At 64.0% G+C, this 57,671-nt stretch carries 48 protein-coding genes and 1 pseudogene (2 of these 49 cut by a window edge); 18 read left to right on the top strand and 31 right to left on the bottom strand.

The window, feature by feature from the left end:
* The 3 genes in view from paaC to paaA are tightly spaced (each overlapping or abutting the next) and all read right to left on the bottom strand, a layout consistent with a single transcriptional unit that may run on beyond the window.
* Positions 1 to 364 carry the 5' portion of a 1,2-phenylacetyl-CoA epoxidase subunit PaaC gene (paaC, locus tag QRM57_RS09015; RefSeq protein ID WP_284986339.1) on the bottom strand. It extends 557 nt beyond the left edge of the window, so 364 of the gene's 921 nt are visible here — the first part of the coding sequence; it begins with the start codon at positions 362 to 364; the stop codon falls past the left edge of the window.
* Positions 361 to 738, bottom strand: coding sequence for a 1,2-phenylacetyl-CoA epoxidase subunit PaaB (gene paaB / locus QRM57_RS09010; protein WP_235517303.1), 378 nt, complete (start codon positions 736 to 738; stop codon positions 361 to 363). Before paaB ends, paaC begins: the two co-directional genes overlap by 4 nt.
* The gene (gene paaA, locus QRM57_RS09005) at positions 738 to 1,733 is read right to left on the bottom strand and encodes a 1,2-phenylacetyl-CoA epoxidase subunit PaaA (RefSeq protein ID WP_284986338.1); all 996 of its coding nucleotides are present in this window, start codon (positions 1,731 to 1,733) and stop codon (positions 738 to 740) included. Before paaA ends, paaB begins: the two co-directional genes overlap by 1 nt.
* Before the next feature lie 114 nt (positions 1,734 to 1,847).
* On the opposite strand from paaA, the gene QRM57_RS09000 reads away from it, so the two are divergent.
* The 3 genes from QRM57_RS09000 to QRM57_RS08990 all read left to right on the top strand — a co-directional run bounded on the left by QRM57_RS09000 (position 1,848) and on the right by QRM57_RS08990 (position 7,969).
* Positions 1,848 to 3,503: an alkaline phosphatase D family protein gene (locus QRM57_RS09000; protein ID WP_284986337.1), complete on the top strand. Its 1,656-nt coding sequence runs from the start codon at positions 1,848 to 1,850 to the stop codon at positions 3,501 to 3,503.
* 231 nt (positions 3,504 to 3,734) lie between these two features.
* Positions 3,735 to 7,046 carry a hybrid sensor histidine kinase/response regulator gene (locus QRM57_RS08995; RefSeq protein ID WP_284986336.1) on the top strand — a complete coding sequence of 1,104 codons (3,312 nt, stop codon included), beginning with the start codon at positions 3,735 to 3,737 and terminating at the stop codon, positions 7,044 to 7,046.
* A complete protein-coding gene (locus QRM57_RS08990) occupies positions 7,043 to 7,969 on the top strand; it encodes a GGDEF domain-containing protein (RefSeq protein ID WP_257371357.1) in 927 nt (308 codons plus the stop codon). The genes QRM57_RS08995 and QRM57_RS08990 overlap by 4 nt, the downstream gene beginning before the upstream one ends.
* On the opposite strand, the gene QRM57_RS08985 is transcribed toward QRM57_RS08990, so the two are convergent.
* Genes QRM57_RS08985 through QRM57_RS08965 form a run of 5 tightly spaced genes read right to left on the bottom strand, consistent with a single transcriptional unit; the run spans position 7,953 to position 14,465 of the window.
* Complete coding sequence (locus QRM57_RS08985; protein ID WP_284986334.1) at positions 7,953 to 8,762, bottom strand: PIG-L deacetylase family protein; 810 nt, start codon at positions 8,760 to 8,762, stop codon at positions 7,953 to 7,955. The genes QRM57_RS08990 and QRM57_RS08985 overlap by 17 nt on opposite strands.
* Complete coding sequence (locus QRM57_RS08980; RefSeq protein ID WP_284986333.1) at positions 8,763 to 9,908, bottom strand: glycosyltransferase family 4 protein; 1,146 nt, start codon at positions 9,906 to 9,908, stop codon at positions 8,763 to 8,765.
* A complete protein-coding gene (locus tag QRM57_RS08975) occupies positions 9,905 to 12,271 on the bottom strand; it encodes a lipopolysaccharide biosynthesis protein (RefSeq protein WP_284986332.1) in 2,367 nt (788 codons plus the stop codon). The genes QRM57_RS08980 and QRM57_RS08975 overlap by 4 nt, the downstream gene beginning before the upstream one ends.
* 47 nt (positions 12,272 to 12,318) lie before the next feature.
* Positions 12,319 to 13,761 (bottom strand): glycosyltransferase family 4 protein, encoded by a 1,443-nt coding sequence (locus QRM57_RS08970; RefSeq protein WP_284986331.1) that lies wholly within the window; start codon positions 13,759 to 13,761, stop codon positions 12,319 to 12,321.
* Positions 13,758 to 14,465: a glycosyltransferase gene (locus QRM57_RS08965; protein ID WP_257371352.1), complete on the bottom strand. Its 708-nt coding sequence runs from the start codon at positions 14,463 to 14,465 to the stop codon at positions 13,758 to 13,760. Before QRM57_RS08965 ends, QRM57_RS08970 begins: the two co-directional genes overlap by 4 nt.
* A 284-nt stretch (positions 14,466 to 14,749) precedes the next feature.
* Here QRM57_RS08965 and QRM57_RS08960 point away from each other — a divergent pair, with 284 nt between their 5' ends.
* On the top strand, positions 14,750 to 16,999 hold the full coding sequence (locus QRM57_RS08960; protein ID WP_284986330.1) for a S9 family peptidase: 2,250 nt from the start codon (positions 14,750 to 14,752) through the stop codon (positions 16,997 to 16,999).
* A gap of 7 nt (positions 17,000 to 17,006) precedes the next feature.
* Here the strand turns inward: QRM57_RS08960 and QRM57_RS08955 are convergent, their stop codons facing one another.
* Together QRM57_RS08955 and QRM57_RS08950 are read right to left on the bottom strand one after the other, a co-directional pair.
* Positions 17,007 to 17,816 carry a class I SAM-dependent methyltransferase gene (locus QRM57_RS08955; protein WP_284986329.1) on the bottom strand — a complete coding sequence of 270 codons (810 nt, stop codon included), beginning with the start codon at positions 17,814 to 17,816 and terminating at the stop codon, positions 17,007 to 17,009.
* Positions 17,817 to 17,835: 19 nt separating this feature from the next.
* A complete protein-coding gene (locus QRM57_RS08950; RefSeq protein WP_257371349.1) occupies positions 17,836 to 18,219 on the bottom strand; it encodes a DUF7793 family protein in 384 nt (127 codons plus the stop codon).
* 218 nt (positions 18,220 to 18,437) lie between these two features.
* Between QRM57_RS08950 and QRM57_RS08945 the strand changes: the two genes are divergently transcribed.
* On the top strand, positions 18,438 to 20,078 hold the full coding sequence (locus QRM57_RS08945) for a sensor histidine kinase (RefSeq protein ID WP_284986327.1): 1,641 nt from the start codon (positions 18,438 to 18,440) through the stop codon (positions 20,076 to 20,078).
* 149 nt (positions 20,079 to 20,227) lie between these two features.
* On the opposite strand, the gene QRM57_RS08940 is transcribed toward QRM57_RS08945, so the two are convergent.
* The gene (locus QRM57_RS08940) at positions 20,228 to 20,398 is read right to left on the bottom strand and encodes a hypothetical protein (RefSeq protein ID WP_235517317.1); all 171 of its coding nucleotides are present in this window, start codon (positions 20,396 to 20,398) and stop codon (positions 20,228 to 20,230) included.
* 107 nt (positions 20,399 to 20,505) lie between these two features.
* Between QRM57_RS08940 and QRM57_RS08935 the strand changes: the two genes are divergently transcribed.
* A complete protein-coding gene (locus tag QRM57_RS08935) occupies positions 20,506 to 21,558 on the top strand; it encodes a hypothetical protein (protein ID WP_284986325.1) in 1,053 nt (350 codons plus the stop codon).
* Positions 21,559 to 21,560: 2 nt separating this feature from the next.
* Positions 21,561 to 23,117 (top strand): putative bifunctional diguanylate cyclase/phosphodiesterase, encoded by a 1,557-nt coding sequence (locus QRM57_RS08930; RefSeq protein ID WP_284986324.1) that lies wholly within the window; start codon positions 21,561 to 21,563, stop codon positions 23,115 to 23,117.
* Here the strand turns inward: QRM57_RS08930 and QRM57_RS08925 are convergent.
* On the bottom strand, positions 23,114 to 23,725 hold the full coding sequence (locus tag QRM57_RS08925; protein WP_284986323.1) for a GNAT family N-acetyltransferase: 612 nt from the start codon (positions 23,723 to 23,725) through the stop codon (positions 23,114 to 23,116). The two genes, QRM57_RS08930 and QRM57_RS08925, sit on opposite strands and share 4 nt — an antisense overlap.
* A 108-nt stretch (positions 23,726 to 23,833) precedes the next feature.
* Between QRM57_RS08925 and QRM57_RS08920 the strand changes: the two genes are divergently transcribed.
* Genes QRM57_RS08920 through QRM57_RS08910 form a run of 3 tightly spaced genes read left to right on the top strand, consistent with a single transcriptional unit; the run spans position 23,834 to position 26,295 of the window.
* Positions 23,834 to 24,298: a hotdog fold thioesterase gene (locus tag QRM57_RS08920; RefSeq protein WP_211711915.1), complete on the top strand. Its 465-nt coding sequence runs from the start codon at positions 23,834 to 23,836 to the stop codon at positions 24,296 to 24,298.
* Positions 24,299 to 24,305: 7 nt separating this feature from the next.
* Positions 24,306 to 25,655 (top strand): phenylacetate--CoA ligase PaaK, encoded by a 1,350-nt coding sequence (gene paaK / locus QRM57_RS08915; protein ID WP_284986322.1) that lies wholly within the window; start codon positions 24,306 to 24,308, stop codon positions 25,653 to 25,655.
* 37 nt (positions 25,656 to 25,692) lie between these two features.
* Positions 25,693 to 26,295 carry a TetR/AcrR family transcriptional regulator gene (locus tag QRM57_RS08910; RefSeq protein WP_235517323.1) on the top strand — a complete coding sequence of 201 codons (603 nt, stop codon included), beginning with the start codon at positions 25,693 to 25,695 and terminating at the stop codon, positions 26,293 to 26,295.
* Positions 26,296 to 26,493: 198 nt separating this feature from the next.
* On the opposite strand, the gene paaZ is transcribed toward QRM57_RS08910, so the two are convergent.
* From paaZ to QRM57_RS08860, 10 genes and pseudogenes are all read right to left on the bottom strand, one after another.
* Positions 26,494 to 28,593 (bottom strand): phenylacetic acid degradation bifunctional protein PaaZ, encoded by a 2,100-nt coding sequence (gene paaZ / locus QRM57_RS08905; protein ID WP_284986321.1) that lies wholly within the window; start codon positions 28,591 to 28,593, stop codon positions 26,494 to 26,496.
* A 207-nt stretch (positions 28,594 to 28,800) separates the two neighbouring features.
* Positions 28,801 to 28,962 (bottom strand): annotated as a pseudogene (locus QRM57_RS08900) (hypothetical protein); the annotation flags it as partial.
* A 105-nt stretch (positions 28,963 to 29,067) separates the two neighbouring features.
* Complete coding sequence (locus QRM57_RS08895; protein WP_284986320.1) at positions 29,068 to 30,072, bottom strand: glycosyltransferase family 2 protein; 1,005 nt, start codon at positions 30,070 to 30,072, stop codon at positions 29,068 to 29,070.
* A gap of 43 nt (positions 30,073 to 30,115) precedes the next feature.
* Complete coding sequence (locus tag QRM57_RS08890) at positions 30,116 to 30,841, bottom strand: tyrosine-protein phosphatase (RefSeq protein ID WP_284986319.1); 726 nt, start codon at positions 30,839 to 30,841, stop codon at positions 30,116 to 30,118.
* A gap of 55 nt (positions 30,842 to 30,896) precedes the next feature.
* On the bottom strand, positions 30,897 to 31,814 hold the full coding sequence (locus tag QRM57_RS08885; protein WP_284986318.1) for an SGNH/GDSL hydrolase family protein: 918 nt from the start codon (positions 31,812 to 31,814) through the stop codon (positions 30,897 to 30,899).
* Between the two features lie 194 nt (positions 31,815 to 32,008).
* Positions 32,009 to 32,611 (bottom strand): GNAT family N-acetyltransferase, encoded by a 603-nt coding sequence (locus QRM57_RS08880; RefSeq protein ID WP_284986317.1) that lies wholly within the window; start codon positions 32,609 to 32,611, stop codon positions 32,009 to 32,011.
* A 26-nt stretch (positions 32,612 to 32,637) separates the two neighbouring features.
* Complete coding sequence (locus QRM57_RS08875) at positions 32,638 to 33,501, bottom strand: 3-hydroxyacyl-CoA dehydrogenase family protein (RefSeq protein ID WP_284986316.1); 864 nt, start codon at positions 33,499 to 33,501, stop codon at positions 32,638 to 32,640.
* A complete protein-coding gene (locus tag QRM57_RS08870; RefSeq protein ID WP_284986315.1) occupies positions 33,498 to 34,301 on the bottom strand; it encodes an enoyl-CoA hydratase/isomerase family protein in 804 nt (267 codons plus the stop codon). The genes QRM57_RS08875 and QRM57_RS08870 overlap by 4 nt, the downstream gene beginning before the upstream one ends.
* Positions 34,301 to 35,527: a thiolase family protein gene (locus tag QRM57_RS08865; protein ID WP_284986314.1), complete on the bottom strand. Its 1,227-nt coding sequence runs from the start codon at positions 35,525 to 35,527 to the stop codon at positions 34,301 to 34,303. The genes QRM57_RS08870 and QRM57_RS08865 overlap by 1 nt, the downstream gene beginning before the upstream one ends.
* 119 nt (positions 35,528 to 35,646) lie before the next feature.
* Entirely contained in the window at positions 35,647 to 36,303 is a 657-nt protein-coding gene (locus QRM57_RS08860; RefSeq protein WP_284986313.1) for a pentapeptide repeat-containing protein, read from the bottom strand.
* 238 nt (positions 36,304 to 36,541) lie between these two features.
* Between QRM57_RS08860 and QRM57_RS08855 the strand changes: the two genes are divergently transcribed.
* The gene (locus tag QRM57_RS08855; RefSeq protein WP_284986312.1) at positions 36,542 to 37,267 is read left to right on the top strand and encodes a dienelactone hydrolase family protein; all 726 of its coding nucleotides are present in this window, start codon (positions 36,542 to 36,544) and stop codon (positions 37,265 to 37,267) included.
* A gap of 93 nt (positions 37,268 to 37,360) precedes the next feature.
* Here the strand turns inward: QRM57_RS08855 and QRM57_RS08850 are convergent, their stop codons facing one another.
* Positions 37,361 to 38,824 (bottom strand): amino acid permease, encoded by a 1,464-nt coding sequence (locus tag QRM57_RS08850; RefSeq protein ID WP_284986311.1) that lies wholly within the window; start codon positions 38,822 to 38,824, stop codon positions 37,361 to 37,363.
* Positions 38,825 to 39,052: 228 nt separating this feature from the next.
* Positions 39,053 to 40,738, bottom strand: coding sequence for an ABC-F family ATP-binding cassette domain-containing protein (locus QRM57_RS08845; protein WP_284986310.1), 1,686 nt, complete (start codon positions 40,736 to 40,738; stop codon positions 39,053 to 39,055).
* A gap of 234 nt (positions 40,739 to 40,972) precedes the next feature.
* Between QRM57_RS08845 and QRM57_RS08840 the strand changes: the two genes are divergently transcribed.
* The 5 genes from QRM57_RS08840 to QRM57_RS08820 all read left to right on the top strand — a co-directional run bounded on the left by QRM57_RS08840 (position 40,973) and on the right by QRM57_RS08820 (position 46,106).
* Positions 40,973 to 42,223, top strand: coding sequence for an Nramp family divalent metal transporter (locus QRM57_RS08840; RefSeq protein ID WP_284986309.1), 1,251 nt, complete (start codon positions 40,973 to 40,975; stop codon positions 42,221 to 42,223).
* Positions 42,224 to 42,280: 57 nt separating this feature from the next.
* Complete coding sequence (locus QRM57_RS08835) at positions 42,281 to 43,009, top strand: CPBP family intramembrane glutamic endopeptidase (RefSeq protein ID WP_284986308.1); 729 nt, start codon at positions 42,281 to 42,283, stop codon at positions 43,007 to 43,009.
* Positions 43,010 to 43,054: 45 nt separating this feature from the next.
* Positions 43,055 to 44,017 (top strand): 1,4-dihydroxy-2-naphthoyl-CoA synthase, encoded by a 963-nt coding sequence (locus QRM57_RS08830; RefSeq protein WP_284986307.1) that lies wholly within the window; start codon positions 43,055 to 43,057, stop codon positions 44,015 to 44,017.
* Positions 44,018 to 44,026: 9 nt separating this feature from the next.
* Positions 44,027 to 45,166: an AMP-binding protein gene (locus tag QRM57_RS08825; RefSeq protein ID WP_284986306.1), complete on the top strand. Its 1,140-nt coding sequence runs from the start codon at positions 44,027 to 44,029 to the stop codon at positions 45,164 to 45,166.
* Between the two features lie 61 nt (positions 45,167 to 45,227).
* Positions 45,228 to 46,106 (top strand): 1,4-dihydroxy-2-naphthoate polyprenyltransferase, encoded by an 879-nt coding sequence (locus QRM57_RS08820; RefSeq protein WP_235517341.1) that lies wholly within the window; start codon positions 45,228 to 45,230, stop codon positions 46,104 to 46,106.
* Between the two features lie 62 nt (positions 46,107 to 46,168).
* On the opposite strand, the gene QRM57_RS08815 is transcribed toward QRM57_RS08820, so the two are convergent.
* Complete coding sequence (locus QRM57_RS08815; RefSeq protein WP_235517342.1) at positions 46,169 to 46,480, bottom strand: DUF4229 domain-containing protein; 312 nt, start codon at positions 46,478 to 46,480, stop codon at positions 46,169 to 46,171.
* 87 nt (positions 46,481 to 46,567) lie between these two features.
* On the opposite strand from QRM57_RS08815, the gene QRM57_RS08810 reads away from it, so the two are divergent.
* Entirely contained in the window at positions 46,568 to 47,008 is a 441-nt protein-coding gene (locus QRM57_RS08810) for a PLD nuclease N-terminal domain-containing protein (protein WP_257370861.1), read from the top strand.
* Positions 47,009 to 47,014: 6 nt separating this feature from the next.
* Positions 47,015 to 47,617 (top strand): hypothetical protein, encoded by a 603-nt coding sequence (locus tag QRM57_RS08805; RefSeq protein WP_284986305.1) that lies wholly within the window; start codon positions 47,015 to 47,017, stop codon positions 47,615 to 47,617.
* Here the strand turns inward: QRM57_RS08805 and QRM57_RS08800 are convergent.
* The 6 genes from QRM57_RS08800 to ccsB all read right to left on the bottom strand — a co-directional run.
* The gene (locus tag QRM57_RS08800; RefSeq protein ID WP_284986304.1) at positions 47,598 to 49,073 is read right to left on the bottom strand and encodes a dynamin family protein; all 1,476 of its coding nucleotides are present in this window, start codon (positions 49,071 to 49,073) and stop codon (positions 47,598 to 47,600) included. The genes QRM57_RS08805 and QRM57_RS08800 overlap by 20 nt on opposite strands.
* Positions 49,070 to 50,935 (bottom strand): dynamin family protein, encoded by a 1,866-nt coding sequence (locus QRM57_RS08795; RefSeq protein ID WP_284986303.1) that lies wholly within the window; start codon positions 50,933 to 50,935, stop codon positions 49,070 to 49,072. The genes QRM57_RS08800 and QRM57_RS08795 overlap by 4 nt, the downstream gene beginning before the upstream one ends.
* A 128-nt stretch (positions 50,936 to 51,063) precedes the next feature.
* On the bottom strand, positions 51,064 to 52,410 hold the full coding sequence (locus tag QRM57_RS08790) for an IniB N-terminal domain-containing protein (RefSeq protein WP_284986302.1): 1,347 nt from the start codon (positions 52,408 to 52,410) through the stop codon (positions 51,064 to 51,066).
* A 175-nt stretch (positions 52,411 to 52,585) separates the two neighbouring features.
* The gene (locus tag QRM57_RS08785; RefSeq protein WP_284986301.1) at positions 52,586 to 54,637 is read right to left on the bottom strand and encodes a LuxR C-terminal-related transcriptional regulator; all 2,052 of its coding nucleotides are present in this window, start codon (positions 54,635 to 54,637) and stop codon (positions 52,586 to 52,588) included.
* Between the two features lie 2 nt (positions 54,638 to 54,639).
* On the bottom strand, positions 54,640 to 56,712 hold the full coding sequence (locus tag QRM57_RS08780; protein WP_284986300.1) for an Hsp70 family protein: 2,073 nt from the start codon (positions 56,710 to 56,712) through the stop codon (positions 54,640 to 54,642).
* A 174-nt stretch (positions 56,713 to 56,886) separates the two neighbouring features.
* A protein-coding gene (gene ccsB, locus QRM57_RS08775; protein WP_235517350.1) for a c-type cytochrome biogenesis protein CcsB crosses the window boundary here: on the bottom strand, positions 56,887 to 57,671 show its 3' portion. It continues 283 nt past the right edge of the window; only the last 785 of its 1,068 coding nucleotides appear in the window; its start codon lies beyond the right edge, outside the window — the gene reads right to left on this strand; its stop codon occupies positions 56,887 to 56,889.

Raw genomic sequence — 57,671 nt, 5'->3', positions numbered from 1 at the left:
ACTTCCCCCAGGCAGCACCAGCGTAGGTCAGGAACGAGCGAGCGTGCCCCAACTGGTCCAGGGCGATGTTGCCCAGTGCGATGTCTTCCTCGAGCTCGGGGGCGCGGGAAATCCAGTGCCCCAAACGCTGGGCGAGGATCAGGCCGTCGTCGCCGATCCGGAGGGCGTACTCGGCGACATCCTCGCTGGGCTTGACCTTCCCGCGGCTGATCTCCAGGGCGATGTCCTCGGGGCGCAGTGCGTTGCCCGGGGTAATGCGGGTGGCACTGGCCGAACCGTCGCCTGATGCGCCGGCTCCGTGGACACCGACGGAAATGTCGCCGTGTCCCTCGATGACGAAGTCAGTGGTCTCTGGAGTGCTCACAGGTGCTTCACGCCTTCGCTCTTGGTGTAGTACGTTGCGTGGCGGTAGTCCTTGCCCTGCGGGGACTCGAAGAAGGAACCCTTGGAGTCGGGATCGCTGGAGGAAATCGCCTCGGCCGGGACAACCCAGATGGAAACGCCCTCGTTGCGGCGGGTGTAGAGATCACGCGCGTTCCGGAGGGCCATGGCCGCGTCCGGGGCGTGCAAGGAGCCGGCGTGGACGTGGGACAGGCCACGGCTGGAACGCACAAAGACCTCCCAGAGAGACCACGGCGATTCCTGGTGCTGCTCGGTGGTGGCCGCGACCTTGGGAGCCTCGCGGTTGATGTCGCTGGCGGCGCTGCCAGGTGCTTCGGGGTTTCCGTGGGGAGCCATTATGCTGCGTTCTCTTTCTGTGCTTGCTTGCGGGCGTACGCCACAGCGGCTTCGCGAACCCAGGCACCGTTTTCGTGTGCCTCGCGGCGGCGCTCGATGCGCTGCGAGTTGCAGGGACCGCGGCCGGCCAGGACTTCCTTGAACTCGTTCCAGTCCAGGGGTCCGTGTTCCCACTTCTTGGTTTCTTCGTTGAAACGGATGTCCTTGTCAGGCAGCGTCAGGCCGAGGACCCGGACCTGTTCCACCATCATGCCTACGAACCGGCTGCGCAGCTCGTCATTACTGAAGCGCTTGATGTTCCAGGCCATTGACTGCTTGGAGTTGGGGGAATCCTCATCCGGCGGGCCGAACATCATCAGCGACGGTGCGTACCAGCGGTTCACTGCGTCCTGGGCCATCTGCTTCTGCGCAGGCGTGCCGTTGGAGAGTTCAAGCAGGATCTCGAACCCTTGGCGCTGGTGGAATGATTCTTCCTTGCAGATGCGCACCATTGCGCGGCCGTAAGGACCGTACGAGGCGCGGCAGAGGGGCACCTGGTTGCAGATGGCGGCACCATCGACAAGCCAGCCGATGGCTCCCATGTCGGCCCATGAAATCGTGGGGTAGTTGAAGATGGAGGAGTAGCGGGCCTTGCCGGCAATCAGGTCTTCCATCATCTGGTCCCGGGACTGGCCCAGGGTCTCAGCGGCGGAGTAAAGGTACAGGCCGTGGCCCGCCTCGTCCTGGACTTTGGCCATGAGGATGGACTTGCGCTTCAGGCTCGGCGCGCGCGTGATCCAGTTGGCTTCGGGCTGCATGCCGATGATTTCCGAGTGTGCGTGCTGCGAGATCTGGCGCAGCAGGGTCTTGCGGTAAGCCGCAGGCATCCAGTCGCGCGGCTCGATGCGCGAGTCCTCCGAAATGATGCGATCAAAATACGCCTGTCCGGCTGCCTCCCGCTCCTGCTCTTCCGGGGACAGCTCAGCGGGCACTGACTGCAGATTCTGCGATGCCATGGTTGCTCCTAATAAATTACCGACCGTTCGTTCAGAATATGCGGAGCGGGTGTTTTCAGTCAAGGTCCACTTCCAACTCACCTGCCGTTCACTGGGACTGGCCACAGTGGGACCATGACTGACTTCACACGCCGCACCCTGGTCAAGACCTCCCTTGCAGGCCTCACGCTCGCGGGCATCGCCAGCGGAACCACTCCGGCCTACGCCGCCATCCCCCTGGTCCGCAAAAGGCTCACGCTCCCCACCGGCATTGCCACCGGCGACGTCACCACCGACTCCGCCGTCCTCTGGTCCCGTGCCTCCGGCCCCGGCCGAATGACAGCCACCCTCAAGGCAGTGGACAGCGCAGGAGAAATACTTCGCGGACGCTACGGTTTCACCCGCACCCTGAGGGGCCCGCTGGCCACTGACGCCAGCGACTTCACCGCCAAAATCCAAGTCACCGGCCTTCCCGCGGGTACGCGGTTCGCGGTGGAACTCACTTTCGAAGACGAGAACGGGCCCGGCGAAGCGGTACGCGGTACGTTCAGCACGGCACCCGGAGCAACGAACGGAAAGAACGACGGCGGTGCTGAAGCAGCCCGCGGAGGCGGCGGCCCGTCGTCGTACCCCCAAACGTTCGTATGGACCGGCGATACCGCCGGCCAAGGCTGGGGCATCAACGAAGACCTCGGCGGCATGCGCGGCTACAAAGCCATGCACGCCACCAAACCGGACTTCTTCATCCACTCCGGCGACACCATCTACGCCGACGGTCCCATCACAGCCACCGTCACCGAAAAGGACGGCCAGGTGTGGCGGAACATCGTCACTGAAGAAGTGTCCAAAGTAGCCGAAACCCTCAAGGAATTCCGGGGCCGGCACCGCTACAACTCAATGGACGCCAACATGCGCGCCATGTTCGCCGACGTCCCGGTCATCGCGCAATGGGACGACCACGAAACCCACAACAACTGGTACCCCGGACAAATCCTGGACGATGCCCGCTACACAGAACGGAACGTCAACACCCTCGCCGCCAGGGGCCGCCAGGCATGGCAGGAGAACATGCCGATCGCCGACGCCGCTGCACTCTGGCGTCCCGGGAAGGTCGACGCCGGCCAATACCAGCCCGCGCGCATCTACCGCAGGATTTCGCGCGGCCCCCAGCTGGACATCTTCTGCCTGGACATGCGTACCTTCAAGTCCCCCAACACCGACGGCAAGGAACCGTACACCACCAACATCCTGGGCCAGGAGCAGGTGGACTGGCTGATCAAGGAAGTCCGCAAATCCAAGGCAACATGGAAAGTCATCGCGGCCGACCTGCCGCTGGGCATCATCGTCCCTGACGGCGCCGTAAACCAGGAAAGCCTGTCCAACCGCGACAACGGGGCGCCCCTGGGCCGCGAGCTGGAGATCGCCGGCGTGCTCAGCGCCTTCAAGAAGCATGGCGTGAAGAACACAGTGTGGCTCACCGCTGACGTCCACTACTGCGCCGCGCACCACTACTCACCCGAACGCGCATCCTTCACCGACTTCGATCCCTTCTGGGAGTTCGTTGCCGGCCCCATCAACGCGGGTTCGTTCGGTCCCAACGACATGGACGGAACGTTCGGGCCCGAAGTGGTGTTCTCCAAAGCCGGGCGATTCCCCGGCGAGTCACCGCGCGATGGCGAGAACCAGTACTTCGGGCACGTCGAGATCGCCAACGATGGCGTCTTCACCGTTAGCCTCCGCAACGCCCTGGGCGCAGTGCTGTATTCGAAAGCCCTCACGCCACAGCGCTGACTCCCTGCGAGGAGCCGGCCAGCCGAACCAGGGAGCAGCCCGCGCGTCCAAAATGCGCTCGCCTGCTGCCTGGTTGGGCATGTACGGCGTATGCTCTCCTCAGCGCAAAGGCAAGACGCGTTGTTCGCTTTTGGTGGGGCCACTTTCGAAGGCAGGGGTTCAGTGGCAGGAGTGAAGCACGGGGTTCTTCAGGAGCGCTCGTTCGGGCGTCAGGGATGGCCACTCTTTCTGGTGCCCGTCGCCTTCTGTCTCATACTGCTGATTGTCGGCCTTGCCAGCGGCGCAGGAACGACGACGGCGCAACTCGCCGGCGATCTGGCCATCCTTCTCGCTGCACTCACCGCACTGACCACCCACACCCGCGCCGTACTCAAAAAGCGCGTCAACACCCTGGGCCAATGGTTCGTGGTGGCCGGCCTGGCGCTCTGGTCAGCCGGCCAGGCGGTGTGGACCGTCAACGGCATCACGCTCAACCACGAATATCCTTTCCCGTCCCTCGCCGACATCGGCTTTGTTTGGTACGCGCTCCCCGTTTCCGTTGGCTTGGTGCTGCTGCTCCGCGGCCAAGGGCTGCGGCTCCCCCTGCGCCGGACCATCCTGGACGCCGGCGTCGTAGCGAGTTCCACCTTCTTCATCGCATGGAGTTCTGTTCTGGGGCCTTTGGCGGCCGACAAAGACCCGGATGCCTTCGCCCGCGCGACTCAGATGGCTTACCCCATTGCCGACGTCCTGATGGTGTCAGTGGTAATCGTCCTGACCATGAGGGCCGCCCGCGGTCGGAGGCTGCCTTGGCTGAGCATGGGACTCGGGTTCTGGATCCTGGCCATTACCGATCTGGCGTACATGCGCTTCACCCTGGAAGGCGTCACGGGTGTCACCGGATCCCCCCTGGCCCTGGGGTGGGTGCTCGCCTTCCTTCTGGTAGGACTCAGCCCGCTGCTCCCCGAAAACACCAGCATGCGGAAGGACGGCCGCATCTACGCTGCGGCGTTGGAACTCCTCCCCTACCTGCCCGTCTTCAGCGCAGTGTTCTTCTCCCGCAGCCGCCCCATTGGCGAGGACCCCATCCTGTTGGTCACCGGCCTCGTAGTAGTGGGCTTCGTGATCGTGCGGCAGGTGCTGATCGTCGTCGAAAATGTGACCCTGACCCGGGACCTTGAAACGAAGGTAGCCCAGCGCACGGCGGAACTTGAAGGCCTCGGCGCGATCGTCAACTCCTCAGGCGATGCCATCATTGGCGAGACCCCCGATGGAGTAATCACCAGCTGGAACCCCGGCGCCGAACGTATCTTCGGCTACCCGGCCTCGGAGGCATTGGGCCGGAAAGGCGACTTCTTTGTTCCAGGGCACCTGGTGGACACAGAGCGCATGACCTTCGAAAACACCGCGCAAAGCGGCGAAGTGCACAACTACGAATCCCTCCGCCTCCGCGGCGACGGCACCACCATCCCCGTCTCGGTGACACTGTCCCCCATCCGCAGCGAGTCCGGTATCCGGGGCGTCGCAACCATTTCACGGGACATCACCGAACGCCGTACCGCCGAAGCCGAACTGCTCGCGGCGCGCGAAGCCGCCCTGGAAGCCAGCCGCCTCAAATCGGAGTTCCTGGCCACCATGAGCCACGAAATCAGGACACCCCTTAACGCCGTGATCGGGCTGACGTCCCTCATGATGGACACTCCCCTCAGCGAGGGACAACGGCAGTACGCCCAAGGCGTGAAGAGCGCCGGCGAGGTCCTCCTGACCCTCATCAACGACATCCTGGACTTCTCCAAACTGGAGGCAGGGAAGGTGGACCTGGACGTCAATGCGTTCGACCCCCGGGCCTTGGTGGACGAAGTGGCGGGACTCGTCGCAGAGGCCGCCCAGGCCAAGAACCTGGAACTCATCTCCTACTGCCACCCTGCCGTTCCGGAACGGCTCATGGGCGACGCCGGACGCATCCGGCAAATCCTGGTAAACCTCGCCTCCAACGCGGTGAAGTTCACCCCGGCCGGTGAAGTGGAAATCCAGGTCTCGGTCCTCAGCGAAGACAAGGACAAAGCCTCACTCCGCTTCGAAGTCCGGGATACAGGAATAGGCATCAGCGCCGAAGACCACCACAAACTGTTCCAATCCTTCGCCCAAGCGGACGCCTCAACCACGCGCCGCTACGGTGGTACCGGCCTGGGCCTGGCCATCTCACGCCGGCTCACGGAGGTCATGGGCGGGGAAATCGGCCTCGACAGCGAGCCCGGAAACGGCAGCAAATTCTGGTTCGTGCTGGACCTGCCCATCGGGCCCCCGGCGTCTGACACCGCTGCCCTGCCCGCCTCCCTCTCAGGCCGCAAGGTACTGGTGGTCGACGACAATGCCACCAACCGCCTGGTGCTCGAAACCCAGCTGGCCAGTTGGGGAATGATGCCCGTCGCCGTGCCCGATGCCGCCAGCGCCATCCGCGAATACCGCTCGGCCATCTCAGCCTCCGAACCCTACGACATTGCCGTGGTGGACATGTGCATGCCGGACACCGATGGACTGGAACTCGCGCGGCAAATCAACCATGAAAGCAACGGTTCCGGCGGCCCCGGCATCATCCTGCTGACCTCCACCATGATGGTGGACAGGCAAGACCTCGTCGCGGCCGGGATCCGGGAATACCTCACCAAGCCCGTGCGCAGCTCCGAGTTCTACAACCGGATCCTGCGGGTCATGTCCACCAGGACAATGGGCACAGCTTCCCCGGCCGCCCCCTCCAATGCAGCTGCGGCATCGCCGTCCCAGGAACACCGGGCCGGCAGGCTCCTGGTGGCAGAAGATAACCAGGTCAACCAACTCGTGGCACGCGGCATGGCCAACAGGCTCGGCTACGACGTGGACATCGTCGAAGACGGCGCCCAAGCCGTTGAAGCTGCGCTCACCGGCGCCTACGCCGCCGTCCTCATGGACTGCCACATGCCCGTCATGGACGGCTTCGATGCAACCAAGGCCATCCGTTCTCGCATGGGAAACGATTCCCGGATCCCCATCATCGCCATGACCGCCGGGGCACTGAATGAGGACCGCGAACGCTGCTTCGCCGCCGGCATGGACGACTACGTCAGCAAACCCGTAGACCTGGACACCTTGCGGGAAGTCCTCGGCCGCTGGGTGCCGGACGCCGAACCGCTGCAGGCGGCGGCAGCACCGCCGTCGAACGCTGTTGTTTTGGATGAGCAACGGCTGCAGATCCTCCGCGAACTCGGACCCGAAGATGGTCTGGGCCTGCTGCCCGACGCGATCAAGGCATTCAGGGAGGACGCGCAAGGCGCCCTGGAAAAGCTCCAATCCGGCTTGGACGCCGGACAAGCCGCTGCCGTGGAGGCAGCCGCCCACAAACTCGCCGGTGCAGCAGCAAACATTGGTGCGGTTGGCGCAGCGGATCTTTGCAGGAACCTGGAGCGGCTCGGGCGGGCAGGCGGCCCTGACATCGCTGCTACCGGACCAGGGCTTCTGGTCGAACTCAGGGCGGAACTCGCCCAGGTCAATGATGCCCTTGGGCGCACACTCTTGGGAGCTCCATGAAAGTACTGATCGCCGACGACGACCAGATCTCCCGGATGATCACCAAGGCCGCCGTCGAACAGTCGGGCCACGAATGCCTCGTGGCCGTGGACGGTGACTCAGCCTGGGAGCTGTACCTGGCGCACGCACCGGAGGCGGTAGTCACCGACCTGATGATGCCCGGCATGAACGGGCTCGATCTGTGCAGGGCGATCCGTTCCTCCGAGGATGACAACTACACCTACGTGATCCTGGTGACCTCGCATGGATCACGGAAGGACGTGCTCGCGGGAATGGAAGCCGGGGCGGACGATTACGTCACCAAGCCCCTGGACCCCTTCAACCTGCACATCCGGCTCCTTGCTGCGCAGCGGATCACGTCCTTGCACTCCGACCTGGCCAAGTATCGGACCGCCCTGAGCAACCAGGCCCGGACTGATCCCCTGACCAAGCTGCACAACAGGCTCAAGCTGACCGAAGACCTCGGCGAACTGCACAATCCGGCTGGCAACACGCCCAAGGACTACTGCCTCGCCATGGTGGACGTGGACAACTTCAAGAGCTACAACGACATATACGGGCACCAGGCAGGCGATGCCGCCCTGGTCGCCATCGCCGCCACCTTGGCCCGTGAAGTCCGGGAATCCGACGGCGTCTACCGCTTTGGCGGCGAAGAATTCCTGCTGGTGCTGGGGGAACAGTCAGAGGAAACCGCCGCCGTGATCCTGGAACGGGTCCGATCCGCCGTGCACAGTTTACAGATCGAGCACTCGGGCGACCCCGACGGTGTCCTGACCATCAGCGCCGGAGTGGCTGCCTTCGACGAAGGGCATCGTGCCGGCGCTGAGCAGCTCCTGCGCGAGGCTGACCTCGCCCTGTATGCGGCCAAGGCGTCCGGCCGGAACCGTGTGACGCTCGCGAGCGCCCTCACCGCTGAGCGTTGATCACACCGGGAACAAAGTACGTTTCCGGTTTCACGGGGATTTCGCCGTCGGGGAAGAGTGCGTCAGCTTGCGTGGCGTACTCCCTGATTCGAGGCGGCTTCGCGGACAGCCCCTGCTCCCACGACCACGGCACGAAGCCCAATCCCTGCATATGGGGTTCGTCCGGTTGCTGGGTCAGGTCGTAAGGAAAATCCGAATACAGGACCAGGTTGCCCGGGTGGCCTTCGCCGAGCTCACGGGTAATGAGGTGGTCCACGTGCTTGCCCACTCCCGCAGGGCAAAAGAGCAGCTCGGCTTTGGTGTGGGTCATAAGCGCTGCGACGTCGGAGCGAAGGTTCCGGATAAGCGACCTGTCACCCCTTGCTATCCGGCCCATGGCGATATCGAACCGGTACGTGGGGTAGCGGTGGGTGAACTCGGGGAGGAGCCTTTCCCAGGCGCTGCTTCCCAGCCGTACGGGCTTGCGGCGGCGCCGGAAAAGGGCGTCGACCTCCCCCAGGTGGATGGACTGGATGCCCATTCCTTCCAGGACGTCCCTGTCCTCCGCTTGCCGGGCCGCGTACAGTTGGGCGGCGTCGCCGATGGTGCACTGGCGCAAGAAGGAACGGGCTGCCCTGGTATGGGGCTGATGCGCGGCCTCAGTGAAAATCGTTGCCACGATGATCTGACGGCCGTGGGCTTGCGCCTCCATGAGCGCACCGCAGGACAACACCGCGTCATCCAGATGGGGTGAAAGGAACAACCATGGCGCGTCGCCTTCCAGCGAACGTTCGATCCTGGTTCGGTACGGCATTCAAGCCCTTTCATGGGTGGTGGGTCTGCGCTGATCCGTGTGGGCGTCACTGAGCGCGGCCAAGGAGTCGTTGTAGGACTGGGCCTGCTTCGCGGCAAGGGCGTCCCAGTTGTAGCCGGTCGCGAACTCCCGCCCGAGCGCGGCCGCCTGTTCCAATCCCGGCTGGGCGTATCTGATGGCGATTTCCTCCGCGAAGGCATCCACATCGAAGGCTTCCACGAGCCACCCCGCGCCGGGCGGCACGATTTCACGGAGGCACGGGATGTTGAAAGTGATCACAGGGGTGCCGGTGGCCAACGCATCGATAGCCACCAGGCCGAACGTCTCATGGCGTGAAGGCACCACCACCAGCCGGGCATTGCTGAGCGCCTGGAACTTCTCCTCGCCGCTAAGCCAGCCGAGCATCCTTACCCTGTGGGTGAGCCCCGCATCACGGATGGCCTCCCGAAGCCGCTCTTCGTCCGGGCCTGAACCCGCAATCAGCAAATCGCCATCGACACGGTCGCAGCACCGGCTCCAGGCTGCCAAGAGAAGGTCCAGGCCCTTATGCCCATACTCCAAGCGGCCGATGAAGAGGACATCCTTGCCCAAGCGCGGCTCCGGTATCCATGCGGCCGGGTCAACCCCGTTACCAATCACGTCCACATGGACGTCCGGGTTTATGCCTGTCAGGCGGTCCGCTATTCCTTGCGAAACGGAGATCAGGCGTCGGTGCTTCCGGACACCCAGACGTTCCATCCAATGCAGAGGCAGTTTGTACTGCCGCGCCTTATCCTCGGCATGCAACCACTGCACCACACCCACGGTAGGGCGGCCCGTCCACAACGGCGCGGCCATGGTGGAGAACGGGGCGAAGAAATCTTCCACCACCAAATCCGCCATGTCACGACGCCGACGAACCTCGAAAGGCAAGCGTGCCACGTACGCCACCAGGCGGCTCAGCCTGTTCCTTCCCGAACCGAACCCGATGGGTACATAGTGCACACCGTCCTGGACCCGTTCCTGCCAGCCCGGGTAACGGGTGGTCAACACCGTGACGTGGAAACCTCGCGCTGCAATGCGGCGGTTGATCTCGTGGGTACGGACCGAACCCCCACCCGCGCCGGGCATTTGCGGGTCCTCAAAACCCAAATGCAGAACCCTCATCGTTGCCTTTCCGTTCTGTAGACCTTGCTGGCCGTGGAGAACCGCGCAGCAAGCTCCACCACCATCACGGCCCCGCAGATTGCACCAGCCACCGCAACTGCGTACACGAACTCTTCAGTGAGCGTTCCCAGCAGTGCGGTCCAAGCGCCCGATGCCCCCAACGCCAGGCCACCCAATCCGAGGAGACGCCGCCCAGCGTGGCCGCTGAAACACAAAACAACGCCTGCCAAAGCGCACCACACCAGCAGGGCGTGCCCCGTGCCGCTGAGTTCGATCACCTCTTTGGCAATCCGCGGCACTCCTTGGAACCCGTGGCCTGTGGCGTAGCCGTGGGTGGCCGCCACCATGACGTAATCCGCGTACAGCACCACCGCGAAACCTGTGACCATCACGGCCTGGCGCCACGAAAGGGTCCTCTTCCACACCGTTGCTACGATCACGGGGGCCACGACCCAGATGAAGGACACGTCCAAGCTGATGGCGCAATAGCCCAATAAGACCCCGGCCCCCGCCGGCTTCAGGAAAGACTGCCACCCGGCCCGGACACCAGCCCCGGGACCTGTGAGGAGCAAAGGCGCCGCGAGTGCCGCCACCATCCCTGACGCCTCAAGGAATGTCGGGTTTCCGATGCGCAAGAGCAACGGTTCGACGATCACCACCACGGCGGCCAGCCACGCGGCAGCAGTTGACGACAGCCTGCGGGCCACGAGGAAACACAGCCCCACCCCCACAGCGCCCATCACAGCGTCCAGCCAGCGAAATTGGAACGCCGCTTCCATGCCCTCGCCAAACCTGAGCGTGAGCCCGAACGCTGCGGCAACCACCACGATAAATGCGGTCAGGTTGCCTGCGAGCGCCCGGGCAGCCCACGTGGGCCGTGTCTTCACCGTGGAGCGGCGACCGGAGGTGCCGGTATGGTCACCGGCCGGACGACGCCGGGCCATCCTGAAGTCGTTCTTGTGGGGCAAAAGGTTTCGTTGGTGTGCCAGGACCGCGACCCCGCTGATTCCGGCCAGGACGAGCCACAGCAGGGGCTGCAGCCAGGAAGCAACTGCCAGGACGACGATCAGGCCGGCCGCCAGCAGTATGAACTGTCCGGCACCCTTCCCGGGGCGGGCTTCCGTCAGCACGGGCCACGCCAAAACCACCAGGACCACCCCTGACAGGACCGCCCCCGCCGCTGAGCCCACGGCCAGGCCGGTGACTGCATCCAACTGCCATCCGGCCCATAGTCCGCCCACCACCAGGAGGCACGAACATGCCAATCCCAACTGGCAACGGCGATAGGCACGCATGGCCAGGAGGATGGTGGACAGGACCATCAGGACTGCATAGCCAAGGCCCGAGGCGGCAAGCCACGGCAGCAGCTGGAGGGAACCGTGGTATTTCGGTGGAACTATGATGCCCGCCATGACGGGCGGTGCCGTGGCGATGATGGCGAAAGCGACAACCACGAGCTGCCCGAAGGAGGCAAAAGATGCACGCAGCACCTCCTCTGTCCTGGCGCCGGGGGTGCGCAACAGGGGAAATGCCACCAAAGCCGTTCCAGCCGCCACGTAGACAGGACCCTTGGCGATGGTGGCCAGCGCCTGGAACCCCGCAGCCGCGGCAGAGCCGTTGTCCAGGAACCCCACCACCACGACATCGACTCCCACCAGCACCGACACGACGCACAGTACGGAAGCGATATCGCTGGTTTCGGCCCATCGCCATCTGTCGAGGAGCACTCGTGGCCTCCAACGGAGGTCCCGGTAGAACGACCGTGGCACCACCAAGGGCGCGAAACACGCCACGACGAAGCCCAGGACTGCTCCCCCGGCACCCCACGCCATCACGATCACCAGAAGGCTGAAGAGCAGCCTGAGGACTACCTCACCTATGGTGGACGCTGCGTACCACCTGAAGCGGAGCTCGCCCTGCAACCATCCGGCGGGCGCATTGACAATGAAGATTGCCAAGGCAGCCAAAGCCACTGCGGCCGCCAGCGCAGGCGTTGCCAGCGCCAGGGTCACTGTCCCGGTGACGGTTGCCGCCAGCAGGCCTGCCAGGAAGGAGACGAAGACCGAGAAAGCTACTCCGTCCTGCCGTTCCCGGGAACCTTCGGGATGGACCGCGACCACATGCGACAAGGGCAGCGGGACCAGCGCGTTGGCGACGATTCCCACCACACCCAGAATCATCGCGGCCGCGGCGAACAGTGTGTAATCCGCCGTCCCCAGCATGTTCGCCATGAGAAGGGTGCAGGCATAACTCACCACGCCCACAATCCCCGCCGAGACCGCCAGGAAGCCGCTGTTCTCCGCGATCTTTACGTCGTCAGCGGGCGCTTTGTCCCGGCGTTCGGCCCTTGGCCTGATGGGCACGCCAGTGAGTGGTCTTTCCAGGTACACCTCCACGTAGGGACCGCCCGCTACTGGCCATCTACGGCATCGACGGGAGCAAAGGAACTCCCGGGACCCGCAAGCAAGGTGTTGGGTCCTGCCGGACGGAGTTCAACGGTCTCCACGCCAATCTGTTTCAGGGCAGCGAAGGCCTCGAACTCGTCACGGCCTTTCATCATGACCGAAATATGGCCGTCGTCCGTCAGCGCTACTTCGTCTGTTGCCCGCAGGACAGCCCTGAGGTCCGCCCCCGCAGGGAGTTCGAAACGAACCAGCGTGGAAAGATCCGAGTGCAAGGAGCGCAGGTCCCCGCCCGCGCGTCGTGCCTTTTCCTCCTCCAGCAGGACACCGGTGAGGAGCCTGGTGCTGCGGTCCCAGGTGAAGCAGCTCGCCCATTCCTTGCATTCCACGGAAACGTCCCTGGCCGCGTCAGGCTCGGCCAGGGCCGACAACGCCTCGACCAGGGCCGCCCCAAACTCTTTGGGGGTATCGGCCAACCAACCGGTCCTGCCGTCCAGCACGGAGTCCCTGATACCGGGTACGCGCAAGCCCAGGCAGGGCACGCCCCACGCTGCGGCCTCGATGACTGAGCACCCCCAGCCTTCCGAGGCCGAGGTGGAGGCAGTAAGCCAGGCCCTGCCCAGCAGTTCGTCACGGACGTCGTTGGGCTGGTAGCCGTGGAACGTCACCGCATGGTCCAGCCCCAAGTCCATGGCCAACTGCTGCAGGCGTGCCCGCTCCGGCCCGTCGCCGACGATGTCCATCCGCAGGTTGGGGATGCTCCTTGCGGCCACTGCGAATTGTCCCAGCAGCAGGTCCAGCCGTTTGTGCGGAACCAAGCGGCTGACGACGGCGATGGTGGGCCTGAGCGCGCGGCCGGAAACCTCGTGCGGGCTATCAATGGTGCCGTTGGGCACCACGTGGATCGGTCCGGTGAACCCTAGCTTGCGAAGTTCCAGCCGCGTGGAGGCAGAGACCGCCACGATGGAGCGCTGCCCGTACACGGACTTGGCCCCTGAGCTTTCCAGGAACCGGCCCACCGCGGCCATGGGTGGAGAGAACTTGGTACGGAACTGTTCCTGATGGACATGGTGGATCAGCTGGATGATCGGAATATCCCGCCGGAGGAACAAAGGAGAGAAGAACGGAATCCCGTTCTGGCAATCCACTACGGCATCAAACTGCCCACTGGTCCGCAGAAGCCGCATCGCCGAATGCGCATAAATGGAGAGGGTTCCGCCTCCGCGCAGAATCCGGATGCCGTCAATGAGGTCCTCCGCCGACTGACCGGCGTCGCGTCCCGTGAACCAGGTGACCTGTACTCCGTGCTGCACCCATCTCCTGGAGATTTCATGCATGTATTGCTCCGCGCCACCAGCCTGTGAGTGCTTGATGTCACGCCAGTTGAGGACCAGCAGATGCTTCCCCGCGAGCCGGGAGGGAGAGTTCAGATCGGGTAGAGCAAAGGTCATGGTGTTGCTTTCTGGAGTTGAAGCACCGAGGCAAAGCTGGCAACTCCGTCCTGGAACGGGCGGAACGTAGACTCCGCACCATCGGTCCACGCCACCGGCAGTTCGATAATGCTGGCGTCGTTGTCCTGGAGCCGAAGAAGGAGCTCGACATCAAAGGCGAACCCGGTGCTGCGGCACTGCACCATGGCAGCTGTCAGGGCATCGCGTTCAAAGAATTTGAAGCCGCACTGGGTGTCCTGGATGCCCTTGACCTTGGACCGGGTCAGGACCCGGAATGCTGTGCCGCCCACCCGGCGACCGATGTGCTGGGGACGCACAAAGGTGGAGCCAGGAGCATGGCGGGATGCGATGACGGCCGCTGCCCCGTTGGACAGATAGGACATGGTTTCAGTGAGCGTTTCCAGGGGAGTGGCCAGATCGGCGTCAAAGAAGCCTGTGAACCTGGACGTTCCGCTGAGGAGTCCGCGGCGGACTGCCGCTCCCTTGCCGCGGCGCGAACAACCCACCACAGAGATGGGTACGACGCCCCCTTTCTCACGGGAGATCCTGCGAACAACCGCAGCCGTTTCATCAACGCTGCCGTTGTCCACCACAACGATGCGCGATGACCAAGGCTGGGTAGCCAGGAAATCGGCCGTCTGCCGGAGGGTGCCTGGAATCCTGGCGGCCTCGTTGTAAGCCGGGATGACAACCTCGAGATCCACACGGGAGCGCCGCAAAGTCTCTGAATGTCGACGCGCTTGGAGACCTCCTCTCCTTCCGATGTGCACACTGTGGGATTGCAGCGGAACCATCTGAGCCTCCAATATCCGGGTAGCTGGCACGAAAACATGCCCGCAATATATGGAGTGGCGGAACCCTGCAAGTCATGACGCCAATCCCGGTTTGCCGTCCACGTGGTGGACCTCCTGGCGTTGCTGCGAACGCATCCGGGCGCTCTGAGCGAAATTGCTGGTTGGTTGTCGGAGGCCGTCTATAGAGTTGCCACATGAGCCACGCATCTCCCGTTCCTTCGGCCGCCCCGGAAAACTCCGTCCCGGAAACCCTTGCCCCGGAAACAACTGCCGGGCCGCCTGTTGCCAAGCGGGTACCCACTCGCCGCGAGCATCACGGCGATGTCTTCGTGGACAACTACGAGTGGCTCAGGGACAAGGAATCGGCAGAGGTGGTGGAACACCTCAAGGCTGAAAATGCTTATCAGGAAGCCGTCACTGCGCACCAGGAACCGTTGCGCGCAGCCATATTTGGTGAGATCAAGGGCCGTACACAGGAGACGGACCTGTCCGTGCCCAGCAGGAAGGACGGCTGGTGGTATTACAGCCGGTCGGTGGAGGGCAAGGAGTACAGCATTCAGTGCCGTGTCCGGGCCAGCAACTCGGGCGACCCCATCGCGGACTGGACTCCGCCGGCAGTGGAGGCCGGAGTGGAGCTCCCGGGCGAGGAAATCCTCCTTGACGGCAACATTGAAGCCGAGGGCAAGCCGTTCTTCAGCGTCGGTGGCGCCGCTGTCACCGTGGACGGAAATCTCTACGCGTATGCCGTGGACAACGCCGGCGATGAACGCTTCACCCTCCGGATCAAGGATCTCCGCACCGGTGAGCTCCTTCCGGACGTCATCGAGAACATCTTCTACGGGGTGGCTTTCTCCCCCGATGGCACCCGCCTCTTCTACACAGTGGTGGACGACGCCTGGCGTCCGTACCAGGTGAAAGCGCACGTCCTGGGCACTCCGGTAGCCGAGGATGAGGTGCTGTACCAGGAGGACGACGTCGCCATGTGGCTCGGTTTCGACCTCGCCTCCGACCGTCGCCACCTGGTGCTCAGCATCGGCTGCTCCGAGTTCAGCGAAACAAGGCTGCTCCGCTTCGACGACTACGAGGCCGGCCTCAGCACCGTCATTTCCCGTGACGAACATATTCTTTACGAAGCAGAGCCCTTCCTGCTCGATGGCCGCGAGACCCTCCTGGTAACCCACGACAAGGACGCCATCAACTCCATGGTGAGCCTGGTGGACCCTGCTGAGCTCGACAAGCCGCTTGAGCAGCAGGACTGGCGGACCGTCGTCGAACATTCCGAGCAGGTGCGCGTGAACGGCGCCGGCGTAACGTCCACGCACCTGGTGCTGTCCATTCGCAAGGACACCATCGAAAGGGTACAGGTGCTGCCACTTGCAGGGCTCGGTACGGCGGCGCAGGGCGACCCCGTGGAGCCTGCTTTCGATGAGGAGCTGTACACCGCGGGCGTTTCCGGCTCGGACTACGAAGCCCCCGTGATTCGCATGGGCTACACCTCCTACTTCACGCCCTCGCGTGTGTACGACTTCGTCCTGCCCACGCCCGGGTTGCCCGCCGGTCAATTGCTGCTCCGCAAGGAGAGCCCGGTCCTCGGTGGCTACGCGTCCGCCGATTACGTCGCCACCCGCGAATGGGCAACGGCCGACGACGGCACCCGGGTCCCGCTGTCGGTGCTGCGTCACTCTTCGGTTCAGCAGGACAGCACCGCGGCCGGCCTGGTGTACGGCTACGGATCCTATGAGATGAGCATGGATCCTGGCTTCGGCGTGGCCCGCTTGTCACTCCTGGATCGCGGCATCGTCATGGTCATCGCCCACATCCGCGGCGGCGGCGAGCTGGGACGCCTCTGGTATGAGGACGGCAAGAAGCTCAGCAAGAAGAACACGTTCACCGACTTCATCGCCGCGACTGACTGGCTTGCCGGCTCAGGCTGGGTTGACCCCGCACGCATAGCAGCCATGGGCGGCTCGGCCGGCGGTCTCCTCATGGGCGCCATCGCCAATATGGCCCCCGAAAAGTACGCAGCGGTAGTGGCCCAGGTGCCCTTCGTGGACGCCCTGACCACCATCCTCGACCCTGATCTTCCGCTGTCCGCCTTGGAATGGGAGGAATGGGGTAACCCGATCACGGACCCCGAGGCCTACGCCTACATGAAGTCCTACACTCCCTACGAGAATGTGGCGGCCGTGGCCTACCCCAAGATCGCTGCCGTGACGTCCTTCAACGACACCCGGGTGCTCTACGTCGAACCAGCGAAGTGGGTGCAGGCACTGCGTCATGTTTCCACCGGGTCCGAGCCCATCGTCATGAAGATCGAGATGGACGGCGGCCACGGCGGAGCATCCGGCAGGTACGTCCAGTGGCGCGAACGGGCATGGGACTACGCGTTCGTCGCAGATTCCGTAGGTGCCACGGAACTTCTCCCCGGGGCCGGACTCAAGTAGGGGGCCTTCATCGTTGGCGGGCCCGCAGCAGTGCGAAGTACCCCGGGATCACATCAGGGGCGGAAGGGTTGCTGAGCGGGCGCGTCTCGATGCTTGCTGAGCCTTCCTCCACCAGGTTCCAGTCCGCCGCCGGGAAGGCTTTTGCGCGTTGCTTGGCACCGAAGCGGCCGGGCATCGGCAGCCCACGAATCGCCCACTCGAGCGGTCCGGGGATGGATTTCCTCGTAGCTCCGAGGTGGCTCACGTAGTCCACCGGAGTGCCCGGAAAATTTGTCTCTGCCAGGAAAACCCCGCCCCGGGCCCCGACGACGGGCAGCAGGTTCGCTGCCAGTGCCGCACGGCCGTCGCTGTCCAGTACGTGCAGGACACCGCGGATGAACACGTTGGCGTCGCCCGTCCAGCCTGCCTCGGCCAGGGCCGCCGCCACAGTAGCCGCAGCGTCCGGTGCGGTCATGTCGCAGACTGCGAATGAGGCCGTCGTGATGTCCGTTGATTCCTGCCGGGCCCGGTCAACTGCATTCGCCGAGTAATCAAGTCCCACAGCGAGAGGGAAGTGCCGTGCAAGAAGGCGGGTGAAGCTGCCGTTGCCACACCCGACGTCCACTACGGGAAGATTCGGGTCCAGCTGCGTCACCTTGGGCAGGTAGCCGTTGAGTTCGTGGTCGCTGCCCGAGTCCCACAGGACGTCTCCAGCGGCACCTGTCGAGCGGACGTCGCCCCAGTACCGGTCCCACGCCGTTAGCGGGTCCTTGGGTGCGCCGGAGGAGAGCCTGATGAGGCGTGGAATCAGCAGGTACTTCCTGAGGGCGGAGAACATTCTCCAAATATAGGTGGCGTTATGCCTCCACCAGCCACTCCAGGGCTTCTGTTTCGGAAGTGAAGAACTTGGTGGGGCACGGAGGCTTCATGATTCCAAGAAAGAAATTTGCAATCACCCTGTCAACCGGCGACGCACCCCACAGGGCGATTCGATTGGCTTGGCAGGGCTTGGCGAACACTGATCTGGCGCCACGGGTGACGTCGTCCGTCGTCGCCATGTCAACAATCATGGGGTGCCGGTCTTCGCCGCACAGTTCATTGACCCTGTCCATGGCCCGTTGGGCATCCGATTCCTGGATCCTGGCACCGCGCGGCCACGTCAGGCGGAGGATTCCCTGCTCTTCGAGTTCAAGTTTGAACGACACCTGCTGGTGGTCTTTCGATGTTGCGTGTTGATCCACTGTGCTCCTCTTGCGGTCCGGCGCCCGTGCCGGAACTGACATGGTCACCCCGGTTTGGCTTCCTCAAGGCTGACGAATCCCGCGGTCAATGTAAAGAGTGTCTTCCACGACTCATCCGGAGCATTTCACGCCGGGAAGCCGCGAGCCCCAATGCCGCTGGTAGGGTGTTGCCAAATCGGGAAATACCGTGAGTAGAACGTTGGAACGGAAGGGGCTCCGTGGGCGAGACCGTTGCCGATGCAGGGCATTCTCCGTCTGCCCTTGTGGCGGATTCGGATGAGGAGCGCCTGGCTGCTTCCCAGTCGGCGCTCACCACGGCCGGCTTCGAAGTCACTACTGCTTCGGACAGCGCCTCAGTGGCCCTCGAACTCCAACGCCATAGCCCCTCCGTGATCGTCGTCGGGAGCTTTCTGGCCCGTGGCCTGCGGAGTCCGGGGATACCGGTGCTGCTGCTCCTGGACGCCGAAGAATCAGTGGACGTCGCCGACATCGAGTCCCTGCGGATGGCGGACTACGTTCTGGCTCCCGTGCGGGGCGCGGAACTGGTGCACCGCGTCAGGACCCTGATCGGCCGGTCAAGGGAACGCGAACGCTCCCGGGGGGAGATCGAGGCGCTCCGCGAGAGCCTGCGCAACGTGTCATCGGCGATCCGGGAAACCAATGATCCGCAACTGATCGCCGACCACGTGGTCCGAGGCTTTGGCGAAGCCCTGGGCGTGGACCACGTCTGGTTCGCAACGTTCCGGGATGAACGCGTCCCCAACATCCGCGCACAATGGAACGGTCCGGGAGTGGCCCCCCTTCCCGCGAGGCTGGGAGACAGCGAAGAAACCATCGCCGAAGCAGCCAACAAGCTGTGGGCCGAAGCGGACGTCCTTGCGGTCTCGGACCACAGGAAAGATCCCGAATCAGCAATCGCGCAGGCCTTGCGGGAATGGTCCGGCGAGCTCCACCCGATCTCCACCGTGCTTCTGCCTGTTGGCGAAGGCGCAACGGCCCTGGGAATCATCCTGCTGTGCACCGTGCAGGAGGAGCACCGCTGGACCCGTGCCGAGATCGCGCTGATGCAGCACGTGGCCGGGAACGTGGCACATGGCCTCATCCAAGGCCACCTCATCAGTGCCCAGCAGCGCGTGCTGCACCAGCTCCGGCAACTGGACAAAGCCAAAACAGATTTCCTGGCCACGGTGAACCATGAGCTGCGGACACCGTTGACCTCCATCACCGCGTATCTGGACATGATCCAGGACGGTTCCGGCGGCCCGGTTCCGGAAGGCATTTCCAAGATGCTGGACGTCATTGGCCGGAACTCTGACCGCCTCCGCCGGCTCATCGAGGACATGCTGACCGTGTCCATGCAGGACGGCAGCAACCTGGACCTCAAGCCTGTGGACATCGCCAAGCTGCTCCAAGTTGTGGTGGCAACGCTGCGGCCACTTGCCGAGTCCCGGCATGTTTCCCTCTCATTCACTGAGGCAGGGGAAGACATTGAAGTGACGGCCGACGAAGCAAAGCTGGAGCAGGTCTTCACGAACATCGTTGCCAACGCCATCAAGTTCACCCCCGAGGGCGGCCGGGTGGGCATCACCAGCTCGGTATCGGCCTCCGATAACGGCGCGAGGGCGGCCACTGTGCGGATCGCCGACACCGGCCTGGGCATCCCCGAGCACGACCTCCCACACATCTTCACGCGCTTCTACCGGGCGTCCAATGCAACGTCCGCCGCAGTCCCTGGCAGCGGCCTGGGACTGGCCATTGCCCACGACATCATCAGCCGCCACATGGGCCGGCTCCTGTTGGATTCGACGCTGGGCTCCGGAACGACGGTGTCCGTGGAGCTGCCCGTTGGAGGGCCTTAATCCGTATGACATCGCTGTCATGCGGGCCTGCGGAGATTTGTCCCGCCGTCACTAATGCTCGACATCCGGCGAAACAAAACTGATGCCCCGGGCAGCGGCCCAGGGCATCAATTTATGTCATATGGCCTTGAGAGGCGCTCCCCCAATGTTTAGTTTGGCCACCAACCGATGCTGGTGGTGTTCGTCTTGGTGCTGGTGACGCTGTTGGGCCACCATCCGATCGCCGAACTGTCCTGCGAAGAGTCGGCATTGGCTGGAGCAGCGAATCCCGTTACTGCCAGAACCGCCGCCATGAGCAGGGTTGCCGCAAATTTTTTCATCCGCTATGCCCTTTCGTACTGATGCGAATTTGTTGTGTGTGACTTGAATAAAGTCACGGGGCAAACTATACGAGCTTTTCCTCTGTAATGACATGGATAATGGGCATATGCAAAGTCCGCAGCTCGCCGCCCACGTAGTCGCCGGGCTTTCGGCACGCGCCAGATGGAAGGAGCGGGACTTCGACGAAGCCGCTCGATTGGCAAGTGACGCCGCCGCGTTGGCTACGCTGGCCGGCGACGAAGAAGCATGGTGGAACATGCGCTACCTGCAGGCTGAGTGCCTCCGCGACCAGGGTCGGATCGAGGAATTCCTTGCCTTGGCTTCCGAACTCAACGACCACACCCTCACCTCCACCTCCACAGAGCTTGGCTCGAAGGCCGGGACCATGGTTGCCGTTGCCCTCCAAGGGCTGGGCCGGTTGGCGGAGGCGGCGACCATGGCGGCAGACGCCGCGAAACTTGCTGCCCAGGACACCGATCTGCTCTACGTCCAGATCCTTGCCCAGCGCGCCCTGATAGCCGCCTTGGCGGAAAGCCGCCTGCTCCATGACGCCTGGCGGGAGTGCCTGGCTTTGGAGACCCTGCTGACGGACGATGTGGACGAGGACACCGCGGGCAAGGGCTACTGGGTGATAGGCAACGTTGCCTTCCTTGCAGACCGCGTCAATGACGGAGGGCGCTATCACGACCTGGCGGCAGAGCTGCTGTCGCCCTCAAAGGACGTTGATCTTTGGGCCCGTTTCAACAGGGCCTCCGCCGAAATGCGCCTTCAGGCCAAACTCAGCGACGCTGCTACCCTCCGCTGCATTGAAAGGGCCGAGCTCGCCACGGACATTGTGGGTGGCTCCGAAAGGGACCACTTGGAAATGTCCTTGGTCCGGGCCCATTGGCATTTCCTCAGCGGAGATATGCAGCAGGCTGCGGCCATCCTTGAACCGCTTTGCGCGCGGTCCTCCATTTTGGCCACCCAAACCTCCGCAGAAGCCCACTTCCTCCTCGCGCGAACGCTGCTCGAATTGCGGCGTCGAGATGAAGCGCTTGCGAATTTTGACGAAGCAGCCACACTGTTCGAACAGGCCGCATTGCCTGAACGAAGCGTCGCCGTCCGCGAACACCTGCGGCATGACGATGAGCGACGAGGCCAGCCGCACGGGGGGTGAGCATGTCCGAAGGAAATATCTCCAACGAGGATCCCCGTTTGGGATTGCTGCTGGACGGTATCGTGCGGTTGGCAGCTGGCGATCTGAACACCAGGATCAAGGTCTCCGACGCCCGCGATGAGATCGATGCTGTGATCATGGGTACCAACCTCCTGGCCGAGGACCTCCAGATCATCTACGAGGAACTGGAGCAGCGGGTCAACGCCCGCACGGAACAGCTCAACCAGGCACACCTGGCGATGCGCCACATGGCCATGACGGATCCCTTGACAGGCTTGAATAACCGTTCAGCGTTCGCCAACGCGCTGGCCGAGGCTCAGGCGACCGGGCATAAGGGCAGCAAGCGGCCCGCCATCCTCCTGCTGGACATGGACGGGTTCAAGTCGATCAATGACACCTTGGGCCACACCATCGGGGACAAGGTCCTTGAAACCGTTGCCGCACGGATCAGCGGAGCAGTCCGTGAACAGGACATGGTTGCCCGTATGGGCGGCGACGAATTTGCCGTCATGCTCCCGGAGGTCACCCCTGCCGAAGCGGCGTCAATCGGCAACCGCATCCTCGCGTCCGTTGTGGGGGCCATGGAAATCGAAGGCCAGCATTTGCGTTGCGGGGCCAGCATGGGCCTGCGGATGGCTGACCCCGGCCACGGCGCCGAAGAGCTGATGATGGAAGCGGACATCGCCATGTACGAGTCCAAGGCGGACGGACGGGGCAAGCTCAAGGTGTTTGAACCGGCCATGCTTCTTGCGCGGCAAATGCGGAACCAGCTGGTGGGCGAACTCAAAGAGGCCATCGCCGGTTCGCAACTGGTGCTCTACTACCAGCCGATTATCCGTTTGGACACCCGTGAAATCGAGGGTGTGGAGGCTTTGGTCCGCTGGAACCACCCCACCCGCGGGTTGGTCATGCCGGACGAGTTCATCCCGATTGCCGAGGAAACGGGCATGATCTCCGATTTGGGCGGTTGGGTGCTCCGCACCGCCGTCGAGCAGTTAAGGCAATGGCGCAGCGACCCCCTGACGGCGGGCCACAACTTCAGCATGCGCATCAACGTTTCGGCCGCCGACCTGCAGCGGCTTGAGTTCATCGAGGACGTCAGGGAAGCGTTGGCGTCCGCGGACCTGGACCCATCGCTGCTGGTGCTGGAACTGACCGAAAGCGCCGTCATCCTTGGTAACGACCTGGACCGCTACACGCTCAACAGCCTGCGCCGCCTGGGCGTGGGACTGGAGATCGACGACTTCGGTACGGGCTACTCCTCCATCAGCTACCTGCGTCGGCTGCCCGTCGATACCGTCAAAGTGGACCGGACCCTGCTATCCGCCCTGGGCAGCGACCCCTCACAACCGGCACTGCTCGCCGCCGTCCTGCAGCTTATCCGGGCCTGTGGCCTGAATGCCGTGTGGGAAGGCATCGAGACTGCCGAGCAAGCCCAGTACCTCCTGGGCATCGGCTGCACCAGCGGCCAGGGTTACTACTTCAGCCGGCCGTTGCCCGGGGAGCAGCTAACGGAGCAGCTGAAGCACCACAAGACGTGGCCCGTCACCGAGGACTAAATGCCCGACGTCGGCGCCTCACCGCGCGCTGCGGTCTGACCGCTGGTGGCCTGCCCGTTCCGGGCACGCCACTCGGTGTCCAGAATGGCGTAGATGTTCTCGGTGGCCCACTGGCCCTTGTAGTGCCAGTTGTCCACCAAGGTCGCCTCCAGCCGCATGCCCAGGCGTTTGCAGATAGCCGCGGAACCGGTGTTGAGCGCATCCAGCTTGGCGTCGAGGCGATGGAAGGACAACTGCTCGAAGGCCAGTTCCATGACGGCTTGGGCGGCTTCCGTAGCGATTCCCTGGCCGCGGGCTTCCGGATGCAGGATCCAGCCCAGCTCACCCTGTCCGGTGCCTTCAAGCCATTTCAGCACTACCTCGCCCATCAGCCCGGGCTGGTCCCGGCGTTCAATGGCCAGGCAAACCCAGTCGCCTTCCTGCTTGAACTCGAAATTCGCATACCGTCCCAGGACCTCCATGGCCCGTGTCTTGGTCAACTCGCTGCGGAACAGAAAGCGTGCGGTTTCAGGGAGGGACTGGTATCCGTGGAAACGCTCAAGGTCTTCAGCTTCGAAGCGTCGGAGGATGAGTCGGTCGGTGACTATGGGGAGCTCAATGTCGGGCATGAACATGAGGCTACTAGTCGCGGGTGAATAGTGGTCCAGTCTTGACACTTGGCGCGATCTGGGATTACCTAATGAACATTCGGTAAATAAAGCTGGAGGCAATGACGCATGGTTGAAACAACCCTCTCCGGTGCATCGCACCACATCCTGACGAACGACTACGCGTCCGAGTGGATGGGCATCCAGGTGCTCAAGATCGACGACGGCCACGCCACCATCCGGATGCACCTCCGCCAGGAGATGCTCAACGGCTTCGGCATGGCCCACGGCGGAATGATCTTCGCCTTCGCCGACACAGCCTTCGCACTGGCCTGCAACCCGGCCAACCCCACGCCCGAGGAAGCCGCCAACATCACGGTGGCGTCCGGCGTCGACATCAACTTCATCAAGCCGGCCTTCCAAGGCCAGGTAATCACCGCCGTCGCAAACCGCCGCGCGAGTACCGGCAGAAGCGGCCTGTACGACATCCAGATCTACGCGGCCGACCCGGCCCCCGCCCCCTCCCCTGACGCCGAGCCCGGCGAACTCATCGCTGAGTTCCGTGGCCGCAGCCGCACCATCTCCAAGAAGTAGGAAAACCATGACGCAGAACACCGTGGCAGCTCCAGACGTTCCCGCCTCCAAAGCCAGCGCCCCCGTGCTGGACCGTGAAGAAACCATCTCCCGCGACGAACTCGAAGCCCTCCAGCTCACCCGCCTCCAGCACACCGTGGCGTACGCCTACGATCGCGTGCCGCTGTACAAGCGCAAGTTCGACGAAGCCGGGGTGCACCCCTCGGACCTCCGCGAGCTAAGCGACCTGGGCAAGTTTCCCTACACCACCAAGGAAGACCTGCGCTTGGAATACCCCTTCGGGATGTTCGCGGTCCCCCAGGACCAGATCGCACGTATCCACGCCAGCTCCGGTACCACCGGGCGCCCCACAGTGGTCGGTTACACCAAAAACGACCTCGCCAACTGGGCAACTTTGGTGGCACGGTCGTTCCGCGCCTCCGGCGTCCGCCCGGGCATGAAGGTCCACAACGCCTACGGCTACGGCCTGTTCACCGGCGGCCTGGGCGCACACGCTGGCGCTGAAGCCCTCGGCTGCACTGTCATCCCCATGTCCGGAGGCCAAACCGAACGCCAGATCCAGCTCATCCAGGACTTCAAGCCGGACGCGATCCTCGCCACCCCCACCTACCTGCTGACCATCGCCGACGCCATGGCGCACCAGGGCATCGACCCCACCTCCACCTCGCTCAAGTACGCAGTGTTGGGTGCCGAGCCGTGGACCGAAGAGATGCGCCACGAGCTCGAAGTCACCATGAATATTAAAGCCTCCGACATCTACGGCCTCTCCGAGGTCATGGGCCCCGGCGTCGCAGGCGAAGTCGTCGAAACACAGGACGGCTGCCACATCTGGGAGGACCACTTCCGCCCCGAAATCATCGATCCGTTCGACCACACGCGCGTTCTTGGGGATGGCGAACCGGGCGAGTTGGTATTCACCTCGCTCACCAAGGAAGCACTGCCGATCATCCGGTACCGCACCAAGGACCTCACCCGCCTGCTCCCCGGCACGGCCCGACCCGCGCACCGGCGCATGGGCCGCATCACCGGCCGCAGCGACGACATGATCATCCTCCGTGGCGTGAACCTCTTCCCGTCACAGATCGAGGAAATCGCCCTGCGCATCCCCGAGCTGAGCCCGCACTTCCAGCTGGAAATCACCCGGCCCGAAGGCAAGCGCATGGACTCGCTCACGGTCCGCATTGAGCGCCGCGAGTCCGTCAGCGCGGAGGCCAGTACGACGGCGGCCCACACCTTGCGCGAGCAGATCAAGATCCACATCGGCTCGTCTTGCGTGGTGGACGTTGTGGAGCCCGGTTCCCTGGAGCGTTCCAACGGCAAGCTGCGCCGCATCTACGACCTGCGTCCCAAGGGCTGATCCGCTTCGTTGGCGGAGATCGTGAGAAAATGCCAGCATGCCTACTGAGACCACCACCAAGCGCGGACGGCCCGGCTACGACCAGCAGTCGGTGCTCCGCATCGCCGTCGACGTCTTCAACCGGCACGGCTACGACGCAACGTCCATGGGCATCCTGGCTGAAAACCTGGGGATTTCGAAGTCCGCCATCTACCACCACGTGCCGTCCAAGGGCGATCTGCTGAAGCTCGCCCTGGACCACGCACTGGGCGGGCTGGAGGCGATCCTTGAGGAGCCTTCTGCCACGTCAGGGCCTGCCGACGCTCGGCTGGAGTTTGTGCTCAGGCAGACCATCGCCGTGCTGGTGGACCGGCTGCCGTTTGTAACTTTGCTGCTGCGCCTGCGGGGCAACACGGAGATCGAACGAGACGCTTTGGAACGCCGGCGCGCCTTCGACCACAAAGTGGCTGCCCTGATCTCCGCTGCCCGCGAAGACGGCTCGCTTCGGCAGGACATCGATCCCCGCACTGTGACCAGGCTCTTGTTCGGCACCATCAACTCGATCGTGGAGTGGTACAAGCCCGGCGGCTCGCTGTCCCCGGAGAAGCTCGCGGACGACCTGATCACCATGGCCTTCGAGGGCCTCCACACGGCCTCCTGACCCTCACTCACATCCCACCCCCTTCCGGCCAACCCTCACTCACAACCCGGCCCCTTCCGGCGCCCGACGGCAGCAGCTGGCTGCCGTCGTCGTGCCTCCGCTTTAAAAACCAAAACGCTTCCGCGCACTAAGGCGTGGAAGCGTTTCTGGTTAGATGCTGGAGCGTTTGCCCTCAACACGGCGGAACGTGAGAGTGGGTTACTTCTCCACGAGGGTGAGGACGTCGTAGGTCGCCACTATTTCGTCGTTCTGGTTGGTCAGCACGGCATCCCAGGCCACCTCGCCGTACTCGTCGGTCTCGCGAGGGGTGATCTTCTTGGCCGTGAGGGTCACGCGGATCGAATCACCCGCAGCAACCGGCGTGATGAAGCGCAGGTTCTCCAGCCCGTAGTTGGCCAGGACGGGACCCGGCGCGGGCTCGACGAACAGCCCTGCAGCCCAGCTCAGGAGCAGGTAGCCGTGGGCCACGATGCCCGGGAAGAACGGGTTTGCCTCGGCGGCTTCCTGGTTGGTGTGCGCGTAGAAGGTATCGCCCGTGGAGCTCGCGAAGGCGGTGATGTCCTCCAGCTTGACCTCACGGAGCTCCGAGCGCACAGCATCTCCGATTCGGAGGGACGCCAAGGACTTCCGGAACGGGTGCTCTCCTTCAGTTTCCACAGTGAAGTTGCGCTCAGCTCCCGTGTGCCAAACACCTGTGACGGCCGTCAGCATGTTGGGCGATCCTTGGATGGCGGTGCGCTGCATGTGGTGCAGGACCGAGCGGATGCCACCCAGTTCCTCGCCACCGCCGGCGCGGCCCGGTCCTCCGTGCACGAGGTGCGGCACGGGCGAACCGTGGCCGGTCGACGAGCGGGCGTCCTCGCGGTTGAGCATGTGGACGCGGCCGTGGTGGGCAGCAATTCCCAGCACCAGTTCCTGCGCCACAGCGGGATCATTGGTGCATACCGATGCCACCAGGGAGCCCGATCCCTTGGCAGCCAGGCGGATCGCATCGGGCAGGTCCGAGTATCCAATTACGGATGAGACCGGCCCGAAGGCTTCAAGCGAGTGCACTTCCTCAGCTTCCGCATCGGCCCAGCTCAGGAGCACCGGAGACATGAACGCGCCGTCTTCCACAACGCCCACAGCTCCCCCAACCGAGGTGACCGACGGCGAATCGAGAGATCCGTACGCAAGTTCCCCACCGGCGTCGAGCATTGACTGAACAGCAGCGCGAACATCGGCGAGCTGATCGAGTGAGGCCAGCGCGCCCATGGTGACGCCTTCCGCGCGAGGGTCGCCGACCACTACGCGTTCGTTGATGCGGGCGCCGACCGCGGCAGCGACGTCAGCGGTCAGGGCCTGCGGAACGATGATGCGGCGGATCGCGGTGCACTTCTGACCCGCCTTGACGGTCATCTCGGTAACGACGGCTTTGATGAAAGCGTCGAATTCCGGAGTTCCGGGCACAGCGTCGGGACCGAGAATGGCGGCGTTGAGCGAGTCGGTTTCGGACGTGAAACGGACGCCGCCCTGAACCACGTTCGGGTGGGACTTGAGCGACTTGGCTGTGGACGCAGAACCCGTAAAAGAGACGAGGTCACGGTAGTCGAGCTCGTCCAGGAGCGTCCGCGCCGAACCCGAAATCAACTGGAGTGCGCCGGCGGGCAGGATGCCGGATTCGATGATGGCCCGCACGGCTGCCTCGGCCACATATCCGGTGGGCGTGGCGGGTTTGACGATGGTGGGTACGCCGGCCAGGAACGACGGCGCGAACTTCTCCAACATGCCCCAGACCGGGAAGTTAAAGGCGTTGATCTGCACAGCCACGCCCGGAATGCGCGTGTAGATGTGCTCGGCCACGAACGAACCGTCCTTGGAGAGCGTCTCCATGGGGCCGTCCACGATCACCTGCGAGTTGGGCAGTTCGCGCCGGCCCTTGGAACCGAACGTAAAGAGGACACCAATGCCGCCGTCGATGTCGATCATGTTGTCGATCTTGGTGGCACCGGACTGCAGTGATGAGGCGTACAGTTCCTCGCGGCGGCCGTTGAGGTACATGGCAAGCTCTTTGAGCTTGAGCGCGCGCTGGTGGAATGTCAGCTTACCAAGCTCCGTTTGGCCCTTGGTCCGGCCGTAATGAACGACGGCGGCCAGGTCCAGTCCGTCGGTACTCACGTTGGCCAGCACTTCTCCTGTGCTGGCATCGCGGACGGGGACTTTCTTCGCGTCGGGCGCCGGGGTCCACCAGGCATCCTGGACGTAGCTGGGGACGGTTGCAACGGCTGTGGTTTCCGGGGCGACTGCTGTAGTGGTCATCGTCGACGGGTCCTTCCAAGGCACATGAAAGCGGCACGGTCATTGCTGACTGACGCCAACATTACTGACCGGCCGTTCGGTAATATATACAGGGTACATGAATGCCCGGAGGAGTACAGCAGTAATTTCTTTCAGCGACGTCTGGGTACGGCGAAGGGCCGGGCCCGCTACTCGCGGAACCGGCCCTTCTTGGTCATGCTTATGCGGCTACTTGGCGCCGAATTTGGTGTTGTAGCGGTACATGAACGCGGCCATCGCATCGCGGTTCACCGGCTGCCAAGGCCGGAACGACTTGGTCCCGCCCGCCTCAGCCCAACCCGTGGAGATGCCCTGGGCCGCAAGCCACGTGATCTCCTTGTAAAACTGGGCCGTTGATCATAAGGGGTTGCGCTGGAAGGGTCGGTGGTGGGGGCACTTGTGACACCGGAACGTGACCGAGCAACGGCCCGAAACGGCCGGAACGTGAGAGAGCGTCTAGCCCCGGCCTCCGAACTTCTTCGCCAGCAACAGGGGCTTCTTGAGGAACTCCCCCACGCTGGTCCTGTCGATCACCGTCTGCTTCACGTCAGCGGCGGCATGGTTCACGGCGTCCAGGCGCTCCAGCACGCGGTCCAGTTTGTTGTTGGTCTCGTCCAGCCTCCGCTGCTGCGCCAGGATCAGCTCCTCCTGGCCTGCCAGTACCTGGGTGAGATAGAGCAGAGGGCCGAAGCCGTTCTGTGCTACCCCTTCGCGGAGGTGATGGTCCCGGACCAGGGCATCGTAGTGAGCGTGCTCTGCGGCCTTCTGAAAAATGCTGTTCCCATCATGGCCCGCGGACTCGGGGCGCTGTGACCAGAAGGCCAGCGGTTCGCCGTCGAGGAAGCCTACGCGTGAGTGGCTCAATACGCGCAGGTGGAACTCCCAGTCACCCACCACCGGCAGGTTTTCGTTGTAATAGCCCACGGCGTCGTGCAGGCTGCGGCGGTACAGGAACGAGATGGGGACAGCGCGGTTGATCTTGAGCATGTCCGCGAGCGTTATTTGGCGCATGTTGGCCCAGAAAATCTCACGTCGGATGGGCTCAATCCTGCCGTTTACAAGCTCCTCGATGACAATTTCCGTCCGGACCATCACGCCGGTTTCGGCGGCATGCGAGGGATCGTCAAGGTAGGCCACTGTTTGGGCGAGAAAGTCGGGCGCCCAGAAGTCGTCGTCATCGTGGATCACCACGAATTCACCCGAGCCGGCCTTAACCCCGGCGTTTGATGCCGCTTCCATGCCCACTGATTCCGCGTGGTGCAAAGTGGTGATGCGGTTCCGCTCAGCCTCGCTCCGCTGGGAGGTGAGGTGATCGACGTCGGCCGGGATGCCGCCGTCGTTGACAATGACCAGCTCGAAGTCCTGGAAGGACTGCCCGAAGATGTCGTCCAACGCACGGGCGAGGAAGATGGGGCGGTTCTTGGTACGGGTCACAATGGTGACGCGGGCGCCATGGCTCATGCGGTTCCATCCAGGGTTTTGGTAAGAGGGGTTCGGCAGTGGTTCAACTCTGCATGGTAGCAGCGCCGCGGCCGCCTGCTTTGGAACGTACGGCTGCCAGTTCCGGGTCGGTAACACCCTGTGCCGACAGGTACCGTTCAGGGTCCAACGCGTCGAGGAACGCCTGCAGGCTGGTCCGGCGCTGGGTCAACAAGGCCTCCAGCTCGTCGTCGGGCAGGTAGGGATCGTGCGCGTGTGGGGCCCCGTGGGTGCGATGACGCTCGTTGATACCGCGGGCCGCGAGCTCATAGCCGCTGATGATTTCCTCGTCGGTGTAGCCGGCCAGTCGCTGCAGCATCAGGGCGATCACGCCGCTGCGGTCCCTGCCCGCAGAACAATGAACCACCACTTTGCCAGGCGACGCCGCGATGGCTTTGAACACCGCGGCCACCTTTTCGGCGAAGAGCTGGAGGTAGTCGGCGTACTGTTCGGGATCCTTGAGATACGGACCGAACAGCTCGCTGAAGCGGCTATGGTCCGGATCTTCCGTGGGGCAATGGACGACGGCGATACGCGCCTTCACGTCCTCGGGCACCTGGGGATCGGTGTCGCGCGAGGTCCGTTCACGATCGGCGCGCAGGTCAATCACGGTGCGGACGCCGTCGTCGAACATCTGCTGCCAACCTGCTTCGGTGACCCACTCATGGCGGCCCATCCTGTACACGTCACCGGCGATCCGCCACGCGTTGACGGCTCCGTCCCAGTGCACGCTATCGTGAGCTGAATCCATAGAGCCAGCTAAGCACATTGGCTCGCCGGAGGTGATGCCCCCGGCGAGCCCAAGGCTACGGATAGACGGGCTGCGCCGGGACCACCGATGAAAGCAGCGCGGCGGCATAAGCCTGGTGTCCGGCAGCGTTCGGGTGGAAGTTGGCATCCGGAAGCAGGGTCGACGGAGGCACCGGGGGCGCCAGCACGATCCACGGTTCCGGCGAATTCACTGCGTGACCAAGGAACCGCTGGGTTACATCAACAAAAACCGCCTTGGTCCGGCTGAGCTTGACGGCATCGGCGATCGCCTTATTCAGGGCATCAACAGCGGCATTCACCTGGACCTGGTTTTCCACCGGGACCACAGTGACGCCAGGGAGAACCAGGGGGCCTCGGGTCGGATCGAAAAGCCTCGGATACCCCATAACTGCAATGGCTGCCTGCGGTGCGGAAGCCCGGAGCAAAGCGTATGTTCCCGCGAGCCCGACAGTAATGGCGGGCAGCTTGGCGCGGATTCCCGCCACAGTGGCGGCACATGTGGCCGTATCCGGGGTGGCGCAGTCACGTAGTGCCAGCAGGCTCCCGGCGTCGATGGCACCCGCAGTGATGCTCACCAATTCTGCCTTGGCCAGCGCGGACCTGCCGGTCCTGCTGAGAATCTGTTGAACCACCGATGGGGCGCCGTTATAGAAGGGGCCGCCCGGGACAAGCAAAGCTCCATGGCACGCCAGATTGGCCAGCAAGGTCACCTGTCCGGTGGCTGCAACCAGATCGACGTAGCCGCCCTTGCTTTGCCAGCACCCCGGCGGGGTTGGCGCGTATAAATCCCCCGCACCCGTTCCGGCCGTGTACGAATCTCCGAGTGCCACATAGTCAGGCAGCGGCGGCGCGGCCGCCGTGGCCGGGCTGGCCGTGAAACCCAGACAAAGAGCCAGAATGGCGAGACCGCCCGCAAAAGCCGGGCGCCGCCGTCGTGCTTGATGAGTTGCCATGGTGAATCCCCTTTTTTACCGCTCGTTGGGGCTCCGGTTCCGCATGCGCGGAAGTCACGGCTCGCCCACCAGTCGGCCGCGTACCGGGGCAATGTGTTGGGTAGATTACGCCTGCGACTGCGGAGGGAAAAGACCTTGCGGGCTCGCCGAAGGGTTGGCTCTCGCGACTAAGTCGCGTCCTTAGTGCCGAAAGCTCACCCCTCGGCGCGGTACTTGGCCAAGCGGAACTCCAGACCATTCCTCACGGCGGGCCATTCGTGCTCCAGAATGGAGAACACCACGGTGTCGCGGAGCGCTCCATCGGCACTGCGCGAGTGGTTCCGGAGCACACCGTCCTGCTTTGCGCCGAGCCTGGCGATCGCCTCGCGGGATTGCTGGTTCAGCCAGTGCGTGCGGAACTCCACTGCTGGGCAACCGAGCGTCTCGAACGCGTGCCGCAGGAGCAGCAGTTTGGAATCCGGATTGGTTCCCGTGCCGTGCGCCGACACCGCGTTCCACGTGGAGCCGATCTCGACACGGGGTGTCACGGCGTCGATGTTCATGTACGTGGTCATGCCGATGAGCCTGCCCGTGGCGTTTGAGCGCGTCGCGAACGGCAGCATGGAACCCTTTGCCTGCAGGTCCAGGCGCCGATCAATCTCGGCGGCCATGCCCTCGGGCGTGGGGACGGAGGTGTACCAGAGCTTCCACAGTTCGCCGTCGCGGGCGGCATCCACCAGCCCGTCATGGTGTTCCTGGCCCAGAGGTTCCAGCGTCACGAAGTTTCCGGTCAGGGTGATGGGTTCAATTGAAGTCACCCGGCTAGCCTAACCGGCCCTGCGCACTAGTCTTCCCAGTCGAAGAAGCCCTTGCCTGACTTGCGCCCCAGCTCGCCACGCGCCACCTTGTCTCGGAGGATCTGCGGCGGCGCGAAGCGATCGCCCAGCGTTGAATGCAAGTACTCGGCAATGCCCAGGCGGACATCCAGCCCCACAATGTCAGTGGTCTTCAGCGGTCCCGTGGGGTGTTTGTAGCCAAGCACCATGGCGGCGTCGATGTCCTCCGCCGACGCCACGCCTTCCTCCACCATGCGCATCGCCTCCAGGGCAATCGCCACACCCAAGCGGGAGGATGCGAAGCCTGGAGCGTCAGTGACGACGACGGCGGTCTTGCCGAGTGCCTCGGTCCAGCTTTTCGCCGCAACAGCCAGTTCGGGAGACGTTTTTTCGCCCAGCACCACTTCAATCAGGGTTGATGCGGGCACGGGATTGAAGAAGTGGAGCCCCACAAAATGGGTGGGCCGACGAAGCTCGTTTGCCAGGCCGGAGACGGACAGCGAGGAAGTGTTGGAGGCCAGGAATGCGTCCGCGGACAAGTGCTCCTCGACAGCCTTAAGGGCGCCGACCTTGAGTTCGTAGTCCTCCGGGACTGCTTCCACCACAAGCCCACAGTGGACGAAGGAGGCGTAGTCAGTGGAGGTGCTGAAGCGTGCCAATGCTTCCTCGGGCGTCCCCTCCAGGGTGCCGCGGGCGGCAGACTTGGCCACGGCCTCCGCCACCCGGCCCTGGGCTCCGGCGGCAGCTTCATGGTCACGCTCAACGACGATCACTGTGGCGCCCTTGGTCAGGAAGGCGTGTGCGATTCCGGCACCCATGCGGCCGCCGCCCAGGACTCCAACAACGTGCGGTAGGGCGGTAACGTCGGTCATTTCTGGGTCCTGTCCTGCGTGGGAGCGTCTGTGTCTTGAGAAGCTTTGGCCGATTTCTTGTCGAGGAACGCCTGCATCCGGTCGAACTTGGCCTGGGACTCGAAGAGGATGCCTTGGGCGAGGGTGTCGATCAACGGGTGGGCTTCAGCCGGGGCATGGAATACGGACTTGGTGATCCGCACGGCCAAGGGGTCCTGACGGCCGATCTTGTCAGCAAGGCTGTGGGCCGCGTCCATGAGCTCAGGTGCCTCGACAATGGCGGTGATGAGGTTGATCCGCAGGGCTTCCTCTGCCCGCAGGACCGCACCGGCCAGGAGGATCTCCTTGGCCTTCGGTTCACCCACGAGTTCCCTGAGCCGCCAGGTGGCACCGGCTGCAGCCAGGATCCCCAGCCCCGTCTCGGGGTTTCCAATCCGGATGCTTGGAGTGCCGATCCGGAAGTCCGCGGCGTAGGCGAGTTCGGCGCCCCCGCCCAGGCAATACCCGTCCAATGCCGCGATGACGGGCATGGGAAGTTTGGCGATGCGGGCGAAAATCGTGGAGTTGATTCCTTGGAGGGCATCGTCTCGGCGGCGTTCGCGCAGCTGGCCGATGTCGGCACCCGAGGCGAACACGCCGTCCGTGCCGGCGATGATCAGGACCTTCGGGCTCCGTTCCAGCTCCGCGCAGACGAGGTGGAGCTCATCGACCATCTGCTGGTCGATGGCGTTGCGGACCTCGGGCCGGTTCAACAGGACGGTGAGCCGGTCTTCGCGCGCCTCGACAAGGAGGGTGGAGAAATCTTCCGGGTTCAGTGCCATTACACGCCTTCCAGCAGCATCGCAGTTCCTTGCCCGACGCCGATGCACATGGTCGCCAGGCCCAGCTTCGGTCCGGTTGCGGAAGCGAGTTCGCGCTCCATCCGACCCAACAGGGTGACGGCAATCCTCGAGCCGCTGGAACCCAGCGGGTGTCCCAAACTGATGGCACCGCCGTCGTTGTTCACGATATCCGGGTTCAATCCGAGACGGCGCATGCTGGCCAGGGACTGCGTAGCGAAAGCCTCGTTTAGTTCCACGGCACCGAGCTTGTCCACGGTGAGGCCCGTGCGTGCCAGGATCTTTTGGGTTGCCGGCACCGGGCCAATTCCCATGATCTCCGGTTCGCAGCCGGCCGACGCGCCATCCACGATGCGGGCACGCGGCGTCAGGCCGAACTTTTTGATGGCTTCTTCAGAGGCGACGATGATGGCGGAGGCGCCGTCATTCAGGGTGGAGGAGTTACCAGCCGTGACCACGGAGCCGCCGGGGACCACGGGACGAAGCCCGGCAAGGACGTCCATGGTGGTGCCCAGCCGGGGGCCTTCGTCCGTATCCACGACTGTCTCGGATTTCCGCGACTTGACGGTGACCGGAACGATTTCGTCCTTGAACCGGCCTCCGGCAATGGCGGCCAACGCACGTTCGTGCGAGCGGACCGCGAAAGCGTCGGCGTCCTCACGGGAGATGTTGTCGACGCGGGCCACTTCCTCTGCCGTTTCCGGCATGGAGTAGGTCATCTTGCCGTCGCGGGAGAGCTCGCCCTTGGTGAAGAGCGGGTTGGTGAAGCGCCAGCCGATCGAGGTGTCGAAGATTTGCCCGGGCTTGGCGAAGGCCGTCGCCGGCTTTTCCTGGACCCAGGGCGCACGGCTCATGGACTCGACGCCACCGGCCACCACGATGTCCGCGGCACCGGATTTGATCATCTGGCTGGCCATGATGATGGCGCTCAGCCCGGAAGCGCACAGCCGGTTCACCGTGATGCCCGGGATGTGGAGGGGAAGTCCGGCCAAGATGGTGGCCATGCGTGCGACGTTGCGGTTTTCTTCGCCGGCACCGTTGGCGTTACCGAGAATGACCTCGTCAATGGAGTCAGGATCGACGCCGGCACGCGCCACTGCTTCCCGGACCACCAATGCTGCGAGGTCGTCGGGACGGACGGAGGACAGCGCCCCACCGTAGCGACCTACAGGCGTACGGGCGCCACCAACAAGAAAAGCCTCGACCATGAGAACATCCTTCGCGAAGTGAAAGGGACCGGTCGAGAATAATCTACCGACCGTTCGTTCTATAAAGATTACACGGACCGGCTGGACGGTCAACAGATGAAGACCGGCCCACCCCCGATTCAGACCACCCGGATCCCCAGGTGCCCGGCCAGGAGCGGCGCCAGCAAGCTCAGTTGGTAGTCATCAATCACGACGCCGGCCAGACCAGCCAGGCCGTTGACTCCGCGGAACTCGGAAGTCCGCAAATCCACGTCCTTCAGCTTGGCACCGGTGACATCCAAGGTGCCGATGGTGCAGTTCTTCAACGCCAGCCGCGTCCCGGTGCATCCACCGAGGTCAAGCTCGTTGATGATGCAGTCGGAGATCTGAACATCCATGAGTTTGGAGCCCCGGAGGTTCACGTAATCAAGCTTGCCGCCGTCGATGCGGACCGAACGCCAGTTGCCTTCGTAAAGTTCGGCTGATCCCCACCGGGGGTTGCTGATCTCTATGTCCTGCCACGATGTCCGGGCAGCCATGAAAACCGGTGCGTAGGGTTCGGCCAGGACGCACTCCCTGAACGTGGCGCCGCGCAGTTGGGCCTCGTTGAAGGACACGCTGTTGAACTCGCACTCGATGAAATCTGCGCCGCTCAGTTCCTCTCCCTCCGCAGAGACGCGGGTGAGCCGGACGCCGTCGTACCTTTCACCCCGCTGGAAGTCCGGGGCGTCGTCGTCACGAAGTTCGTCCAATCGCACTGGGGAAATTTTGGGGGCCGCGACCTTGGCCACCGGCATCAGAGGGTTTCCCGCGTGGTGGTCAGGGGCAGTTCCGGAGAGTGCGCCTTACCGGGCCAAACCCTCGTTGGTCCGGCGGTGATGTGCTGCGTCAGTGTGCTGGGTAGTTCCATGCCTTGAGCCTATCCCCGGGTGCCGACAAAGACCGACGGCCGGTCCTTGCCTGAACGGTTCCGATGGCGAAAACTGGCCTGAGTCGGCGCATTCCATGGCGCTGCACGCACAGCGAAAGGCCCCCATGGTCACTATCGATTTGAGCGCGACGAGCCAGGCGTCCGGAGGTTCCTCCGCGTTGCAGGGCTACTTGGCTGAGCCCGACGGCGTTGGACCGTTCCCGGGAGTGGTGATGATCCACGAGGCCTTCGGACTGGATGATGTGATGCGTCGCAACGCAGACCGGCTCGCAGAGGCGGGCTACCTGACGTTGGCAGTGGACCTATACAGTGACGGCGGCCCCCGGCGCTGCCTGGTGGCCACCATGCGCGCCATGCTCGCGGGCGAAGGCCGGGCCTTCACCGACATCTCCACCGCCAAAGCCTGGTTGCGGGCGGATGGCAAGTGCACGGGGAAGGTGGGCGTCATTGGCTTTTGCATGGGCGGTGCGTTCGCGCTGCTGGCCGCCAACGACGGTTTTGATGCCGCGTCCGTGAACTACGGCCAATTGCCCCGGGACCTGCACAGCGCCCTCGAAGGCTCCTGCCCGATGGTCGCGAATTACGGCGGCAAGGATCGGACCTTGCCCGGAGCGGCAGCGAAATTGGAGGCGGCCCTCACCAGCCTGCGCATTGAGCACGACGTCAAGGAATTTCCGACGGCGGGCCACGCCTTCATGAACGACGCCCCCATTGGCCCGAAGGTGCTCCGTCCACTGATGCGGGTCATGGGCATCAAACCCGATCCTGCCTCCGCCCCGGAAGCGTGGCGCCGTATCGAGGACCATTTCGCGAAGCACCTTTCGGACTGAAACCAGCAACGGAAGCAAAAACGACGGCGGGTGCCGCCTGGAGTGAACTGGTCACCCAAGGCGGCACCCGCCGTCGTGCGTTCTGTAGAACCGTTAGCTGAAGAGCTCGCTCTTGGGCTCGTTGTTCTTGACCTTCTGCCAGCCCAGCCAAAGGATCAGGGCGAAGAAAGGAATGGTTGCCAGGGTCCACAGGCCCAGCAGGAAGACCTCGCCGGTCTCCTTGTTGGTCATGGAGTCAAAACCGATCAGCACGGTAATGGCCAGCAGGGCCACCAGACCCAACCAGCTGGTCCACGGCGAACCGGGCATCGGCAGGCTGGAGACCTTTCCGTGCTTCTTCCGCAGGGCGATCTGGCTGGCAAAGATTGAACCCCAAGTGAAGATCACGCCAATGGAGGCGGTGTTCAGGGCGAGGTCGAATGCGTGGGAGCCACCCAGCCAGATGTTGAGCAGGATGCCCACCAGGTAAACGGCGCCGATGGCCAGGATGGCTGCGTACGGCACGTGGCGCGCGGACATCCGGGTGAGCCACTGCGGTGCGTGGCCGTTGTTTGCCATGGTGCGGAAAATTCGGCCGATCGAGTACAGGCCCGAATTGCAGGACGACAGGGCAGCGGTGATGACGATCATGTTCATGACATCGCCCATCCAGCCCAGGCCCATCTGCCCGAATACGGTAACGAACGGCGAGGTGCCGGCCACGTACTGGTCGGACGGGAGCAGCATCGCGAGCAGCGTCACCGAACCGACGTAGAAGACCACAATGCGGATCACGACGGCGCGGATCGCCTTGGGAACTTCACGTTCCGGGTTTTCCATCTCACCGGCCGTGATGCCCACCAGTTCGATGGCGTTGTAAGCGAAGATCACGGCGTTGAGGACCAGGATCATCACCAGGCCGCCCTTGGGGAACATGCCGCCGTCCGCATGGAACAGGTTTGCAACAGACGCGTGCCCCTCGCCCACCTTGGCGTTGGTGACAACCATGAACGTGCCCACAGCCAGGAAGATCACGATGGCCGCGACCTTGAGGCAGGATGCCCAGAATTCGAACTCACCGAAGGCTTTGACGCTGAACAGGTTTACGGCCACCAGCAGCACCAGCGCTGCAATGGCGGACATTTCGATGGGCACGTTCGGGAAGAAGAACTGGAAGTAGAGGCCGATCGCGATGAGCTCGGCGATGCCTGTCATGGCCCAGTTGATGAAGTACATCCACCCCGAAAGGTAGGCGCCCTTCTTGCCGAACATCTCACCGGCGTAGCTCACGAAGGAGCCCGAGGTCTGGCGGTACATGATGAGTTCGCCAAGGGCGCGCATCAGCAGGTAAGCGATGACGCCTGCAATGGCGTAGGAGAAAATCAGGGCCGGGCCCGTGGAGGCCAGGCGGCCACCGGCGCCCATGAAGAGGCCGACGCCGATGGCGCCACCCATGGCGATCATGGTGACGTGGCGGCGGCTCAGGCTCTTCTGGTAACCCTCGGCACTGAGGGTCGAACCCGTGGCACCGGACGATGCCGGGGAGTTCTTGAGATCTGTGGGAGTACTTTGCGGCACAGCTGTTCCTTGTGGGTCGGGGTGTTGCTGTAGGTGTTTTCGCCCAGTGCCGGAACACGGGCGGGTTTGGCACACATAATTCGGGGTTTCCTTCTTTAGGGATCCCGAAGTGTGACAAAGAACGCAGAACGCCGAAGCTTCGCGCAACCCGTCTATCTTACGGGATTAACCGGAATGCCCGTGACGCAGGCAACAACACCCGGTCGCGGATGGCCAGCGGGGTCTTCGCTACAGGAGGAAGCCGTCGGCCATCCGTCGACGCACCCAGCTTCCGGCGCCTGCCGCGGAACGCGCGCAGCGGTCGAACCACTCCCCCAGCGCGCGATCATGGCTGACGATCACCACGGTTCCCGCGAACGAAGCCAGCGCGGCCTCGAGTTGCTCCACGAGCACAGGCGCCAGGTGGTTGGTGGGCTCGTCGACGATCATCGTTTCGTAACCGCCCAGGAGCAGGCGGGCGAGCGCGAGCCTGCGTTGTTGCCCCGCGGACAAACTGCCGACAGGGACGTGGAACTCCGCGGGACGGAACAGGCCCAGCCGCAGGAGTCCCTCGGCGTGTTCGTCGATGTTTCCGCCCAACCCAGCGGCGAATGCGGGCAACAAACGCAAACCCGGCCTTGGGGGCACGTGGAGCTCTTGCTGGAGGTACCCCACAGAGCCGTTGACGGCCACAGCACCCGTGGCAGGCTCCAGGTTCCCCGCCAAGACTGAGAGCAGCGTCGACTTGCCTGCGCCATTTGGACCCGTGATCAGCACTTTCTGGCCTGCGTCCACCGAGAAATCGGTGGGCTGGAGACGTCCCGGAACGCTGACGCTGTGGGCTTTCACTGCCGGTTCGGAAGCCTCAACAGCCACCACATCAACAGCCACCGCGCCTGAGGGTGGCGCAGTCTTCAGGGGCGCCGCCAGGGTCAGGGGCACGGGCGGGCGGTCCACGGGATTCTCTTCCAGCCGGCGGAGCCGCTCCTGCGCGTTGCGGACCTTGCTGGCAGCAGCACTCTGCCAGGTTCCAGTCTTGAAGCCGAACGCCATCTTGTCGTTGTCGCGCTTCCGGCCGTAACCCATGCCGTCGGCCACTGTGGCAGCCTGAAGGCGCTCCGCCGCCATAGCGTCGAGCCAGCCCTCATACTGCTGAACCCAACGGGCGCGTTCGGCCGCCTTTTCGCGGAGGTACCCGTCGTATCCACTGCCGTAGCGGTTCACAGAGCGGCGCTCAGCGTCCACTTCCACAATGGTGGTGGCCACTTTGCGCAACAGGACACGGTCGTGGGACACCACCACCACGGTTCCGCGATGTGCGGCCAGCCGCGATTCAAGCCAGGCGGTTCCCTCCGCATCCAGGTGGTTGGTGGGCTCATCCAGCAGCAGGGCCTCGGCCGGATCGGCAAGGAGGCAGGCCAGGGCAACCCGCTCCTGCTCGCCTCCTGATAACGATCCAAGCGTTCGACGGCGGTCCAAGCCTCCCAGCCCCAGCTTGTCCAGCGCTGCTTCCACCCGCGACTCGGCCGCGTACCCTTCGCGGAGCTGGTACTCCGTCTGCAGGCTTCCGTAGAGTTCCAAGGCATCGGGATCGGCGTCGGCGAGGTCGCGCTCAAGCTCCGCGATGCGATCTTCGAGGTCGCGGAGTGCACCGAGGGAGGCATCGATGACCTCCCCTACGGTCAGAGACTCGGGGAAGCCGTGGGTTTGCGCGAGGTAACCCACGCGGTAGCCGGAGTCACCTGCCAAACCGGCAGAGCCGTCGTCGGGCGTCTCGACGCCTGAGAGAAGGCGTAGCAGCGTGGACTTGCCTGCGCCGTTCTCGCCCACGATTGCGACGTGCTCTCCGTGATGGATCACGAGGTGGGCGTCGTTGAAAAGTGTGCGGTCCCCATAGCTGTGGGAAACGCCGGAAAGGTAAAGGTGGTCAGTCAAGAGGGATCCTCGCAAGTCCGCAGCGGTTGGCAGATAGCCATGTGGGCACTGGGATGCAGCCGAAAGTGGGGGCTGCGCTCAAGACTTCATCGCTCCAGCCTGCCGGGCGTACCGCGTTGAGTCAAGCTGCGTGCTGCCTGAGAGGTGTCAAAGGGTGTCCTAAATAATACTTTTCGGTATGCCTAACTTTCGGTTATCCTCATTATCAGAGCACCCCCAACGATGAGGACCACCATGGCTGCACCAACCCTGCAAACACGCGTCACGCCTGCCAAGGTCTGGTCCCGCCTGCTGCTGCTGGGCCCCGCTTTCGTGGCTGCCATCGCTTACGTGGACCCTGGAAATGTGGCCGCCAACCTCACTGCGGGCGCCAATTACGGGTACTTGCTGGTCTGGGTCCTGGTGGCCGCCAACGCCATGGCCGTCCTGGTGCAATACCAGTCCGCCAAGCTCGGCCTGGCCACGGGACTGAGCCTTCCTGAAATCCTGGGACAACGGCTGGGCACAAAACGCCGGCGCCTCTACTGGGCCCAGGCCGAGATTGTTGCCGGAGCTACCGACATGGCCGAGGTGATCGGCGGTGCCGTGGCCCTGAACCTGCTGTTCGGGCTGCCGCTGCTCGCAGGCGGCGTGATCGTCGGCGTCGCGTCCATGCTGCTGCTGGCCCTGCAGTCACAGCGGGGGCAACGCTCCTTTGAGTACGCCATCCTGGTTCTTCTGGGAATCATTGCCGTCGGATTCGTCTCGGGGTTGTTCGTGAATCCGCCTGATGCCGGCGAAGCGTTGGGTGGCTTGCTTCCGCGATTCGAAGGCCCGGACACCGTACTCCTCGCTGCAAGCATGTTGGGCGCCACCGTGATGCCCCACGCGATCTACCTTCACTCCGCCCTGGCCCGGGACCGGCACGGCTTCTCCGAGGACCCCCTGGTCCGCACCCGACTGATCCGGACCACCCGGGTGGACGTCGTTGGCGCTCTGCTGCTCGCCGGCATCGTCAACATCTCCATGTTGCTGCTGGCGGCCTCCAGCCTTCGCGGGATCGAGGGAACCGACACCATCGCCGGAGCCCACGCCGCCGTTACAGCGGCCTTGGGTCCCACCATTGGAGTCGTGTTCGCCGTCGGGCTGCTGGCCTCGGGGCTGGCGTCGACATCCGTGGGCTGCTATGCCGGTGCAACCATCATGGGTGGGCTGCTGAAGGTAAAGATCCCACTGCTGACCCGCCGGGTCATTACCCTGGTTCCCGCCTTGGTCATCCTGGGAGCCGGGGTTGAACCGACACTCGCATTGGTCCTCAGCCAGGTGCTGCTCAGCTTCGGAATACCCTTCGCCCTGATCCCCTTGATCCGTTTGACCGGCAAGCGTGAGGTGATGGGAATCCACGCGGACACCCTTCCCCTGAAAATTGCCGGCTGGACCAGCGCCACCCTGATTGTCGGGCTGAACTGCGTACTTATCGCCCTGACCCTTGGCGGCCAATCCTGAAGCCTTTCCCGCCATGCGGGAGTGAAAAAGGCCAAACGGCAAAGCTAGTCTGGTCATATGGGCACCATCACCAGCAAGGCACGTTTGTACCGCTTTACCGCACTCGATGCCTTGGCCGTGGCTGCATACCTTGGATTCACCATCTACTTCACGGTCGCCGGCGGCACCGTCGAACGACTGATGCTTCAGCTCTTCCGCGACCCGGCCACCGCATCCTACGCCGTCAACGCCCTCTTTTATGCCGGCGTCGGAATATTCGCGATAGCGTCCGCTTGGCGGGTAGCCGGACGCGACCTCAGGATTCTTGGCACCCGACCGTGGTTCACGTTGGGGATGGTCCCGCTGGCCATCGTGGTGATGCTCATCCTGACGGCGATTCTGGTCGCAGCGTTCGGAACCGCCGAAACCTCGGAGAACCAGCTGGGCATCCAAGGCCTGCTGCAGCATGTGCCGGCATGGCTCATGGTTCCGCTGCTGGTGTTGCTTGGCCCCTTTGTTGAGGAATACCTGTTCAGGCACCTGCTGATCGGCAAATTGTCCGGGTACGTGAACATCTGGGTCTGTTGCATCATCTCCGTGCTGGTGTTCGCTTCCATCCACGTGATTGGCAGGGAGGGACTGGTGCTTTCCGCGCTCGCTCCCTACCTGGGCATGGCGGTGGTGCTGGTGGCGGTTTATGTGTGGACCGGAAAGAACCTGATGTTTTCCTACTTTGTCCATGCAGCCAAGAACCTCATGGCCGTGGTCCTTATCTACGCCGTCCCACCCGAATTGCTCCCAACATAAGTCCACGAGTTCTGCATCAGCTGACGCCATTACTAGACTCGGACTGTGAACAACCAACTCCCTGCCAAGGTATCCGACGTCTTTGACCCCTCACGCTGGCGCACAGTATCCGGCTTCGATGACTTCAAGGACATGACCTACCACCGGCAGGTTGAGCGTTCGGCGGACGGCACGACCAAGGACCTCCCCACGGTCCGGATCGCCTTCAACCGGCCCGAAGTCCGCAATGCGTTCCGTCCCGGCACCGTGGATGAGCTCTACCGGGCCATGGACCACGCCCGCATGACCCCTGACGTGGCCACGGTCCTGCTCACGGGCAACGGGCCTTCCGAAAAGGACGGCGGACACTCGTTCTGTTCCGGTGGCGACCAACGAATCCGCGGCCGCGACGGCTACCGGTACGCAGTAGAAAACGCCGCAGGAGACTCTGCTGAATTTATAGACCCCGCGCGGGCCGGCCGGCTCCATATCCTCGAAGTCCAGCGGCTGATGCGGACCATGCCCAAGGTGGTTATCGCCGTCGTCAATGGTTGGGCGGCCGGCGGCGGCCACTCCCTGCACGTTGTCAGCGACCTCACCATCGCCTCCCGGGAGCACGGCAAGTTCAAGCAGACCGACGCCACAGTGGGAAGTTTCGACGCCGGATACGGTTCGGCGCTGCTGGCCCGCCAGATCGGGCAGAAAGCCGCGCGCGAGATCTTCTTCCTGGCCCGCGAATATTCCGCGGACGACATGGTCCGCATGGGCGCCGTTAATGAGGCTGTTGAGCACCACCGCCTCGAGGAAGTCGCCTTGGAATACGCCGCCGACATCGCGCGCCAGTCCCCCCAGGCCATCCGTATGCTCAAGTTTGCGTTCAACCTGGCCGACGACGGCCTGGCCGGGCAGCAGGTCTTCGCCGGCGAGGCTACCCGGCTCGCCTATATGACGGACGAGGCCGTTGAGGGCAAGGAAGCTTTCCTCCAGAAACGCGACCCGGACTGGTCCAACTTCCCCTACTACTTCTAGGACCGGCCCGTGGACATCGATCCAGTACTCAAAGCACTCGCCGCTGCCCTGCACGGTGAGGGTCCCGCCGTCGAAATCGTCACCCAGGAAGACGGCGGCTTAGCTGCAGTCCCGGTTGAGACCGGCATCGAGGACGCAGCCGTGGTTGTCCGGACTTCCGGTTCCACCGGCGCGCCCAAGGCAACGGTCCTGACGATTGACGCCCTCGCAGCGTCCTCCGTATCCACGGCGATGGCGCTTCGCGGCGAAGGTCAATGGCTGCTGGCCCTTCCCCTGCAGTACGTGGCGGGCGTCCAGGTCCTGGTGCGCTCCCTCTATGCCGGGACGCGTCCGTGGGTGATGGACCAGTCGAACGGTTTCACGCCCGAGGCCTTCACTGCCGCAGCCGGGGAACTCACGGACAAAATCCGCTTCACCTCCTTGGTGCCCACCCAGCTGCAACGGCTCCTGGACTCCCCCGCGCCGGAGACCCTGGCCGTGCTGCGCCGCTTCAACGCGATTCTCCTGGGCGGCGCACCGGCGTCGGCTGAACTGCTTAGTGCTGCGCGGGACAAGGGGCTCTCGGTCGTCACCACGTATGGCTCGGCCGAGACCTGCGGGGGGTGCGTTTACGACGGCGAGCCGCTGGACGGCGTCGAGGTCCGCATTGGCGAGGGCGAGCTGGAAGGCCGCATCCTCCTCGGTGGCGCCACTGTGGCTGCGGGCTACCTGGACGCTGCGCGCGCCTCCAAGGCAGCGTTCTTCGAGGAGGACGGCGTCCGCTGGTATGTCACCGGCGATCTCGGAGAACTGGCCGACGACGGCAAACTCACCGTGCTGGGCCGCGCCGACGACGTCATCATCACCGGCGGGATCAAGGCCTCCGCTTCATACATCCAAAGCAAGCTCGAAGCGCTCGACGGCGTGAACGCGGCTTTTGTGGCCGGCGTCCCTTCGCGCGAGTGGGGGCAAGCCGTGGCGGCGTACGTTGCCGTGGCTGATCCTTCGCCCGAGGGTGTGAAGGGATTCACCGCCCGTCGCGAGGAAGCACTGGGCGTCCTGGCCCCCAAGACAGTGTTTGCTGACAAGGAGTTACCCATGCTGCCGAACGGAAAACCGGACCGCATGGCCATGATTGAACTGCTTTCCAACCTGCATCAGGGACAATAGACACGTTCTTACCCCACACCCCTGACGAACGATCAACCGCGAAATACACGAGGTACTACACGTGGCGACAGCTGCACAATGGATTCAAGGAGCCCGGCTCCGCACACTGCCCGCGGCCATCGCGCCCGTCCTCATCGGTTCGGCAGCGGCGTACGAGCTCCATTCGTTCCGGCTGCCGAACGCGATCCTGGCGGCGCTCGTTGCCCTGCTGCTTCAAGTCGGCGTCAACTACGCCAATGACTACTCCGACGGCATCCGGGGCACGGACGAGGACCGCGTTGGCCCGCTGAGGCTGGTTGGTTCAGGCGCGGCCAAACCCGAGCAAGTGAAGTGGGCCGCGTTCGGCCTTTTCGGCTTGGCGATGGTGTGTGGCCTGATCCTGGTAATCATCACACAGTCCTGGTGGCTGATCCTGGTAGGCATCGGCTGCGTCCTGGCGGCGTGGGGCTACACCGGCGGCAAGAACCCCTACGGCTACATGGGTCTGGGCGACGTGTTCGTGTTCGTCTTCTTCGGACTGGTCGCCACCCTTGGCACCACGTACACGCAGGCCGGGCAGGTGAGCCTGGCTGCAGTGATCGGTGCGATAGGGACCGGCCTGATCGCCTGCGCCCTCCTGATGGCCAACAACGTCAGGGACATTCCCACGGATACGGTAGCGGGCAAGAGGACCCTGGCTGTTCGGCTGGGAGACAGGCACGCACGCGAGAGCTACGTCCTGATGCTGGGTGTCGCCATCCTCCTGGTGGTAGTCCTCGCACCCACCAAGCCGTGGATGTTGATCGTGTTGTTGCTGATCCCCGCCTGCCTCATGCCGGCCTGGCTGATGATCAATGGCAAGAAGCGTAAGAGCCTCATCCCGGTGCTCAAGCAGACCGGCCTGATCAACCTGGGATACAGCCTGCTCTTCTCGTTGGGCCTGATCCTGACCCGCATCTGAGTTTTCATACAGCTAACGCCCCTAAAAACGCGGTTTTAGGGGCGTTAGCTGTATAAAGACGCCTATTTGGTGCCGGGGCGCTTGTCGTTGTTGACGGCGATGTCCGGGTTCTGCTCCACGAGTCCGTCCTCGGCCGCAGCATCCTCGACCTCCCCGGCGGTCCGGATGGGCTTGGCCCGTCCGGAGAAACGTTCGTGCATGGACGCCGTAGCAGCGTCACGCTGCTTCTGGAAGAACAGGTAGCTGATGGCGAAGGCAATCAGTCCGGCAAAGATGACCGCCAGGAACCAGCCCACCCCCAAAAAGACGAACAGCACGAACAACGGCGCGAACAGCGCCAGACGGATGAGGGAATACTTCAGGAAAGCCACCATCCAAGTTTAGCCGCCCGGATGGTTGCACTCTGATCACGGCCAAAAGTGGGCATCCGGTGAAAGCCTTGCGGAGACTAGACTTGATGCATGCCCCGCGTTATAGGTGTCGTCGTAGTCCTGGTCATCTTCGTCTATGCCCTGGTGGATGTCATCCGCACGGACCGCCACCAGACCCGCGGGATTTCCAAAACCGCTTGGATCATTGTGATGATCCTCCTGCCACTGCTGGGCGCGATCCTCTGGTTCATCTTCGGACGCCCTTACGGCAGGCCGGCCGCGCAGCCTGTCCGTCGCCAACCCACTGCCCCCGATGACGACCCCGAGTTCCTCCGAAACCTGGAAGCGCGCCGCCGGAACCAGGCCGAAGATGAGCGCCTGAAAAAGCTCAAGGCTGAACTGGAAGCCAGGGAGCGCAAAGCCGGAGAGAATCCCCCCGACGGCAAGAACAAGGGCGCGAAACCAGGTTTCACCGCCGGCGAGGCCAAGCACGGCGAGCCGGATCCGCATGATACCGACGAGCTGAAGTAGGCAAACATGGCCCAGCAAGCTGATGGTTCACGGCAGTCACCCTCCACCACACCATCAGCCAGCGGGCCAACAGCAGTACCCGCGCCGCCACCCCGCCCCGGGATCACCCTGTCCAGTGCGCCGCCGATTGCCGCAACCACCAAACCACCCACGTTTGCACGGGTCTCCCGCTCGCTGTGGGTGGCAAGCTTCCTGGCCGGACTTGGCGTTGTGGTGACTGGCTTCCTGGCCCGGGATTCGCATTTTGAACGCCTGAAGGGCCTCATAGGGACCATGGTTCCGGACGGTGACGCTGTAGCGGTTGACGGTGCCACCGCCGTCGTATTTCTTGGGAGCCTCGCCATGCTGGCGCTGGTCATGGCCATGGAAGCAGTGCTCTTGGCCGTCCTCTTCAAACGCCGGCTGTGGGCGCGATGGGCACTGGCTCCGGTGGTCCTCCTGCACGCGATCGTCACAGTCATTACCCGCGACTTCGTGGTGGCGCCAGGCTCTGAAGGTGTCCTGGCAACATTGCTGCTGGCGGCGCAGTTTGTGTTGGCGGCGGCTGGCCTGATCCTGCTGTTCCTTCCGTCCACCACATCCTGGCTGCTCAGCGAACGGCGGCGGTAGGAACCATCATCGCCTCACAGCTACGCATTACGACGCGGCAAGCCTCCACCGCGCGCGGTTCGGTCAAGGGGTTCTCCGCAACCAGCCGCCAGCGCTGAAGGCTATCCCTTGCAGTTTCGCTGAAAAGGCGGTCATCCGCGTCCCGGGCAAGGCCAAGCCGCAGCGCGGGGCTGCTGCCTCGCCCGCCCACCAGCCGTTCCGCTTCGGCCGAGGCTTCGGATCCCAGGCCCACCCCGCCCGTCCTTAAGTCCGCCAGCAGCTTCAACTCCCGGAACTCGTGGGCACCGGCCTGAAGCCTCTCCAACGCGGCTTCCACTGGTGCCGCGCGTTCCTTCGGCGCCCCTCTCACCAAGGCTTCCACACCCACGACGGCGGCACGCGCCTTCAGTGCGTCGGCCCGCGTTTGGAACAGGTGCTCGACGGTGTCGAGGAGTTGGCCAAGACCGCTGCGGCGTGCCAGTTCATGGGCAAGGTCGGTGGGGTTGTTGGTCCCGCCACGGATGAGGGCCACGCCGAGGCGGATGCCGAACAAGCCGAACCTGTTCACCAGCGAGGACTTCGTTTCCGGGTCGAGTTGCCCGGGGCCGTCGCCGCGGACAAAACGGTCCACGGACAGCATGAGCCTTTCCCGTGAATTCCTGTCCATGCGTGCCAACAATTGCAAGGCCTCGGCATCTGATTGACGCATGGTCCTGGAGCTTTGTGCGAGCAGCCCTGCCACTGGGACCACTCCCAAGGCCAGGGGCCTGAGGTTTTGGTCCTTGCTGTACCTTTCTGCAATTACGGCCGCGGAGATCAACGAATCGATCCTCCCTGCTCCGATTTCATCGGCCCGGGAGAGCACGGCCAAGGCATTGACCGTCCCGGATTGGCCAGCGGCTGTGTCTTTGAATGACTCAAGGAACCTCACATCGGAGGCGTGCAGGTGCCGCATGAGGTAGATGACGGCATCAGCGGCCGCCGGCGAATCCTCGGGCAGCAGAAAAGCCGTGGACCGTGCGGACACCTCCTGGGACAGGGAGGCAATCCCGGGTGTATCTATCAGGGTGAGATCACGCAGGCTGGCTGCCGGCCAGTCCACTACCAGCCGTTCCACTTCCTCGGGCCGGACCTCGCCCAGGGTGAAGACCAGCCGACCGTCCACCCGCGTGACCGGGAGTCCTTTCGGCTCACCTGTGAGGGGGTAGAGGGTGATCCGTGGGGTGTGCCCGAAGCGGTACCACGTGACAATGCGGGTGCACTCCCCCGCATCGGTGGGCGCTATTTCTTCGCCGATGATTGCGTTGAGGAGGGTTGATTTGCCGGCTTTGACCATCCCGGCCACGGCAATGCGAAGTGGCCCGGCAAGCCTGGCATCCAGCTCGTCCAGCACGGCGAGTGCCTCGGCGTCGTCGTGGAAAGCGTCACGGGCCAGTCCCAGCAGCTCCGTCGCTCCAGCAGTACCGGACGGCATCATCCGGCGGGCACCGTGGACGGTGTTGGCTGTGGATCCGAGCTTCTGTCCAGCAACTGCCGGGCGCCTGAGCTGAGGGCATCGACCACCCTGAGTTGGTTCCTGATCTCCTTGATCCGCATGTCACGCTCTACGGCGTAGGTGGCCGCGGCTTTTTGGGCGGCGGCAACAGATTCAGTGAGGGAACGGTGATGCTCTTCAGCGATGTCAGTGAAGTGGTCGCGCGTGGCCCGCTGGACCATCCGCAGCCTGTCCTTCAGCTGCTTGCCCACCTGGAAGACGACGTCGTCCACCTGCTTGCGGACAAGCATCTTGGCTTCGGCCTGGCGCCGTTTCAGCCGGGCTTCCTGTTCTTCGCGGTATGCCTTCCGACCCAGCATGAGGCCCGCACCCACAGATAGCGGATTGATCAGCGCGAGGCCGAACAGCCCTGTCAGCAACCCGAACATCAGGACTCCCCCATAGGACCCCCGCATCCCGATCAGGATCTTCTGGACCGCCCCCATGCGGCCGTCTTCCATCTGTTGGATGTCCGCCACCGGGTCCAGCACGCCTCCCGTATCCGAGACCTGCAACGTTGGCAGCACCACCTCGTCTTCGGAGAAGTGCCCGGCCACCTGGCGGGCCAGCCATTGTGCCCTTTCGTTGGTCCATACGAAAGTGTCCGAAACTGCGGCGGCCGTGCTTTGTTCCAACCACGAGGTGAACTGCTCCCATGCCGGTCCGGGGTCCCCCTGGTCGATGGCGGCTTCGGCTTCGCGTTGGATCCTGCGGAGCCTGTCTTTCAGGTCGTACTCCATATCCGCGATGAGGTCTCCGATCCCGTCGTTGAGGGTGATCTGCCACCGGGCCGATCGTTTACGGAGGGCGTCGGCGTCCTCCTTCGCCGCTTTCAGCCCGGCAATCATGTGCGGTGTGCCTTCGGGATTCTCCAGGGCACCCAGCTCTGATTGCAGGGCAAGCCTCAGGTGTTCGGTGACGGAAAGGACGTCGTGGGCTACGGACCGGCGTTGCAGCCTGGCAGCCTCGCCCACAATGTTGGTGCGAAGGTGTGAAATCAGCGCCGGGAACCCTGATTCCTCATTGAGTTCTGTGTCCTGGAGCCTGGCTGCCTGCAACCGCAGTTCGGAGGAGACAGGGAACAACGGGATGCCGGGCGCTACAGCTTCCAGGTGGCCTTTGTCCAGGCCAGCGATTTGCCGCCAGCTGGGATAGAGGTCCGTTTTGGAGAGTACGCAGAGCACGTTGGGGCTGATCCGCATTGCTTGATGGAGGAACCGGATCTCCGGCTCCGTGTATTCCTGCGAAGCGTCAGACACGAACACCATGGCGTGGGCGGATGGAAGCGCCGTCAGGGTGGTGAGCGTATGGGAGGAGCCCAGCCCGCCGACACCCGGGGAATCAACCATGGTGAGGCCCCCGGCGAGCAGTTTGCGGGGAAGCGATACTTCGGCCGCCACGATGTTCCTGGCGTTTCCCGGATTTCCCTTCTCGGACACATAGTCTGCAAGCTCATCGAGCCCGATCGGTTGCCGCTCCACGGGCGCCTCAGGTCCGCCGTCGGATTCCGTGACGCTGCCGCCGTGGCGGGGAACAAGGACAACGGCCGACGCCGGGTCCCCCTGCCGTACGACGGTTGGGACCGTTGTGGCAATGTCGTCGTCCACGGGACAGACCGGGGCGTTGACCATGGCGTTGATCAGCTGGCTTTTACCCTGCTTGAATTCGCCAACAACAATCACACGGACTCTGGGGTCCCGGAGCCGCTCCAGGGTATTTTCCAGGCGTCGCCTGAGGTCGTTCCGTTCCCCCACGACGGCAATGCCTTGCTCCACCAGTGTGGTCATACGTACTGCTTCCGCCACAAATTCGTCCTTTGCTCTGCCACCCTTGGACGGGAGGCCACGAAGTGCCCGGCAGGTGTGTACGACCTGCCGGGCACTGCCTGGGGACTTCGCGGTGCAGCATTTCGCTGCGCCGTTTGGTGCACTGGTTACTGGTCGATGTCCACGTCGTTCTTGGCGACGACGATCGAGTCGTCGATGTCGTTGTACTCGACATCGAGGTCGTTGTCGGCGATGACCGTGTTGTCCTCGACGTTGGTGTAGTCCACGTCCACATCGCCCACTGTGGTGGAGTTGTCCTCCGTGTAGGTCAACTCGTTGTCCTGCGCCACCACCGAGTCATTGATCACCTGGACGTCCTCCACGTCCACGTCAACGTCGGTGGAGTTGAAGGAGTCCGCCACGTTGACGGAGTTGTTCGAGTTATCCGTGTTCGTGGTTGTGTTGGTCGTCGTCGTGGACGAGTTGTCCGTGTTGAAGGAGTCCGCGATGTCAACATCGATGTCCGCATCAACATCCACGGAGTTGTCCTGCGAATTGTCGTTGAACGAGTCCGAGACGTTGTTCGTGGTGTTGTGGACCGAGTTGTCGGTCTCCTCGTTGAAGGAGTCCTTGATATCGACGTCGACATCCGTGTCGGTGTTGTAGGAATCCTTCGTTACCGAGTGGTCGTCGTTGAAAGAGTCCCTGACATCGATGTCCGTGTTGCCCACCTCAACATCGCCGTCGCCCGACTCCGTGATGTTGACCGAGTTGTCCGTGGAGTGGTCATCGGTGTGGGTCGTCGTCGTGGTGGTTGTCGTGTTTCCGGAATCCCTCACGTCTCCGCCGGCCGCGATGGCCCCATCCCCCGAAGCAGTCACGGCATCCTGGTTGAAGAACTGCGTGACGTCGCCATCGGCCCAGATGTTCTGGTTGACCGACTGGTCGGTGATGGTGTCGCGGTCGTCGATGTTGGTGGTGTACGAGTAGTTATTCACCACGTGGATCAGCTGCTGGACTGCGTGTGCGTGATCATCGTAGTCGCCTCCACCGGCACCTCCGTGGCCGCCGCCGTCGTCGTGCTCGTGGTCGTCGCCGCCATCATGGCCACCCCAACCACCGCCAGCACCGCCATGCCCGCCGCCGTCGTGCTCGTGGTCGTCGCCGCCATCATGGCCACCCCAACCGCCACCGCCATGTCCACCGCCGTCGTGCTCATGGTCGCCGCCACCGGAATTGTGGGGGCGTCCGCCGCCTTGGCCACCGCCTTCCCAGCCGCCGGTGGAAGCGTGGTTGCCGCCAGTGTTGTATTCGCGGTCGAACGAGGAGCGGGCGTTGATGGGTGCGTAGTCCAGGACCACGGGCCGTGCGGCGTCGACGTCTGCCGAGGAGACGTGCCGCAGGCCGGCCGCGGAAAGGGCCGCTTCCGGGTTACGTACGAACTCTTCGGCTGCGTCAGGATCGTTGAACAGGCTCATCAGGAACTGCACGAGCTGTTGTGCGAGTGTAGGCATTGGAGTGCTCCCTCAAATTCTGTGGTGGGTGGTAAATGGCCCGGCGCCTTTGCCGGGCTCCCACTCAACGTATGGCCCGGGCCAGGGGCGGGGCATCGGGGGCGGTCCCCCTACCGGCCACCCCGGCGTTAGGGGATCCGGTGCATTCCCGTTAGGGGGTGGAGGGGGTGACCGACTACGGAGGTGGGTACCCCTCCCCCAAGGCCAGGCGGAGCCGGACCAGCAGTTCGGAACGGTTTTCGGCACCCAGCCGGCGGCGCATCCGGGCTACATGATGCTCTGCGGTGCGGGGCGAGATGTAGATGGCTTCGCCGATTTCGCGGTAGGTTTTGCCCTCCAGAAGCAGTCGGCCCACTTCCCGTTCCCTGACGCTCAGGCCTGAAGAGTCAGGTATGCCTGGGGCCTCTCCCGCATCCGGCAGCGGCGCGCCTGGGTCCTGGCGCCCGGCAGCTTCGGCCCGCTCGGAAGACCCCGCAGTGGTGCCCGTGGTGGTGGTTGCCCCCTGCGGATGGATATCCCTGGCACACGCCAGCAGCCGTACCATATCGCGCCGTTCATCGGCGTGCGCGGCGGCGTGGCCGGCCAACCGCGCACCTTCCCATGGCATGCCTACCGCAGCCAGCCCACGGGCCGCTGTTTCGACGTCGGACGCTTCGAACCTGCTGGCGAGTACGGAAACCCAGGCCTTTCCGCCAGCGGCTAAGACAGAGGCCAGATGGCTGTGTTCGGACGCGCGCACCAATGCCGCAGCATGCGGAGCAAGTTCAGCGGGGCTTTCGCCCAGCAATGCGGCCTGCACCCCCGCCCAGTGCAGCGGAACCGACCACAATGGCGGATTTCCCAAGCGGCCCAACAACTCCCACGCACTGTCCATGGACGGCGAGATTCGTCGCGTCTCCCGTAGCCTCGCTGCGGCTATGGCCAGTTCTCCCCAGGGCAGCAGGCTGAAGAGGTCAACGGATACGTGCATCATGGCCTCGCGGGCCCTGTCCCAGGCGAGCACCAGTTCGTGCACCTCGCTGCCGCGCCGCGCCAAGGCCACCTCCAGTGCCGCCAACAGGAAGGTATCCCGTGGAGCCAAGGGCCAGTGGTTGGCCTTGACGGCCTCATTGATGGCCAAGCGTGCTTCTTCGGGGTTGTCCTGTTGCATTGAGCACCACGCCTGAAGCAGGAACAGCCTGGGCCTGCAAGCATCTCCGCCCTGGCCGGCGGCGAGGGCAGCACTGAGCACCGTGTCCGCCACCGCGGGTTCCCCACTGTGGATCGCACAGAGAGCCGCCAATGCCGCAGGGGTCTCCGGCAGGGGAATCGATGCGCCAGCCGCGTTCATCATGTCTGACGCCCGGATGAGTTCCGGCAACGCCCGCTGTGGTTCCCGCCCCAGGGTGTGCCTGAGCCCCTGCTGGGTCAATGTCAGCGCCACCGCCAAGAGCGTAGGCGAACCCGCCAACGGTGTGGCGCCGAGGATTTGCCCGGCGCCGGTTGCATCACCGGCGCCGATCATTGCCACTGCTGCCAGCGGCGCGGAATCGTCGATCCTGTCAGGGCCAACCCACCTGTAAGTGTCCGCGCCACGGGCCAGCATGCCGCGGTGCGCCCACACGGCAGCGGCAACGTCCGCACCCAGGCGAAGCCCAGGGGCATCGGGCATGGCCAGAAGCCTGTCCACGATTCTTCCCGCAGCGTCCAAGTCGCCGATAGCTGCAGCGGCTTGGGCCCGCCGCGCGGCGGTGGGAAGCTCCGGAGCTCCGGCAAGGAGTGCTTCGGCGAAGAGATCGGCGGCCAACTGTGGATCAGCATCCAGCACCAGGTCCGCCCAGCGTTCCAGCTCCTCCGCCACACGGGGGTCCTGCAATCCGCTCCGTGCGAGCTCACGGGCAACATCACCCAGGCCCGTCTCTTCCTGCAGGATCTTCCCTACCAGTTCCCGCTGCAGTGCACGGACTTGCGGCTTGGGTGCATTGTTCAACAGCGCATATTGGACGGTCCCCACCACGGTTCCATCCGGAGAAAGCAGCCCGGCTTCCTTACCGGCTGCCACTGCGTCTTCAAGCCCGTCCCGGGTCTCCAGGTCATCCGGCAGCGGCCCAGGCAGGGTGAAGCCTACTGACAACGCAAGGAGCAACTCCCGGAGCAACGCATTGTGTCCGGCAAGGACCACGTCGGGCCGATCGGGAGTTGCGTCCTTGCTGGTGGTGGGTTGGGAAGCATGGTCTGGCCCCGTCATGCCTAAGCCACCGAGGTCGACGCGGTATCCAGGCTCGGGCCGTTATCCGTGGTGGCAGGCGGCGGGTCGGTGACCGGGGCGGTGACCGGGGCGGGATCCTGCGTCGGGGCCGGATCACCCAGCGGCGCGGTTGGTTCGGGAGACGGCGGTGCAGGGTCAGGCGCAGGTGGCGGAGTGACAGGGTCCGTGGCCGGTGGAGGGGTGGCCCCCGGGTCGGTGGCCGGTGGAGGTGTGCCAGGACCGGTTGGCGATGCAGGTGTCCCGGGGTCCGTTGCCGGTGGCGGGGTGCCAGGACCAGTGGCCGGTGGAGGGGTCCCGGGGTTCGTTGCGGGCGGAGGTGTAGGGCCACTCGCCGCGCCACCGGGTTCCGTGGGTGTGGAGGGCGTGCCCGAACCCGGCGGCGTGCCCGTTCCAGGCGTCGTGCCCGAACCCGGCGTCGTGCCAGTGGTCCCACCAGCGGCTGCTCCAGCCTGACCCTGAGCCCCAGCCGAGGTACCGGAGCCGGTTCCAGCGGGTCCGTTCGCTACCGAACCACGTCCTGTCCCGGTCGCCCGCTGCACCGGGCTTCTTCCGGCCCCTGCTCCCGCCCCTGCCGGGCCGGCACCTGTTCGTGCACTGGCTTCAAGTCCCGTCGCCGGCGCCCCGGTCAACGGAGCGGCCGCGGCTGGGCCGCCACCGGACGCACCGTCACGTGTTCCGGAATCCTGGGCACCGACGTCGCGCATTACGTCAGCGGCTTGAGCCCCGAACATTGATGCGAGCAGTCCGTTGCCGTCCGGGCTCTGCGCAGCAGTGGCGGTGGCGATGGCCAGGGCTGTCGCGGCGGTAGCAGCGGCCGCAGCCATCCGGACGCGGGGCCGGGGCGCGTGCCTGCCGGGACGTCCACGGGCCGCCTTCACGACGCCCGCAACGGGGACACGGGCGACGACGCGCGGCCGCGTGGCCTCCGGTTCCGTAGGTGTCGCAGCCGGTGCATCGGCCGCCACAGCGTCTGCCACCTGGCTGAGACCGGCAAGCGCGGCGCCGCGGCAGATGGACGACTTCGGATCGGCGTCAACAGCTATCGGGCGGCCCAGTTCAACGGAAATCAACTCGGCCACGAGCGGAATACGCGAGGACCCTCCGATCAGCAGCACAGCGCTCAGGTCCTGAGGCTCAAGACGGTTGCTCCGCAGGCTGCGCTCCAGGGCGTCCACGGTCTCGCGGAGAGGCTGATCGACCATTGCTTCGAACTCGGAACGGACCAGCCTAACCGACCGCTGTGTCCCGGGGAGCGCCACCGCAACGCTCGCTTCGCTGTCCATGGAGAGGGCTTCCTTGGCTTCGCGGCATTCCCGCCTCAGCCGCGAAAGAGCGGCCAAGGTCTCCGGCGATGCGGGGTCCAAACCCTCTCCGGCGTTGCCCAAGTGGCCCATCACGTGACGCAAGACAGCGGCGTCGAAATCGGCGCCGCCAAGGGTTTCTATGCCATCCGGCCGCCCGAGGAGCTCGAAGTTCCCCGCACCCACCTTGCGCAGGATGGCCGTGTCGAAAGTGCCACCACCGAGGTCGTACACGGCGATGACGCTTCCGTCCTCCACCCTCGTCTGGGAGGCGTAGTGCAGTGCGGCCGCTTCAGGCTCGCTGAGCAACGTCACCGCTTCGAGGCCCGCGACGTTCAACGCGGCCTGCACCACTGACGTGCGGTGCGCACCCCACGCCGCCGGGTACGTCATGACGATCGACGACGGCGAACTTCCCTCCCGCTCTTCGGCGCGGTCCACCACCCACCGCGCCATGGAGGCGTAAACGTCCTCGGGTGCCAACCAGTTGTCCCCTACGGAAAGGGGGACGGAATCCCCGATCCTGCGTTTGAACTCCCGGACCATCCGATGGGGGTCGTCCAGCCCCCGCCGCTCGGCGGGTTCTCCCACCAAAACCCGGCCGTCGTCGGCGTAGTAAAGCACGGATGGCACGGCGCTGCCGTGCAATCCCAAGGGAAGGATTTCCGGTGGTGATAGCGGCCCCTGGTGGGGCCTGGCCAGTGCTGCTGCGGTAAAACTTGTCCCGACGTCAATGGCGAGAACATAGCTCATAGCTACCTCGAAAGTTCACATGGCACCGCGCTGCGGTCTTCATCACAGGCGGGTCCTGAACAAGTTAGCACCTGCTAAGCACGTGCAAAAGGCTCAGTTGCTACAGCGATTTGTTGATTTCGAGGCCGACACCGGCCATCCTGGGCATCTTTCCTGCTCAGGCAGGAAATGGGCCTAAAGTCCCGAGTAGGAATGCAGGCCCTGGAAAACAGTGTTGACGAGCGTGAAGTTGATAATGACACACGCGTAACCCACGATCGACAACCACGCAGCGCGGGTTCCGGTCCAGCCACGGGTGGCACGTGCGTGCAAGTAGCCTGCGTAGACAACCCAGATCACGAACGTCCAGACTTCCTTCGGGTCCCAGCCCCAGAACCTGCCCCAGGCCTTCTCGGCCCAGATGGCACCGAACATCAAGGTGAAGGTCCAGCCGATGAAGGCAATGGCGTTGATGCGGTAGGAAAGGTTCTCAAGGCTCAACGCGTTGGGCACCACCCGCATGAACGAGAGGTTGTCCTTGCGACCGGCCGCGAGGTTCTTCTGCCTGTAGGACTGAAGCAACTGCAGCACGGACATGGCGAAAGTCAGGGTGAACAGTGCCGAGGACAGGACCGCGATGGAGACGTGGATGATCAGCCAGTAGCTCTGCAGGGCCGGAACCAGGTGGCCCACCGGGGTCCAGAACGAAACGGAAGCGGCAACCAGCATGATGATGGCCAGGCCAAGGACGAAGGTGCCCAGGAACCGCAGGTCGCGGCGGATCAAAGTAACAAGGAAGACGGCGACAGCCACAAAAGCACCCGTGGTGAGGAACTCGTACATGTTGCCCCACGGCACCCGCCCGGCGCCCAGTGCGCGGGTGATAACGCCAGCGGCGTGGATCAGCACACCCAGGACCGTCAGCGCCACGGCAATGCGCGCGGGTACGCGCCGTTCAGCGGCGTACTTCATGTCGCCTG

The sequence above is a fragment of the Arthrobacter sp. fls2-241-R2A-172 genome (assembly GCF_030208885.1).
In the GTDB taxonomy this organism is placed as follows: Bacteria; Actinomycetota; Actinomycetes; order Actinomycetales; family Micrococcaceae; genus Arthrobacter.
The sequence above is the reverse complement of the archived record's forward strand: the minus strand, read 5'-3'. Positions and strand labels throughout refer to the sequence as shown.

Bases quoted from the DNA above. Each gene is read 5' to 3' on its own strand.
- paaB (WP_235517303.1), bottom strand. From the start codon at position 738: ATGGCTCCCCACGGAAACCCCGAAGCACCTGGCAGCGCCGCCAGCGAC.
- paaA (WP_284986338.1), bottom strand. From the start codon at position 1,733: ATGGCATCGCAGAATCTGCAGTCAGTGCCCGCTGAGCTGTCCCCGGAA.
- QRM57_RS09000 (WP_284986337.1), top strand. From the start codon at position 1,848: ATGACTGACTTCACACGCCGCACCCTGGTCAAGACCTCCCTTGCAGGC.
- QRM57_RS08990 (WP_257371357.1), top strand. From the start codon at position 7,043: ATGAAAGTACTGATCGCCGACGACGACCAGATCTCCCGGATGATCACC.
- QRM57_RS08985 (WP_284986334.1), bottom strand. From the start codon at position 8,762: ATGCCGTACCGAACCAGGATCGAACGTTCGCTGGAAGGCGACGCGCCA.
- QRM57_RS08980 (WP_284986333.1), bottom strand. From the start codon at position 9,908: ATGAGGGTTCTGCATTTGGGTTTTGAGGACCCGCAAATGCCCGGCGCG.
- QRM57_RS08970 (WP_284986331.1), bottom strand. From the start codon at position 13,761: ATGACCTTTGCTCTACCCGATCTGAACTCTCCCTCCCGGCTCGCGGGG.
- QRM57_RS08960 (WP_284986330.1), top strand. From the start codon at position 14,750: ATGAGCCACGCATCTCCCGTTCCTTCGGCCGCCCCGGAAAACTCCGTC.
- QRM57_RS08955 (WP_284986329.1), bottom strand. From the start codon at position 17,816: ATGTTCTCCGCCCTCAGGAAGTACCTGCTGATTCCACGCCTCATCAGG.
- QRM57_RS08940 (WP_235517317.1), bottom strand. From the start codon at position 20,398: ATGAAAAAATTTGCGGCAACCCTGCTCATGGCGGCGGTTCTGGCAGTA.
- QRM57_RS08935 (WP_284986325.1), top strand. From the start codon at position 20,506: ATGCAAAGTCCGCAGCTCGCCGCCCACGTAGTCGCCGGGCTTTCGGCA.
- QRM57_RS08930 (WP_284986324.1), top strand. From the start codon at position 21,561: ATGTCCGAAGGAAATATCTCCAACGAGGATCCCCGTTTGGGATTGCTG.
- QRM57_RS08925 (WP_284986323.1), bottom strand. From the start codon at position 23,725: ATGCCCGACATTGAGCTCCCCATAGTCACCGACCGACTCATCCTCCGA.
- QRM57_RS08920 (WP_211711915.1), top strand. From the start codon at position 23,834: ATGGTTGAAACAACCCTCTCCGGTGCATCGCACCACATCCTGACGAAC.
- paaK (WP_284986322.1), top strand. From the start codon at position 24,306: ATGACGCAGAACACCGTGGCAGCTCCAGACGTTCCCGCCTCCAAAGCC.
- QRM57_RS08910 (WP_235517323.1), top strand. From the start codon at position 25,693: ATGCCTACTGAGACCACCACCAAGCGCGGACGGCCCGGCTACGACCAG.
- paaZ (WP_284986321.1), bottom strand. From the start codon at position 28,593: ATGACCACTACAGCAGTCGCCCCGGAAACCACAGCCGTTGCAACCGTC.
- QRM57_RS08895 (WP_284986320.1), bottom strand. From the start codon at position 30,072: ATGAGCCATGGCGCCCGCGTCACCATTGTGACCCGTACCAAGAACCGC.
- QRM57_RS08890 (WP_284986319.1), bottom strand. From the start codon at position 30,841: ATGGATTCAGCTCACGATAGCGTGCACTGGGACGGAGCCGTCAACGCG.
- QRM57_RS08885 (WP_284986318.1), bottom strand. From the start codon at position 31,814: ATGGCAACTCATCAAGCACGACGGCGGCGCCCGGCTTTTGCGGGCGGT.
- QRM57_RS08875 (WP_284986316.1), bottom strand. From the start codon at position 33,501: ATGACCGACGTTACCGCCCTACCGCACGTTGTTGGAGTCCTGGGCGGC.
- QRM57_RS08870 (WP_284986315.1), bottom strand. From the start codon at position 34,301: ATGGCACTGAACCCGGAAGATTTCTCCACCCTCCTTGTCGAGGCGCGC.
- QRM57_RS08865 (WP_284986314.1), bottom strand. From the start codon at position 35,527: ATGGTCGAGGCTTTTCTTGTTGGTGGCGCCCGTACGCCTGTAGGTCGC.
- QRM57_RS08860 (WP_284986313.1), bottom strand. From the start codon at position 36,303: ATGCCGGTGGCCAAGGTCGCGGCCCCCAAAATTTCCCCAGTGCGATTG.
- QRM57_RS08855 (WP_284986312.1), top strand. From the start codon at position 36,542: ATGGTCACTATCGATTTGAGCGCGACGAGCCAGGCGTCCGGAGGTTCC.
- QRM57_RS08840 (WP_284986309.1), top strand. From the start codon at position 40,973: ATGGCTGCACCAACCCTGCAAACACGCGTCACGCCTGCCAAGGTCTGG.
- QRM57_RS08835 (WP_284986308.1), top strand. From the start codon at position 42,281: ATGGGCACCATCACCAGCAAGGCACGTTTGTACCGCTTTACCGCACTC.
- QRM57_RS08815 (WP_235517342.1), bottom strand. From the start codon at position 46,480: ATGGTGGCTTTCCTGAAGTATTCCCTCATCCGTCTGGCGCTGTTCGCG.
- QRM57_RS08810 (WP_257370861.1), top strand. From the start codon at position 46,568: ATGCCCCGCGTTATAGGTGTCGTCGTAGTCCTGGTCATCTTCGTCTAT.
- QRM57_RS08805 (WP_284986305.1), top strand. From the start codon at position 47,015: ATGGCCCAGCAAGCTGATGGTTCACGGCAGTCACCCTCCACCACACCA.
- QRM57_RS08800 (WP_284986304.1), bottom strand. From the start codon at position 49,073: ATGATGCCGTCCGGTACTGCTGGAGCGACGGAGCTGCTGGGACTGGCC.
- QRM57_RS08790 (WP_284986302.1), bottom strand. From the start codon at position 52,410: ATGCCTACACTCGCACAACAGCTCGTGCAGTTCCTGATGAGCCTGTTC.
- QRM57_RS08785 (WP_284986301.1), bottom strand. From the start codon at position 54,637: ATGACGGGGCCAGACCATGCTTCCCAACCCACCACCAGCAAGGACGCA.
- QRM57_RS08780 (WP_284986300.1), bottom strand. From the start codon at position 56,712: ATGAGCTATGTTCTCGCCATTGACGTCGGGACAAGTTTTACCGCAGCA.